At 66.8% G+C, this 44,285-nt stretch carries 55 protein-coding genes and 1 tRNA gene (1 of these 56 only partly in view); 27 read left to right on the top strand and 29 right to left on the bottom strand.

The window, feature by feature from the left end; translation table 11 throughout:
- Positions 1-151 precede the first annotated feature (151 nt).
- From psb28 to KBY65_RS09175, 3 genes are read left to right on the top strand one after another with little or no spacing between them, the layout of a single operon-like run.
- A complete protein-coding gene (gene psb28 / locus KBY65_RS09185; protein WP_094559567.1) occupies positions 152-523 on the top strand; it encodes a photosystem II reaction center protein Psb28 in 372 nt (123 codons plus the stop codon).
- A gap of 4 nt (positions 524-527) precedes the next feature.
- Positions 528-1,613, top strand: a complete 1,086-nt coding sequence (locus tag KBY65_RS09180; protein ID WP_255001387.1) for an AI-2E family transporter — start codon at positions 528-530, stop codon at positions 1,611-1,613.
- Positions 1,614-1,617: 4 nt separating this feature from the next.
- Positions 1,618-2,619 (top strand): AI-2E family transporter, encoded by a 1,002-nt coding sequence (locus KBY65_RS09175; protein WP_094559565.1) that lies wholly within the window; start codon positions 1,618-1,620, stop codon positions 2,617-2,619.
- A gap of 4 nt (positions 2,620-2,623) precedes the next feature.
- Here KBY65_RS09175 and KBY65_RS09170 read toward each other — a convergent pair whose 3' ends face one another.
- From KBY65_RS09170 to rsmA, 7 genes are all read right to left on the bottom strand, one after another.
- Complete coding sequence (locus KBY65_RS09170; RefSeq protein ID WP_254987296.1) at positions 2,624-2,803, bottom strand: hypothetical protein; 180 nt, start codon at positions 2,801-2,803, stop codon at positions 2,624-2,626.
- A gap of 28 nt (positions 2,804-2,831) precedes the next feature.
- Positions 2,832-3,812 carry a protein translocase subunit SecF gene (gene secF / locus KBY65_RS09165; protein ID WP_233128463.1) on the bottom strand — a complete coding sequence of 327 codons (981 nt, stop codon included), beginning with the start codon at positions 3,810-3,812 and terminating at the stop codon, positions 2,832-2,834.
- Between the two features lie 7 nt (positions 3,813-3,819).
- Positions 3,820-5,301, bottom strand: a complete 1,482-nt coding sequence (gene secD / locus KBY65_RS09160; protein WP_094559562.1) for a protein translocase subunit SecD — start codon at positions 5,299-5,301, stop codon at positions 3,820-3,822.
- 1 nt (position 5,302) lies between these two features.
- The gene (locus KBY65_RS09155) at positions 5,303-6,286 is read right to left on the bottom strand and encodes a pyruvate dehydrogenase complex E1 component subunit beta (RefSeq protein WP_255001385.1); all 984 of its coding nucleotides are present in this window, start codon (positions 6,284-6,286) and stop codon (positions 5,303-5,305) included.
- A 192-nt stretch (positions 6,287-6,478) separates the two neighbouring features.
- A complete protein-coding gene (locus tag KBY65_RS09150) occupies positions 6,479-6,811 on the bottom strand; it encodes a DUF3082 domain-containing protein (protein ID WP_094559560.1) in 333 nt (110 codons plus the stop codon).
- Entirely contained in the window at positions 6,808-7,743 is a 936-nt protein-coding gene (gene ispE / locus KBY65_RS09145; protein ID WP_254987293.1) for a 4-(cytidine 5'-diphospho)-2-C-methyl-D-erythritol kinase, read from the bottom strand. The genes KBY65_RS09150 and ispE overlap by 4 nt, the downstream gene beginning before the upstream one ends.
- Positions 7,736-8,575 (bottom strand): 16S rRNA (adenine(1518)-N(6)/adenine(1519)-N(6))-dimethyltransferase RsmA, encoded by an 840-nt coding sequence (gene rsmA, locus KBY65_RS09140; RefSeq protein WP_094559558.1) that lies wholly within the window; start codon positions 8,573-8,575, stop codon positions 7,736-7,738. Before rsmA ends, ispE begins: the two co-directional genes overlap by 8 nt.
- Before the next feature lie 24 nt (positions 8,576-8,599).
- Between rsmA and KBY65_RS09135 the strand changes: the two genes are divergently transcribed.
- Positions 8,600-8,947: a hypothetical protein gene (locus KBY65_RS09135; RefSeq protein WP_198953837.1), complete on the top strand. Its 348-nt coding sequence runs from the start codon at positions 8,600-8,602 to the stop codon at positions 8,945-8,947.
- Between the two features lie 32 nt (positions 8,948-8,979).
- Here the strand turns inward: KBY65_RS09135 and KBY65_RS09130 are convergent, their stop codons facing one another.
- Entirely contained in the window at positions 8,980-9,345 is a 366-nt protein-coding gene (locus KBY65_RS09130; protein ID WP_094559557.1) for a YraN family protein, read from the bottom strand.
- 105 nt (positions 9,346-9,450) lie between these two features.
- On the opposite strand from KBY65_RS09130, the gene KBY65_RS09125 reads away from it, so the two are divergent.
- The 9 genes from KBY65_RS09125 (at position 9,451) to KBY65_RS09085 (ending at position 14,811) form a co-directional block, all read left to right on the top strand.
- Complete coding sequence (locus KBY65_RS09125) at positions 9,451-9,954, top strand: pentapeptide repeat-containing protein (RefSeq protein ID WP_094559556.1); 504 nt, start codon at positions 9,451-9,453, stop codon at positions 9,952-9,954.
- A 10-nt stretch (positions 9,955-9,964) separates the two neighbouring features.
- A complete protein-coding gene (locus tag KBY65_RS09120) occupies positions 9,965-10,357 on the top strand; it encodes a hypothetical protein (protein WP_094559555.1) in 393 nt (130 codons plus the stop codon).
- A gap of 102 nt (positions 10,358-10,459) precedes the next feature.
- A complete protein-coding gene (locus KBY65_RS09115) occupies positions 10,460-11,119 on the top strand; it encodes a TMEM165/GDT1 family protein (protein ID WP_094559554.1) in 660 nt (219 codons plus the stop codon).
- Positions 11,120-11,190: 71 nt separating this feature from the next.
- On the top strand, positions 11,191-12,192 hold the full coding sequence (gene gap / locus KBY65_RS09110) for a type I glyceraldehyde-3-phosphate dehydrogenase (RefSeq protein ID WP_255001382.1): 1,002 nt from the start codon (positions 11,191-11,193) through the stop codon (positions 12,190-12,192).
- 28 nt (positions 12,193-12,220) lie between these two features.
- Positions 12,221-12,409 (top strand): hypothetical protein, encoded by a 189-nt coding sequence (locus KBY65_RS09105; protein ID WP_255001381.1) that lies wholly within the window; start codon positions 12,221-12,223, stop codon positions 12,407-12,409.
- A 48-nt stretch (positions 12,410-12,457) separates the two neighbouring features.
- Positions 12,458-12,835: a hypothetical protein gene (locus tag KBY65_RS09100; protein ID WP_094559551.1), complete on the top strand. Its 378-nt coding sequence runs from the start codon at positions 12,458-12,460 to the stop codon at positions 12,833-12,835.
- Positions 12,832-13,062, top strand: a complete 231-nt coding sequence (locus tag KBY65_RS09095; RefSeq protein ID WP_255001378.1) for a hypothetical protein — start codon at positions 12,832-12,834, stop codon at positions 13,060-13,062. Before KBY65_RS09100 ends, KBY65_RS09095 begins: the two co-directional genes overlap by 4 nt.
- 54 nt (positions 13,063-13,116) lie before the next feature.
- A complete protein-coding gene (locus KBY65_RS09090) occupies positions 13,117-13,497 on the top strand; it encodes a LexA family protein (RefSeq protein WP_233128462.1) in 381 nt (126 codons plus the stop codon).
- Positions 13,498-13,503: 6 nt separating this feature from the next.
- Positions 13,504-14,811, top strand: coding sequence for a Y-family DNA polymerase (locus KBY65_RS09085; protein WP_094559549.1), 1,308 nt, complete (start codon positions 13,504-13,506; stop codon positions 14,809-14,811).
- 20 nt (positions 14,812-14,831) lie between these two features.
- Here the strand turns inward: KBY65_RS09085 and KBY65_RS09080 are convergent, their stop codons facing one another.
- The 3 genes from KBY65_RS09080 to dnaG form a co-directional block, all read right to left on the bottom strand.
- Positions 14,832-15,083: a hypothetical protein gene (locus KBY65_RS09080; RefSeq protein ID WP_094559548.1), complete on the bottom strand. Its 252-nt coding sequence runs from the start codon at positions 15,081-15,083 to the stop codon at positions 14,832-14,834.
- Between the two features lie 80 nt (positions 15,084-15,163).
- Positions 15,164-15,517, bottom strand: coding sequence for a hypothetical protein (locus KBY65_RS09075; protein ID WP_094559547.1), 354 nt, complete (start codon positions 15,515-15,517; stop codon positions 15,164-15,166).
- Positions 15,518-15,647: 130 nt separating this feature from the next.
- Positions 15,648-17,741, bottom strand: a complete 2,094-nt coding sequence (dnaG, locus tag KBY65_RS09070; RefSeq protein WP_255001377.1) for a DNA primase — start codon at positions 17,739-17,741, stop codon at positions 15,648-15,650.
- Positions 17,742-17,773: 32 nt separating this feature from the next.
- Between dnaG and KBY65_RS09065 the strand changes: the two genes are divergently transcribed.
- Positions 17,774-18,637, top strand: coding sequence for a DMT family transporter (locus KBY65_RS09065; RefSeq protein WP_254987287.1), 864 nt, complete (start codon positions 17,774-17,776; stop codon positions 18,635-18,637).
- Here the strand turns inward: KBY65_RS09065 and KBY65_RS09060 are convergent.
- Both KBY65_RS09060 and KBY65_RS09055 read right to left on the bottom strand, forming a co-directional pair.
- The gene (locus KBY65_RS09060; protein WP_254987286.1) at positions 18,612-19,055 is read right to left on the bottom strand and encodes a hypothetical protein; all 444 of its coding nucleotides are present in this window, start codon (positions 19,053-19,055) and stop codon (positions 18,612-18,614) included. The two genes, KBY65_RS09065 and KBY65_RS09060, sit on opposite strands and share 26 nt — an antisense overlap.
- 67 nt (positions 19,056-19,122) lie before the next feature.
- Positions 19,123-19,626 (bottom strand): hypothetical protein, encoded by a 504-nt coding sequence (locus tag KBY65_RS09055; RefSeq protein ID WP_094559650.1) that lies wholly within the window; start codon positions 19,624-19,626, stop codon positions 19,123-19,125.
- A 21-nt stretch (positions 19,627-19,647) separates the two neighbouring features.
- On the opposite strand from KBY65_RS09055, the gene ruvA reads away from it, so the two are divergent.
- The 3 genes from ruvA (at position 19,648) to KBY65_RS09040 (ending at position 21,090) form a co-directional block, all read left to right on the top strand.
- Positions 19,648-20,295: a Holliday junction branch migration protein RuvA gene (gene ruvA, locus KBY65_RS09050; protein WP_255001375.1), complete on the top strand. Its 648-nt coding sequence runs from the start codon at positions 19,648-19,650 to the stop codon at positions 20,293-20,295.
- Between the two features lie 92 nt (positions 20,296-20,387).
- Entirely contained in the window at positions 20,388-20,657 is a 270-nt protein-coding gene (rpsO, locus tag KBY65_RS09045) for a 30S ribosomal protein S15 (RefSeq protein ID WP_094559543.1), read from the top strand.
- Between the two features lie 13 nt (positions 20,658-20,670).
- Complete coding sequence (locus KBY65_RS09040) at positions 20,671-21,090, top strand: PAM68 family protein (RefSeq protein ID WP_255001374.1); 420 nt, start codon at positions 20,671-20,673, stop codon at positions 21,088-21,090.
- On the opposite strand, the gene KBY65_RS09035 is transcribed toward KBY65_RS09040, so the two are convergent.
- The 9 genes from KBY65_RS09035 to KBY65_RS08995 all read right to left on the bottom strand — a co-directional run bounded on the left by KBY65_RS09035 (position 21,070) and on the right by KBY65_RS08995 (position 31,787).
- Positions 21,070-24,600 (bottom strand): DNA polymerase III subunit alpha, encoded by a 3,531-nt coding sequence (locus tag KBY65_RS09035; RefSeq protein WP_255001373.1) that lies wholly within the window; start codon positions 24,598-24,600, stop codon positions 21,070-21,072. The genes KBY65_RS09040 and KBY65_RS09035 overlap by 21 nt on opposite strands.
- 111 nt (positions 24,601-24,711) lie before the next feature.
- Complete coding sequence (gene gatA / locus KBY65_RS09030; RefSeq protein ID WP_255001372.1) at positions 24,712-26,172, bottom strand: Asp-tRNA(Asn)/Glu-tRNA(Gln) amidotransferase subunit GatA; 1,461 nt, start codon at positions 26,170-26,172, stop codon at positions 24,712-24,714.
- Between the two features lie 44 nt (positions 26,173-26,216).
- Positions 26,217-26,456 (bottom strand): DUF1816 domain-containing protein, encoded by a 240-nt coding sequence (locus tag KBY65_RS09025; protein ID WP_255001371.1) that lies wholly within the window; start codon positions 26,454-26,456, stop codon positions 26,217-26,219.
- 61 nt (positions 26,457-26,517) lie between these two features.
- Entirely contained in the window at positions 26,518-28,194 is a 1,677-nt protein-coding gene (gene rlmB, locus KBY65_RS09020; RefSeq protein WP_255001370.1) for a 23S rRNA (guanosine(2251)-2'-O)-methyltransferase RlmB, read from the bottom strand.
- A 15-nt stretch (positions 28,195-28,209) separates the two neighbouring features.
- On the bottom strand, positions 28,210-28,596 hold the full coding sequence (locus KBY65_RS09015) for a ribonuclease III domain-containing protein (RefSeq protein ID WP_094559648.1): 387 nt from the start codon (positions 28,594-28,596) through the stop codon (positions 28,210-28,212).
- Between the two features lie 37 nt (positions 28,597-28,633).
- The gene (locus KBY65_RS09010; protein WP_094559647.1) at positions 28,634-28,978 is read right to left on the bottom strand and encodes an STAS domain-containing protein; all 345 of its coding nucleotides are present in this window, start codon (positions 28,976-28,978) and stop codon (positions 28,634-28,636) included.
- Positions 28,979-29,080: 102 nt separating this feature from the next.
- Positions 29,081-30,217 (bottom strand): glutamine-hydrolyzing carbamoyl-phosphate synthase small subunit, encoded by a 1,137-nt coding sequence (gene carA, locus KBY65_RS09005; protein ID WP_255001369.1) that lies wholly within the window; start codon positions 30,215-30,217, stop codon positions 29,081-29,083.
- Between the two features lie 22 nt (positions 30,218-30,239).
- Positions 30,240-31,283, bottom strand: coding sequence for an anthranilate phosphoribosyltransferase (trpD, locus tag KBY65_RS09000; protein ID WP_255001367.1), 1,044 nt, complete (start codon positions 31,281-31,283; stop codon positions 30,240-30,242).
- 156 nt (positions 31,284-31,439) lie between these two features.
- Positions 31,440-31,787 (bottom strand): DUF3288 family protein, encoded by a 348-nt coding sequence (locus tag KBY65_RS08995; RefSeq protein ID WP_255001365.1) that lies wholly within the window; start codon positions 31,785-31,787, stop codon positions 31,440-31,442.
- 77 nt (positions 31,788-31,864) lie between these two features.
- Between KBY65_RS08995 and KBY65_RS08990 the strand changes: the two genes are divergently transcribed.
- The 7 genes from KBY65_RS08990 (at position 31,865) to KBY65_RS08960 (ending at position 35,676) form a co-directional block, all read left to right on the top strand.
- On the top strand, positions 31,865-33,631 hold the full coding sequence (locus tag KBY65_RS08990) for an ABC transporter ATP-binding protein (protein ID WP_255001364.1): 1,767 nt from the start codon (positions 31,865-31,867) through the stop codon (positions 33,629-33,631).
- A gap of 80 nt (positions 33,632-33,711) precedes the next feature.
- Positions 33,712-34,002 (top strand): hypothetical protein, encoded by a 291-nt coding sequence (locus KBY65_RS08985; protein WP_094559534.1) that lies wholly within the window; start codon positions 33,712-33,714, stop codon positions 34,000-34,002.
- 26 nt (positions 34,003-34,028) lie between these two features.
- A complete protein-coding gene (msrA, locus tag KBY65_RS08980; protein ID WP_255001363.1) occupies positions 34,029-34,727 on the top strand; it encodes a peptide-methionine (S)-S-oxide reductase MsrA in 699 nt (232 codons plus the stop codon).
- Positions 34,728-34,736: 9 nt separating this feature from the next.
- Positions 34,737-35,048 carry a hypothetical protein gene (locus KBY65_RS08975; protein WP_233128458.1) on the top strand — a complete coding sequence of 104 codons (312 nt, stop codon included), beginning with the start codon at positions 34,737-34,739 and terminating at the stop codon, positions 35,046-35,048.
- 13 nt (positions 35,049-35,061) lie between these two features.
- The gene (locus tag KBY65_RS08970; protein WP_094559532.1) at positions 35,062-35,244 is read left to right on the top strand and encodes a hypothetical protein; all 183 of its coding nucleotides are present in this window, start codon (positions 35,062-35,064) and stop codon (positions 35,242-35,244) included.
- A complete protein-coding gene (locus tag KBY65_RS08965; RefSeq protein WP_254987278.1) occupies positions 35,241-35,591 on the top strand; it encodes a hypothetical protein in 351 nt (116 codons plus the stop codon). Before KBY65_RS08970 ends, KBY65_RS08965 begins: the two co-directional genes overlap by 4 nt.
- An 11-nt stretch (positions 35,592-35,602) precedes the next feature.
- A tRNA-Pro gene (locus tag KBY65_RS08960) sits at positions 35,603-35,676 on the top strand.
- Between the two features lie 165 nt (positions 35,677-35,841).
- Here the strand turns inward: KBY65_RS08960 and KBY65_RS08955 are convergent.
- Together KBY65_RS08955 and KBY65_RS08950 are read right to left on the bottom strand one after the other, a co-directional pair.
- Positions 35,842-36,096 carry a hypothetical protein gene (locus KBY65_RS08955; RefSeq protein ID WP_094559644.1) on the bottom strand — a complete coding sequence of 85 codons (255 nt, stop codon included), beginning with the start codon at positions 36,094-36,096 and terminating at the stop codon, positions 35,842-35,844.
- Positions 36,097-36,203: 107 nt separating this feature from the next.
- Complete coding sequence (locus tag KBY65_RS08950; protein WP_233128457.1) at positions 36,204-37,055, bottom strand: 3'-5' exonuclease; 852 nt, start codon at positions 37,053-37,055, stop codon at positions 36,204-36,206.
- Between the two features lie 95 nt (positions 37,056-37,150).
- Between KBY65_RS08950 and KBY65_RS08945 the strand changes: the two genes are divergently transcribed.
- The gene (locus KBY65_RS08945) at positions 37,151-37,606 is read left to right on the top strand and encodes a peroxiredoxin (RefSeq protein ID WP_254987399.1); all 456 of its coding nucleotides are present in this window, start codon (positions 37,151-37,153) and stop codon (positions 37,604-37,606) included.
- 2 nt (positions 37,607-37,608) lie between these two features.
- The gene (locus KBY65_RS08940; protein WP_255001362.1) at positions 37,609-38,343 is read left to right on the top strand and encodes a DUF1350 family protein; all 735 of its coding nucleotides are present in this window, start codon (positions 37,609-37,611) and stop codon (positions 38,341-38,343) included.
- On the opposite strand, the gene acs is transcribed toward KBY65_RS08940, so the two are convergent.
- Positions 38,340-40,355, bottom strand: a complete 2,016-nt coding sequence (gene acs / locus KBY65_RS08935; RefSeq protein WP_255001361.1) for an acetate--CoA ligase — start codon at positions 40,353-40,355, stop codon at positions 38,340-38,342. The genes KBY65_RS08940 and acs overlap by 4 nt on opposite strands.
- A gap of 64 nt (positions 40,356-40,419) precedes the next feature.
- Here acs and KBY65_RS08930 point away from each other — a divergent pair, with 64 nt between their 5' ends.
- Complete coding sequence (locus KBY65_RS08930) at positions 40,420-41,100, top strand: HAD family hydrolase (protein ID WP_254987275.1); 681 nt, start codon at positions 40,420-40,422, stop codon at positions 41,098-41,100.
- Here the strand turns inward: KBY65_RS08930 and sds are convergent, their stop codons facing one another.
- The 4 genes in view from sds to KBY65_RS08910 are tightly spaced (at most 32 nt apart) and all read right to left on the bottom strand, a layout consistent with a single transcriptional unit that may run on beyond the window.
- Entirely contained in the window at positions 41,101-42,072 is a 972-nt protein-coding gene (sds, locus tag KBY65_RS08925; RefSeq protein ID WP_255001360.1) for a solanesyl diphosphate synthase, read from the bottom strand.
- 32 nt (positions 42,073-42,104) lie between these two features.
- Positions 42,105-42,920, bottom strand: coding sequence for a glutamate racemase (gene murI / locus KBY65_RS08920; protein WP_255001359.1), 816 nt, complete (start codon positions 42,918-42,920; stop codon positions 42,105-42,107).
- The gene (locus tag KBY65_RS08915) at positions 42,917-44,005 is read right to left on the bottom strand and encodes an N-acetylmuramoyl-L-alanine amidase (RefSeq protein WP_255001357.1); all 1,089 of its coding nucleotides are present in this window, start codon (positions 44,003-44,005) and stop codon (positions 42,917-42,919) included. Before KBY65_RS08915 ends, murI begins: the two co-directional genes overlap by 4 nt.
- An 8-nt stretch (positions 44,006-44,013) precedes the next feature.
- Positions 44,014-44,285 carry the end of a carbon-nitrogen hydrolase family protein gene (locus KBY65_RS08910; RefSeq protein WP_255001392.1) on the bottom strand. 547 nt of this gene lie beyond the right edge of the window, so 272 of the gene's 819 nt are visible here — the last part of the coding sequence; its start codon lies beyond the right edge, outside the window — the gene reads right to left on this strand; it ends in the stop codon at positions 44,014-44,016.

The following is a 44,285-nucleotide window of genomic DNA, read 5'->3' as shown; positions in this document are numbered from 1 at the left end:
GCAAGCTGAGGGAGGGAGCACTGCTCAGGGCCGCTCAGGCCCCTGCAAAGAGCAACCCTCCGAGCTCACCCCCAAGCAACGGGGAGAGGGGAAGCTGTGCCTGCTGGAATGTGCGACAGGCTCCTAGGATTGATTTTTGTCCCCGCTTGCCATGGGCGCCGCCATTCAGTTCTTCCGCGGGGTGGATGAGCCGGTCGTGCCCGATATCCGCTTAACCCGCTCCCGCGATGGCCGCACCGGTCAGGCCCTGTTCGTGTTCGAAGAACCCGACGCCCTCGCCCCTGAGAGCATGGGAGACATCACCGGCATGTTCCTGGTGGATGAGGAGGGCGAGCTGGTGACCCGTGAGGTCAAGGCCCGCTTTGTCAATGGCAAGGCCAGCGCCCTCGAGTGCACCTACACCTGGAAGAGCACCGAAGACTTCGACCGCTTCATGCGCTTTGCCCAGCGTTACGCCGACAGTCACGATCTCGGCTTCTCGAACAACAAGGGCGAAGATCAGGCGGAGCAGGACGAGGCCTGATCCCTTGAAATTCGGCCAATGGCTGGGGCTATTGGCGCTGGTGGCAGCCCTGGTGCTGCTCTGGAACCTGCGCCAGAGCCTGATGCATCTGTTTGCTGCCGTGGTCCTGGCGATGGCGCTCTGCACCCTCGTGGGTGCCATCCAGACCCGCCTGCGCTGCTCCCGTCCAGTTGCCCTGTTGCTCAGCCTGGGCACGGCAACCCTGCTGCTGGCGGTGGTGGCCACGGCGGTGATTCCCCCGTTCGTCGACCAGTTCAGCCAGCTGCTGAGCAAATTGCCGGCGGCCGCCGAAACCCTCCTGGAGCTGCTGCGTGATGGCCTGGCTCGGGTGAGCCAGATGCTTTACGGCAATCGAGAAGGCGGATTGTCCTGGCTGCGCAATGGCCTGATCGGCGGAGCCGACGCATCCAGCGGCTTGTCGTCTGGTCTGGGCGGCAGCCTGGGGTCCGGCGCCCTGCGACTGGTGGGGCTGGCTGGTGGTCTCGGCACCGGCTTGCTGCAAACCCTGTTTGTATTTGCAGTGGCCCTGATGGTGGCGGTGCAACCCGTCGCCTATCGCGAGGTGGCCGTGTTGCTGGTGCCTTCGTTTTACCGGCGCCGTTTCCGCCAGGTGCTGGTGCAATGCGGCGAGGCCCTGAGTGCCTGGATGGTGGGAGTGCTGATCAGCTCCCTGTGTGTGGGCACCCTGGCGGCCATCGGCCTGAGCCTGCTGGGTGTGAAGTTGGTGGCCGCCAATGCGCTACTGGCGGGGCTGCTCAACATCATTCCCAACGTGGGACCAACCCTCAGCACCCTCTTTCCGATGTCGGTGGCCCTGCTGGATGCCCCGTGGAAAGCTGCAGCGGTGCTGGTGCTTTATGTCGCCGTGCAAAATCTCGAGAGTTACCTCATCACCCCGTCGGTGATGCACCACCAACTACGGCTGCTGCCCGGTCTCACCCTCACGGCCCAGCTGCTGTTCACGGTGGTGTTCGGCCCCCTCGGCCTGCTGCTCGCCCTGCCCCTGGCGGTGTGCTTGCAGGTGATCGTGCGCGACCTGCTGATCCACGACATCCTGGATCCATGGAAACGCCACCGGCTGGCCCCTTGACCCCATGAACGGCCGCACGGTGCTGGGGGCTCTGGCCCTGATCGTGTTGGGGTTGCTCAGCTGGGAATTGCGCTGGGTGCTGCTGGTGCTGTTTGGCGCGGTGGTGCTGGCCGTGGCCCTCGATGTGCCCATCACACTTCTGCGGCGCCTGCTACCGCTGAACCGGCCCGCCGCCCTGGTGTTGGTGCTGGTGGCCCTGGTGCTGGTGGGTGGGCTGCTGGCCCAACTGCTGTTGCCGGAACTGCTTCAGCAGATCAGCCAACTCTCGGAGCTGCTGCCGGCCCTCGCCCAAAGGTTGGCCGACCTCGCCGGTCAGGTGCGTTGGCTGCCCGGCCTGGAGCGCCAGCTGATGGAGCTGGGCACCTGGGACAACCTGCAACCCCTCGGCAGCCAGCTGCTGGGGTTTGCCGGCGGGGCCGCCAACACGTCGATCCAACTGGTGTTAATGGCCTTGCTGGCCATCCTGCTGGCGCTGGATCCGCGCAGTCACCAGAAGGTTGTAGTGGCGCTGACGCCGAGCTTCTTGCGGCTCCAGATGGGCCACCTGCTGAGCGAATCCCGCCAGGCCCTTGGAGGCTGGCTGGCCGGCATGACCCTCTCCGCCGTGAGCGTGTTTCTGCTCACCTGGGCGGGGCTGGCGCTGCTGGGGGTGCCCCTGGCGCTACTGAGCGCCCTGATCTGCGGCCTGCTCACCTTCGTTCCCACCATCGGCCCCACCGCTGCCACCCTGCTGCCCCTGGCCCTGGCCCTGCTGGTTTCGCCGGCCAAGATGATTCAGGTGCTGGTGTTGCGGGTGGTGCTCCAAAACGCCGAGGCCTTTCTGCTGACGCCGGTGCTGCTGCGTCGCACGGTGAATCTGCTGCCCACCGTGGCCCTCACCGCCCAGCTGTGCCTAGGGGCCCTGCTCGGATTGCCCGGGGTGTTGCTGGCCCTGCCCCTGGTGGTGGTGCTGCAGGTGCTTTGCGAGGAAGTGGTGGTGAAGGAAGTGATGGATCGCTGGACCTAGTTCTTTATCTGGGCCGACCGCGGTAGCGCTGCAGGAGCGAGGGCAGGAGCAGCAACACCGCCACCGCCAGCGGATGGCTGCGGATCGCCGCCCCCAACCCTGCCAAGGTGAAGTGTTCCAGGAGCAACTGCAACTCAACCCGCAGATCCAACAGGGCCAGCAGGCCCAGCGATACGGGGACCATCGCCCAGCCAAGCCTCCGCAGTGAACGGTCAGCGACGGGACAGTACCGGCAGCAGGGTGGGTGCCACCCCGATGCTGGACCAGGCGCCTACGAGGATGCCGAAACTGAGGGCAATCGCGAACCAGTACAGGGTGCTGCCGCCAAAGAAGATCAAGGCGATCAGTGGTAGCAGGGTGGTGAGGGAGGTGTAGACGGAGCGGGTGAGTGTGCTGATCACAGCTTCATCGGCCTGATCCGCCAAGGGGAGGTCCTTGAGCTGGTTCCGCTTCTCACGGATCCGATCAAAGATCACCACCGTGTCATTCACGGAATAGCCGGCAATGGTCAGCAGGGCCACGGCGAACAGACTGTTCACCTCCACCCCGGCCAGCAGACCGAGCCAGGCAAACAGACCGCAGGTGATCAGCACGTCGTGGGCCAGGCACAACAACGCCAGGGCCGCATAGATGCGGTCGTAACGAAAACTGATGTAGAGGGAAATGCCCACAAAACTCACCAGCAGCGATACCAAACTGGCCTGGAGCAACTGGGAGCCCAGCGTGGGGCCGATCGTGTCGATGGACAAACCACCGGGCACCGTGTCTCCCACCTGATCCTGGAGCGCCTGCAGCACCACCTGGGCCTGATCCGGACTGAGGCTGGGGGTGCGCGCCACCAGGGAGCGGCCGCCATCCAGCAGCTGAACCGAAGCCCCAGCCAATGCAGGGGCTGGATTGGCGCCATCGGCGGGCAGCTTCAGGGCAGCGAGCGACCGCTGCAGGGTGGAAACCGTCAGAGGGGTGCAAGCGGACTCGCAGCGCCGCTCGAGTTGGATCTGGGTGCCTCCGGTGAAGTCCAGACCCGGCCGCAGTGGGGCTCGGATCGACGGAGAGGTCCAGCTGAGGGCCATCCCAAGGATGCTCAACACCAAAGCCACCAGCGACAGCAGCCAAAGACGGCGGCGATGACGGTTGACGCGGAAGGCGAACATCGGCCGGCTGGTGGAGGAAGGGGCAGGGATGGGGGGCATGGTCAACTCAAGCCACTCGCTCAGAGCGCTGGGCCAGCGGAATGAAGTAATCGATCCGGCGCAGGGCTGGATAACTCATCAGCACCCTTAACAACGTGCGGGTGCAGGTGAGAGCACTGAACAGGCTCAGCAGCACACCGATGCCAAGGGTGACCGCAAAGCCTTTGACAAAACCGGTGCCCAGAGCGAAGAGGGCGATACAGCTGATCAGGGTGGTGACCTGTCCATCGAGGATGGAAGACAAGGCGAGGGAAAAGCCCGTGTCGATCGAGCGAATGAGGGTGTTGCCAGTGCGCAACTCCTCCTTGAGCCGCTCGAAAATCAGCACATTGGCGTCTACCGCCATGCCCAGCGACAGGATAAATCCGGCAATGCCTGGCAGGGTCAGGGTGACGGGAATCAGGGCATAGGCGGCCAGATTGAACAGGCCATACAGAGAGAGGGAGATCACTGCCACGATGCCGGCGAGGCGGTACACCACCACCATGAACACCGCTACCAGCAACAGGCCGGTGAGGGCAGCCAGCAGGCTGGTGCGGATGTTTTCGGCGCCGAGCGAGGGGCCGATCGTGCGCACCTCCAGAATTTTCACCGGCAGGGGCAAAGAGCCTCCGCGCAGCTGCACCTCCAGATCACGGGCTTCTTCAGCGCTGAAATTGCCGGTGATGCTGGCGGAGCCACCGGTGATGCCGGCCGCCTTGAACTCAGGGCCCACGCTGGCTTCGCTGATCGAGCGCCCGTCGAGCACGATCCCCAGCAGGCGCCCTGTACCGGCAATCGACTGGGTGAGCTGGGCAAACTTGTCGCCCCCATCCTTGTTGAAACTGAGGGTCACATCCCAGCCAGGTCCGCTCTGCTGCTGCTGCCGCCCAGCAGTCACGAGATCCTTGCCACTGAGGCTGGCCGGCTCAAAGAGCGCCACGATGTCAACGTTGATCCGCTGAAGATCGGCCTGCACCTGCTCGCGGTCGATTTGCTTGGGGTCTGCCTGGCTGGGGTCTGCCTGCTGGGAATCGCTGGTTGACGGTGCACTGTCCTGGCTGGGCTGGCCCAGGCGCGCCAGCAGGGCCGTGGCCTGACGCTTCAGGGTGAGCAGCTCCTGCATGCGCTGCTCCGTTCCCGGTTTCTGGGCCCGAAACTCCAGCAGGGCCGTGGTGCCGAGCACGGTGGCCGCCCGGGTGGGGTCCTGTTCGCCGGGCAGCTGCAACACCAACTGGTCGTCGCCGACGGTTTGCAGAGTCGACTCAGCCACGCCCAACCCATTGATGCGGCGATCGAGCACGTCCTTAACGGCGTCGAGCTGCTCTTTGCGGACGGTGGTGATGGCTCCGGCAGGCTGGACCTGCAGGGTCAACTGGCTGCCACCGCGGAGATCCAGGCCGAGCCTCTGCCCCAGCGGGGTGGAGGGGCTGTTCCAGCTGAACAGCAGGGCTCCGGCCGCGATGGCCAGGGCAAGGATCAGGGCAAACCACCCCTGTTGGCGGGCCATCTCAGATCTGGCCCGCGAGCAGTTGCTGGGCCGCGGCGACGATTTGGTGGGGCTGGATGATCGTCAGGTTTTCCAGGGCGCCGTTGTAGGGCGTGGGGATGTCCTGGGAAGAGAGACGAATCGGCCGGGCATCGAGCTCGTCAAAGCAATTCTCGGTGATCAGAGCAATGAGCTCAGCGCCGATGCCGCCGGTCTTCATGCACTCCTCCACCACGATCACGTTGTGGGTTTTGCGGATCGAGCGGGCGATGGTGTCCATGTCGAAGGGTTTGAGGCTGATCAGATCAATCAGCTCCACGCTCACACCATCCTTCTCCAGCTGCTCCACCGCCTTGAGGCAGTGGTGACGCATGCGGGAATAGGTGAGGATCGTGATATCACTGCCCTCGCGCACAACTTCCGCTTGATCCAGGGCGCAGATGTAGTCGCCCTCGGGAATGTCTTCCGAAAGGTTGTACAGCAGCACATGCTCAAAAAAGAGCACAGGGTTGTTGTCGCGGATCGCCGCCTTCATCAACCCCTTGGCATTGGTAGGGGTGCTCACCGCCACGATCTTGATGCCGGGCACCGCGTGGAAATAGGCCTCAAGGCGCTGACTATGCTCCGCCCCCAGCTGCCGACCGACACCACCGGGGCCACGCACCACGGTGGGAATCGTGTAGTTGCCGCCGCTAGTGTAACGCAGCATCCCCATGTTGTTGGAGATCTGGTTGAAGGCCAACAGCAGGAAGCCCATATTCATGCCCTCCACGATCGGGCGCAGACCCGTCATGGCAGCCCCCACGGCCATGCCGGTGAAGGCGTTCTCGGCGATCGGGGTGTCCAGAACCCGCAGTTCGCCGTACTTCTCGTAGAGGTCCTTGGTCACCTTGTAAGAACCGCCGTATTGGCCGACGTCCTCGCCCATCACGCAGACGTGCGGATCGCGGGCCATCTCTTCATCGATGGCCTCGCGGAGGGCGTTGAAGAGAAGCGTCTCTGCCACGGCGGGAAGGCGATTCCGGCACAGGACCGGTGGTGCCGCCAACTTATCTCAGCCGCTAGCGGCGGCAGTGGCCTCAGCCCCCGGCAGCGAACGTGGAGAGCAGCAGCACCGACAGCAGCATGCCGGGCAGCAACAGCGTCACCAACAGACCAAGGTCGTGGGGGGTCATAGGACGGCGCTAGTGGATGGAGGTTAGGGAGTTTTACCCGACTCCACAGGGGCTGATCCGGAACCGGACACCAGGCTGCGCACGAACACCAGGGCCAACCCCACGGCAATGAAGGCAAAGCTGAAGGTGGCCAGGAAGGCCATGCCCACAATCAGGGTCTTGAGGGCGGTGGCAATGCTCTGGGCAATGGCAGAGCTGTAACTGGGCGGGTGCAGGGCGTAGTAGCTCACCATCCGGCGGCTCAAGCCCAGGGCAAACCAGGCCAGCAGCCCGGCGGTGAGCGAACCGGACAGGAAGCTCAGGGGGCCCTTGCGGGGAGCCGCATCGGACTCGGTCGGGGGATTGGGGTCGCTCACGCCTCCAGGCTGACACCTCGGTTGCTGAAGCCACAACACCAGGCCTCAAAGCCCGCCTGCTCGAGCTGGGACGCCAAGCCGGCCTGGGCCGCCTGCGCCTCGGCGAGGCCGGCGAAGATGGCAAACAGGCTCGGGCCCGATCCGCTCATGGCCACCGCCAGCGGGCCTTCGGCCTGGCGCAGCAGAGCCAGGCCCTGCCGCACACTCTCCACCTCGGGTTCCACCACGGCCTGCAGGTCATTGCGCAGCGCAGGCAGGGCAGCGCCCTGGTGCAGGGCCTGCAGCAGCGGCCCCTGGCGCAACGCCTGACGGCGTTGCTCAAAGTCGTGCTCGCCCTGGAGGTAAAAATCACCCCGCATCGCCTTGCAGCGGCCGTAGGCCCAGGGGGTGCTGACACTGACCTCGGGGTGCTTGATCAACAGCACCGCCAAACCCAGGGGCTCCGCGCGCTCCACCGGCTCCAGCCGCTCGCCACGGCCGAAGCACAGCTGGGTGCCGCCATCGAGGCAGAACGGCATGTCGGATCCGAGCTCGGCGGCCATCGTCTGCAGGGTCTCGGCATCAAAGCCCAACCCCCACAGGGCATTGAGGCCCACCAGGGCCGCCGCCCCGTTGCTGGAGCCACCGGCCAACCCGGCACCGATGGGGATGCGTTTCTCAAGCACAATCTCGGCGCCCAGCTCGGAAAACCCCGAACGGGCCCGCAACAGCTCGCCAGCCCGCACGATCAGGTTGCTGCCATCGGTGGGCAGGTCGGCTCGGTCGCAGCGCAGGCTGATCCGGGCATCGGCGGTGGGCTGCAGCCGCAAGGTGTCCGCCAGCTCAATCGACTGCATCACCATCGCCAGCTCGTGGAAGCCGTCGGGTCGCAGGCCCAACACCTCCAGGTGCAGGTTGATTTTGGCGGGGGCCCGCACGCACAGGTCAGCCATGGGCGGGAGGGGGCGCAGTGACAGTGGTGGTCTGATTCAAGCCGCCCGCCAACGCCACCCAGGCTGACGGGGCGATCTCCTGGGGCCGTTGCTGCAGGTTGATACCCGCCGCTGCCACCAGCTCAGCCAGCTGGGCTTCCGGGAGCAGGCCCGCCAGAGTGTTGCGCAGCATCTTGCGTCGGGCAGCAAAGCAGCGCTTCAGCAGCATCTCCACGGTGCGGGCCAGCAGCGGCACCAGCTGCTGGGCAGCTGGCAGGGGCTCCAGCAGGATCACCTCGGAGTGCACCTGCGGCGGCGGCTGAAAACAGCGCGGGGGAACGGCACAGACGCTGCGGCAGTGGGCCATCAGCTGCATCCGCACACTCAACGCCGAGTAGGCGCTGGCCCCTGGCTGGCAGCGGATGCGCTCCCCCACCTCCCGCTGCACCAACAGCACCAGGCGCTCGTAGGGGCGGGCAACGGGTCGATCGAGGCGGCCCACCAGGCGCTCCAGCAGGGGGCCGGTGATGTTGTACGGGATGTTGGCCACCACCTTGTTGGCTGCCGGCAGCTCAACCGCCAGCACATCGCCTGGGGTGAGGCTGAACCGCGGTTCGCCGCCAAAACGCTCCTGCAGACCGTGCACCAGATCGCGATCGAGCTCCACCGCTGCCACCACCCCCGCCGGCGAGGCCAGCAGCCGCTCGGTGAGCGCTCCCCGACCCGGCCCCACCTCCAGCACCCGATCGGCGGGCTCGAGCTCTGCGGCCGCCACGATGCGGCCGAGCACCCCCTGATCCACCAACCAGTGCTGGCCGAAACGCTTGCGGGCGCGGTGGGCAGCAAAACTCATGGATGACGCTGCAGTTGCTCCACATTGCCTGTCTCCCCTCTCCGCCTCGCCCAGCGGCCCACCCCCGCGCTGGCCCGTCTGCTCCTGACTGGATCGCTGCTCGCCGGAATGCTGCTGGCTGGCATCGCGGGGCTGTCCCCCGCCGCCCGCGCTGGCAGCGCCACCGCCTCCTCGATCTGGAACAAAACCAATGCCCTCGCTCGGGCACGGCAGCAGCTGCCGCCGGGGGCTGTCATCACCGGCGAACACTGTCAGGAGGTGGAGGTGGGGATCGGCAACATCCGCTATCTCTGCACGGTGGAGTTCAGCCCCGCTCCAGCCGTCAGCACACCCACCTCCACTCCGACACAAACTCCGACCCCGACACCCTGACGCCTGGCCTTGACCCGATGCGCCGTGGTCGCTTAGCCGTCTGGGCGAATCCAGCGCACCGGGCCGGTCGCCGGGGCGAGCGGCACCAGGGCATACACCATCTCCACCGGGCTCTCGGCCCAGGTTGGCTGGCTCTCGAGCCAGCAATGCCAGGCCCGCTCCAACCGCTGACGCTTACCGCGCCGTAGGGAGCCGACCCCCCAACCATCGGGGCCAGGCCGGCGCCGACCCTTCACCTCCACCAGCAGCAGTCGCCCCTGCTTCTCCAGCACCAGGTCGAGCTCGCCCCAGCGGCAGACCCACTGCCGGGCCAGCAGCCGCCAGCCACGCTGCTGCAACAGGCGCAGGGCGCGCTGCTCGGCCCAGTCGCCCTGACGGCGTGCGGTGGTGCGTGGCATGGCCCTCCCCGGTGTGGCCTCAGGGTTCCCACAAGGGGTCGAGCATCCCGGCGGAATGGCCCTCCTTAGGCTGGGATGAGCTGAAAGGTTGCCATGCATCCGCCGATGTCTCCGAAGCGCGGCCCACACCGCCTGGCTGGCTGGGTGCTGGCGCTGCTGCTGGCCCTCGGCACCACCTGGCTGGCCCCCGCCCCGGCCATGGCCGCCATGGATGTGGCCAAGCAGGTGCTGATCGGCGCTGATTTCCACGACCAGGATCTGCGCGGCGCCACCTTCAACCTCACCAACCTGCGGGACGCCACCTTCGCCGGCTCCGATCTGCAGGGAGCCAGCCTGTTCGGCGCCAAGCTCCAGGACGCCGATCTGAGCAACACCAACCTGCGCGAAGCCACCCTCGATTCGGCGATCTTCGATGGCACCAACCTCACCAATGCAGTGCTGGAAGATGCCTTTGCCTTCAACACCAAATTCACCAACGTGGTGATTGAGGGGGCCGACTTCACCAACGTGCCGCTGCGGGGCGATGCCCTCAAAACCCTCTGCGGCGTGGCCAGCGGCACCAACCCCGTCACCGGCCGCGACACCCGTTCCTCCCTGGGCTGCAGCTGACCCCCGAACCATGAGTTTCGACGCCCGCAGCCGCGAACGCCTCGAGGCCCTCGGCCGCAGCCTGCCCAAACCGCTGCCCACACCGACGCCGCCCCAGCAGGGCACGCCCAAGGCCACAGACAAACGCCATCGCGTTGAAGTCGAGGAGAACCCGGAGGCCCTGTTTCGCGAACTGATGCAGGTCAGCCCGGATGGCACCGTGCCGCCCCATCTGATGGAGCGGTTGCGGGAGCTGGAAGCCCGCCGGCAGGACCCTCCACCGGCAGCCGCTCCCGCCTCGGGTCGCAACAGGCCCACCGGAGCCAACACCGTGGGCCGGGCGGATCCCCGCACGGCCGCGGACCACGTCGACCTTTACACCGCATTCCAGCAACTGCTGCTGGAAGACGACGAGGACGCCTGAGCTGGCTGCTGCAGACCCGGGCCGGTGCGTGCTGGCCATGGATTTACCACTGGCGTAGCCGCTTTCACGCCGTTTTTCCCACCGCTGGGGTAGGGGTAGAGGATGAGCATCACTCTTTCGAGCGACCCCAGCCTGGCCGCCTTCGGCTCCAGCCTCACCGCCATCACCCTGGCCGAGCTGGGCGACAAAACGTTTTTTATGGCGCTGATCCTGGCGGTGCGCCATCGGGGCCGCTGGGTGTTTCTCGGTGCCTTTGCCGCCCTCACGGCAGTCACGCTGATCTCCCTGGCCCTGGGCTACGGCCTGCGGGAATTGCTGCCACCCACCGTGGTGCCCTGGCTGGCCGCCGCCCTGTTTCTCGGCTTTGGCCTCAAGCTGCTGATCGATGCCCAGGGCATGGCAGCGGACGCGGCCTCGGAGGAAGCTGAGGAAGCCGAGGAAGCGATCAATGCGGCCGAAACCAGCCGGCCAGTCAATACGGCCTGGGCGGTGATCTGGGAAGCCTTCGTGCTGGTGTTTGTCGCCGAGCTGGGTGACCGCACCCAATTCACCACGATCTTCATGGCCACGGCACCAGCCCAGGTGTTCAGCTTCACCGGCCTGCTCGCCGGCACGCTGCTGGGTCACGCCCTGGTCACCTGGCTGGCGGTGGGGGCGGGCAAATGGATCGGCCAGCGCGTCAACGAGCGGCTCCTGTACCGGCTCAGTGGTGGCCTCTTCCTGGTGTTCGGTCTGGCGGCTCTCCAGCAGGCCCTGGGCTGACGGCAAGGAGCCTGATCAGTGCCCCTAAGGTGGCTTCGAGCCTTTTTATTCAGGGTTTCAGGAGCGCCGCGATGACCATCCGCATCGGCATTAACGGGTTTGGCCGCATCGGCCGTCTGGCCTTCCGCCGAGCCGTGAGCATGCCGGACGTGGAGGTGGTGGGCATCAACGACCTGATCGATGTGGAGTATCTGGCCTACATGCTTCGCTACGACTCCACCCATGGCCGCTTCCAGGGCGAAGTGCGCGTGGAGAACGGTCAGCTGGTGGTGAATGGCAAGGCCATCCGCATCAGCGCCGAACGCGACCCGAACAATCTCAACTGGGGCGCCGTGGGCGCCGACTACGTGCTGGAGAGCACCGGCTTCTTTCTCACCGACGAAGCGGCCCGCGCCCACATCAACGCAGGCGCCAAGCGTGTGGTGATGAGCGCTCCCTCCCAGGACGCCACACCCATGTTTGTGATGGGCGTGAACCACACCGGCTACGCCGGCCAGGACGTCGTGTCCAACGCCAGCTGCACCACCAACTGCCTGGCTCCAGTGGCCAAGGTGCTGCACGACAACTTCGGCATCGTCAACGGGTTGATGACCACCGTGCATGCCGCCACCGCCACCCAGAAACCGGTGGACGGCCCCTCGGTGAAGGACTGGCGCGGCGGCCGCGGTGCCGGCCAGAACATCATCCCCAGCTCCACCGGTGCCGCCAAGGCTGTGGGCCGCGTGATCCCCGAGCTCAACGGCAAGCTCACCGGCATGGCTTTCCGCGTGCCAACCCCCGATGTGTCGGTGGTGGACCTCACCGTGAACCTGGCCAAGCCCACCAGCTACGACCAGATCAAGGCCGCGATGAAGGCCGCCTCGGCAGGCCCCATGGCCGGCATCCTCGGCTACACCGAGGACGAGGTGGTGAGCACCGACTTCCTGGGCGAGAGCTGCACCTCAGTGTTTGATGCCGGTGCCGGCATCGCCCTCACCGACACCTTCGTGAAGCTGGTGGCCTGGTACGACAACGAGTGGGGCTACAGCTGCAAGTGCATCGACCTGATGCGCCACATAGCCACCATTGGCTGACCCAGCAGTGGCTGACCCAGCAGCAGTGTTGAGCGACACGCTCCATCGCGACGAAGGGCAGCGCATCCGCGATGCCCTTCGCTACCAGGCCCGGGAGCTGCATCACCGCTCCTTCGCTGTGCACAGCAGTCGGCGCGATCTCCTCTGGGAAGAGATGGATCGCTGCCTCGCCCTGGCCGACCGGGTGGAGCAGCACTGGCTGCGGCCTGACAGCTGAGGATGAGACAGGCCGGGCACTGGTGAAGGGACCTTCCCTTCCCTGCCCATGGCCTGCGGCGCCGTGATCTCCCTGCTCGAGTCCCACCGGTCACGCCAGGGCCACTGGTGGCTTCCCGATGCCGGCTTCCCCCAGCACCTCGCCAGCCTGCTCGGCGCGCCGCTGCGGGCCAGCGGGCTGCCGCCCCGCAACTGGCGGGAGCTTGCTGCCGTGTTTGAGCCGCTGCGGCCCCTGCCCAGCGCGGAGGCCCCGTCCACCGCCGCCACTGCCACCTACCGCTACCTGATCTGTCTCGACAACCGCGGCAATCGGCTGTCCTGCTGGCGCCGCTACCCGGAAGGAGTGGGCTGGCAGCGCCGCTGCGGGCCGATGCCCCTGGCGCAGTTCGTCCGCCGCTTCAGCCAGCGCCTAACCTCGCCGGCATGACCGGCAATCTGCAGGCGATCGGCTTTTTGCTCAGCTGGGTGCTGGGCTGGGGCATTGGCGGTTCCCTGATCGATGCCGGGCTGATCCAGGCCGGCGTCTATTCCCTCGAGACGGGCCAGCTCGGCACGCTCACCACTTTCATGCTGTGGACCCTGCTGTGGGGCGGCGGCGGCCTGTGGCTCTATCGGCGCTTCACCGGCTCCAAGGATGCCGGCCCGCAGGACTAGGCCGGCGCCATGCCAGTACACCTGAACTAACGTGATTGGGTTTGCGGCGCGCCGTTGGCACCCCCCGCTCCCCCCACCAGCCTCACCCCCACCAACCTCACCGCCATCAGTCTTGAAGACGAGCTGATCCGCTGCCGTGCCAGCACGGTGTTGCTGCGGGTGAGTGGCGAGTCGATGCAGGGCGCCGGGATCGCCCACGGCGACCTGCTGATCGTGGATCGAGGCCTGGAGCCCCGGCCTGGCCAGATCGTGGTGGCCTGGCTCGCTGGTGGTTTCACCCTCAAACGGCTGGTCTGCCACCGGGGCCGGCTGCGGCTGGAGGCGGCCCATCCCGCCTATCCCCCGCTGGAGCTGGATCCCGGCGCTGAGCCCCACCTCTGGGGGGTGGCCGTGCACGTCATCCGTACCCTCGAGCCCGGCACGGGCCATCGCTGAAGCGCCATGACCTGCCGCTCTCAGGCCACCGGCCGGCCAGCGATCGTGCTGATCGACGGCAACAACTTCTACGCCTCCTGCGAAGCGGTGATGGATCCCGCACTGCTGGGCCGACCGCTGGTGGTGCTGTCCAACAACGACGGCTGCATCGTGTCGCGCAGTGCCGAAGCGCGAGCCCTCGGCATCCGCATGGGCCAGCCCTACTTCCAGGTGCGGCGCGAGCTGGAACGCCAGGGTGTGGTGGTGCGTAGCTCCAACTACGCCCTCTACGCCGACATGAGCCAGCGGCTGATGACCACCGTGGAGCCGTGGGTCGAGCAGCTGGAGATCTATTCGATCGATGAGGCCTTCGGCCAGCTGCACCGGCCCGCCGGCCACGGTGACCTGCACGACTGGGGCCGGCGACTGCGCCACCACGTGCTCTGCGAGCTGGGCCTGCCGGTGGCGGTGGGGATCGCCCCCAGCAAGGTGCTGGCCAAGCTCGCCAACCGCCTCGCTAAAACGGCACCCGGAAGCGACGGTGTGTGGGACTTCGGCGGCATCGGTGACCCCGATCCCCAGCTCGAAGCGGTCGCGATCGAAGACGTGTGGGGCATCGGCCGCCAGCTCTCCCGCTGGTGCCGCCTGCGCGGCATCAGCCATGCCCGGGCCCTGCGGGACATGCCCAGCGGCGAACTGCGGCGCCGCTGCGGTGTGGTGGGCGTGCGCCTGCAGCAGGAGCTGCGCGGCCACGCCTGCCTGCCACTGGACACCCTGCCGGCCACCAAGCGGGAAACCTGCGTCAGCCGCAGCTTCAGCCAGCCCATCACCACCCAGGCCGAGCTGCAGGAGGCGATCGCCACCTACCTGAGCCGGGCGGCGGAGAAGGTGCGGCGCCAACGGCAACGGGCCGGGGCCATCACGGTATTTGTGCGCAGCAGCCCCTTCAATGGCACCAGCTTCTACAGCAACAGCGCCACGGTGACCCTGCCGCTGGCCAGCAACGACACGGCCGTACTGCTGCAGGCGGCCCTGCCCCTGGTGGAGCGGCTGTTCAAGCCCCACAAACCCCTACAGAAGGCTGGCGTTCTGCTGCAGAACTTGCAGAGCGAGGAGATCCTGCAGCACCACCTGCTGGTGCCACTGCCCCTGGAGCAGCAGCACCGCCGCTCGGCCCTGATGGCCACCATCGATCGCCTCAACCGCCACTACGGCAGCGGCACCGTGCAATGGGCCGCCGCAGGCCTGCAGACGCCCTGGCGGATGCGACGCTCGCGGCTCTCCGGTGCCGCCACCACGCGGCTGGCCGCCATCCCGGTGGTGCAGGCCCGTTGATGGGTCTGGCAGGGCCGCGCTTAGGCGAGCGACACAAGGGCTGCTTCGATCATGGCGGCGCTCACAGGGATCGTCTCGAGTTCGTCGGCGTTGTCGAGGTAGGCCTCGAAGGAGGCATAGCGCCGGATGCATGGCTGCACCTCCGCTTCCGCGCAGGCCTCAGCCCAGCTGCCCTCCTCAGGCTGCACAGCGAGATAGGCGGTGAGGGCTTCCTCGAGATCGCCACCATCCCCGATGGCCTCGCCCTGCCAGAACACCTCGAAAAACCCCATGGCCGCAGGTATTGGCAGTGCACAGAGAAATCCAGCGTATCCGGGCACTACAGCGCCATCGGGTGGCGATGGATGAGCGCTTACCACCAGTCACCCCAGAAAGGACCTCCGAAGCCATCCTCGAAGCCGGGTTCGACGGTCCAGGTGGGTGCCGGTCCCCCGGCCTTGGGCGGCTTGGGTGGCCCTGACAGGGTTTCGGCATTGATGCCGGGAATCGGCACAGCCCCACAGGGGCACTGACACAAGCCATCCGGCCCAATCAGCCCCACGCTGGGCTGCTCACAGCTGCAGGGGCAAGCCTGGCTCTGGGCCTGGATCGGGGCCGGGGCCTGCGCCTGGGCCGGTTGGGAGCAAGGCAACAGAGCAGCAGCCAGGCCAAGCAGGCCGATCCCGCTGACAACGGCGACGCGGGACGGCAACAGAGACGGGGACATCAGGACAAGGCCGAGGAGATCGGGATGGGTTTAGGGAATCCAGAGGTGTTGAACAAACCGTTCAACAAACCGTTGAACGGGCTGTGAAACGCCCTGGTGAGCACAGCCGCAGAGAGGATCAGGCAGAGGATCAGGCAGCGGGTTGGGCCATCACCTCCCCGTAGCCGGCGCGACGCTGGGAGTCGAGGTGCTCCAGGTGTTTACGCTCGTTGTAATAGAGCTCCTGGAAGCGCAGGGCATCGCCATTGAGCTCGGTGAACAGGGCTTCAATCCGCGCCTCCATGTCGCTCACCGGAGCCAGACCAGAGGCGGCGGCTCGCGCCTCCTGCCGCTCCTCATCCAGCAGCCGGGCGATGCAGCGCTCCAGGGTTTCGAGGCGCTGGGTGCTCCAGGCATCCAGCAGGTGCCGGCAGCGCTTGACGCTCTTCTGGCGCTCCAGGGCCGCCGTGGCACCGCGCAGCTGCAGCATCGGCTGGCTGAGGGCCATGCGCTGCAACTCATTGGGCTCCAGCAGGGGCGTCAAGCGGCTGAGCAGGGCGCTCTGCTCCACCACCAGCTGATCACCCAGCAACCGGGGCAGCTCGAGATCGCCAAGGTCGTGGCCGGGATCGCTGCCGCGGTTGATCGCCTCCAGCCGGCCAACCCCCAGGTTGTCTTCCTCGAGGGCGCTGATCGCCGCCCACAGCAGGCGGTGGTGTTGCAGGGCGAAATCGTCGAGCTCCCGCTGGCGCAGCTCCACCCGGATGGCAGCGCGGTGGCTGGGGCAGTGAAGATAGAGCCGCAATAGCTCCGCCTCGGCCCGTTCCCGCAGGCCCGCCTCGCCGGGCTGTTCCCACTTCTGGGAGCGGCCATGCCAGCGCTGGCCTTTCACCTGCTGGCGCAGGTCGTCTTCCAACTGGATCGCCAGACGCGCCTGACCGCCGCTGAGCCGCTCGGCCACCCGCTGCAGGTAGTGGCTGCGCACGGCGCTCTGGGGCAGCTTGCCGAGCAGAGCCACCAGGGCCGTTACCACCTGCTGGAACTGGTCGGGACGGGCGAGATCGCGCCCCTCCAACACCTGCTCGATCTGCCAGTCGAGCCAGAGGGGGGCCTGATCCAGCAGGGAGCGGTATTCGCCAGCCCCCTGGCCCTTGAGAAATTCGTCGGGATCCTTGCCAGCGGGGAGGTGCAGCACCCGCAGCTCCAACTGCCCCTGCAGCGCCAGCTGCTCCACCTCGCCGATGGCCCGCTGGGCAGCACGCACACCCGCACCGTCGCTGTCGAAATTGAGAATCAACCGGCGGCTTTCGCAGCAGCGGCACAGCTGGGTGATCTGCTGGCTGCTCAACGCCGTGCCGAGGGCCGCCACGGCATTGGTGATGCCGGCGGCATGCAGGGCGATCACATCGAAATAGCCCTCCACCACCACCGCCCGGTCGTCCTTGCGGATGGCGTTGCTGGCCTTGTCGAGGCCAAACAGATGCTTGCCCTTCTCGAACACCTCCGTTTCCGGGGAGTTGAGGTATTTCGGCTCGCCACCATCGAGGCTGCGGCCACCAAAGCCGATCACCCGCCCCTGGCGGTCCTTGATCGGCACCATCACCCGGTGGCGGAAGCGGTCGTAAAAACCACGGCTGTCCTGTGAAAGAGCCCCCTTGCGGGGCACCACCAGGCCAGCCGCCTCCAGCAGCTCCGGACCCAAGCCCTCCACCTGCTGCAGGTGGCTGAGCAGGCCGTCCCAGCGGTCGGGGGCGTAGCCGAGCTCAAAGGCCTCCAGGGTGGCTTCGCTCAGGCCGCGGCTGTCGCGCAGGTAGGCCAGGGCCGCTGCGCCCTCGGGGGCGCGCAGCTGGCTGCGAAACCAACCCGCCGCCAGGGTGAGCACCCGGTGCAGCTGCTCGCGACGGGAGAGCTGCTTGCGCAGGCGCTCCTGCTGGGGGCCGTCGAGGGTTTCGATCGGCAGCTGATATTTGCGCGCCAGCTCCAGCACCACATCGCTGAAGCTCTGGCGCTGATGCTCCATCAGAAACTTGATGGCATTGCCGCCGGCCCCGCAGGAGAAGCAGTAGTAGAACTGCTTGGCCGGGGACACCGTCATCGACGGCGATGTGTCGTCGTGGAAGGGACAGATGCCAACGTATTCCCGCCCCTTCTTCTTGAGCACCACGTGCTCGCCCACCACATCGACGATGTCGGCCCGCTCCTTGACGGCCTCGATCGTGCGGGGGTGGAGGCGCGGCAGGCTCAAGGCGATGGGGGGCGGTGGTGGGCGCTGAAGCGATGCCCGATTCTGACCGGGGCAGGCGGGCCATGCTCGGAATGGTGGCCAGCGCCCTGAGTTTTTCGCTGATGGGCGTGTGTGTGAAACAGGTGGGGGGCCGCATTCCCGCCGCCGAGGTGGTGCTGGCGCGGGCCATTGTGAGTGTGGCCCTGAGCTGGTGGCTGCTGCGCCGGGCCGGCATTTCCCCCTGGGGCCAGCGCCGGTGGTTGCTGATCTGGCGCGGGGTGATCGGCACCGCCGCCCTGCTCTGCGTCTATGCCGCCCTGGCCGCTTTGCCGCTGGCCTCAGCCACGGTGCTGCAGTACCTCTATCCACCGTTCACGGGCCTGCTGGCCTGGCTGATGCTGGGCGAGCGCATCGGCAAGCGGGTGGTGGCCGCCATGGCCTTGGGCTGGCTTGGGGTGCTGCTGGTGGCCCAGCCCGGCGGCAGCATGGCCCTGGCCTGGCAACCTGTGCTGATCGCCGTGGCCGGGGCCCTGTTCACGGCCCTGGCCTACGTGAGTGTGCGCTCCTTGGGCCAGAGCGAGCACCCGCTCGTGATTGTCTTCTACTTCCCCCTGGTGGCCCTGCCCCTGAGCCTGCCGCTGGTGGCGCTCCATCCGGTGCTGCCCACCCCGATGGAAGTGCTCTGGCTCCTCGGCGTGGGGCTGTTCACCCAGCTGGGCCAGGTGTACCTGACCCGCAGCCTGATGGCCCTGCCGGCGGCGCGGGCTACAGCCATCAGCTACGTGCAGGTGTTGTTTGCGGGGGGCTGGGGCTGGCTGCTGTTCGGCGAAGCGATCGACGCCTGGACCATCGCTGGCGCGGCCCTGGTTCTGGCCGCCACCCTGGTGAGCCTCAGTCACCGCCAGCGGGCGCGCTGATCCTCTCGGCGTGGGCCACCACCCGGCGGCAAAACGCCAGGAGCTCCTCAGGCGTCATGTCGTGCTTGGCGTCATTGGTGCGCCAGGCACAGATCACAAAGTCGGGGCTCGGTGTGTTGAAACGGTGGTCGATGGTGGGCAGCAGGGCGTACTGCTTCTTGTGTTCGCCCTTGCCTGTTGCTGCCTCCCGATTGTCGTAGGTGCCGATCAGGTGCCAGTCGAGCGGCTCGCCGGTCCAGTGGTCCAGACCGGCCGAGGCCACCACGGCGTTGTGAATGGCCAGGCGGTAGTCCTGCACATTGCCGCTCCCGCCGCGCTTCTGATCCCGCTTGCACAGGGTGACGGCCTTGCGCTGCACCCAGCCGGGATAGGTGAGGGCCACGGACTGAGGCAGCCAGGGTGGGGCGGGGGTCTCCATGCGGTTCGCGTTGGGGTGCGGGTCGAGAAGCTCTGCGGATGACGCAGGAAAGGGTCCTGAAGCCTGGTCAGCCCTTGAGCGGCAGGGGGTCGGTGATCCAGGCCTGCACGTTGGCATCGTCCCCTGCAGCGCCATCGGCAGCGAGGCTCCTGGGCCTGGCCAGACGCCAGCTCTCGCCCCGTACCCCACGCTGCAGATAGAGCTCAAAGGGGCTGTCGACCCGAATCGGATCGCCGGCCAGGCGCCAGTCGAACTGACCCAGCACCCGCAGACCCTTGGCGTCGCCGATCCGCACCGACTCCTGTTCAGACACCCGCACCCGGCTCACCTCCGGGGTGCCGCCGGCCTCGAGGGCGAGGGCCTCAGCGATGGCCCCCTGGGTGAGCTGGATCTGCAACTCCAAGGCCTGCAACAACACCGAGCGCGGTGGCTGAGCGACACCACTGCAACCGGTCAGCGCGGTGCAGACCACCAGCACCAACGGCAACAACCAACCGAGCAGCCGGCGAGATTGCCACCGGGATCGAATCGCGGGCGAGGCCTGGGCACGGCTGGGCAGGGCGGGCACGATGGGGGACCTTTCACTGCTCCCATGATCGGCTGGCTGCAAGGGCAACTCACCCATCCCTGGCAGCAGGACAAACGCTTCGGCCTGATGCTGGTGTGTCAGGGGGTGGGCTACGACGTTCAGGTGAGCCAACGGCAATGGCAGCAGCTGCCGGCGGAGGGCAGCGCCGTGAGCCTGCACATCCACCACGCCATCCGCGACGACGCCTGGATCCTCTACGGCTTCGGCGAACGCCACGAGCGGGATCTGTTCCGGGAACTGGTTGCCGTGAGTGGTGTGGGTCCCCAGATGGGCCTGGGGCTACTCGGCGTGATGGATCCAGGTGAGCTGGTGCAGGCGATCGTGCAGGCCGATCTGCGCCGGCTCTGCCAGGCCCCGGGAGTGGGGAAGCGCACCGCGGAACGGCTGGCGGTGGAACTGCGCACCCGGCTGCAGCAGCGATTCCTGGGGCAGCTGGAGGGGCAGGACGACAGCGATCCCTTAGCGGACGGCCCGCTGCTGCCTGCCGCCGGTCGGGATGAGGTGCAGCTCACCCTGGCGGCCCTGGGCTACGAGGCCCTGGAGATTCACCGGGCCCTGCGGGCCGTGGCCGCAGGCGGGCTCGGGGAAGAGGCTGGGGCGGAAGATTGGATCCGCGAATGCCTGCGCTGGCTGTCCCGCCAGGTGGCCTGAACCGACAGCTACCCAGACCCCTGGGCGGTATGGTGGTCGCTTGCACCGTAGGTCCCCAACCCGGGCCCAGCCTGCGCTTCACTCCCCAGCCCATGCCGCTCACCACCACCAAAAAGCAGGAACTGATCAACGGTCACCAGACCCATGGCACCGACACCGGTTCGGTGGAAGTGCAGGTGGCCATGCTCAGTGAGCGGATCAGCCAGCTGACCGGCCATCTCCAGAAGAACAAGCACGACTTCTCCTCGCGCCAGGGTCTGCTCAAGATGATCGGCCGCCGCAAGCGGCTGCTCGGTTACCTCAACGGCATCAGCAAGGAGCGCTACAGCGCCCTGATCGCCAAGCTCGGCATCCGCGGCTGAACGGAGCGCGTCCATGGCCGGCAAAGGAATTCAACGCCGAGTTCCAGCCGGCAAGGGCTCACGTCAACCCGCTCGCCAGCAGGTGATACCAGACGCGGTAGCCAACCGCATGGCCCGGCGCATTGCGATCGGCACCGGCATCCCCACCCTGATGGGCATGGGCGTGTTTGTCGGCAGCTACTTGCTGGTGAGCCGAGAGATCGCCGACATTGCTCCCGGTGCCACCTTGGCGGCATCGGGAGCTTGTTTTTTTCTAGGCCTGCTCGGCCTGAGCTTTGGTGTGCTGTCGGCCAGCTGGGAAGACCAGCCGGGCAGCCTGTTGGGCACCGAGCAGATCGGGGTGAACATCAGCCGCCTGCGCAGCTCAATTCGGAGCATGCGCGCAGGGGGCAATGCCCAGCCGCCGCCCGGCTCAGGCCGCAAGGATGGGTGAGCTGACCCTGGCGCGGAAGTCGGCGGCAGTCAGCGTGTCCAGGGCGGCTCCCACGTCGCCCACACAAAACTGGGGCCCGAGTCGCACGAAGCGGGTCTGATCCGCCTGGTGCACCAAGGCCACCACCGGCACCCGCAGTCCGGCCTCCTCCTGGGGTGGCTTGTGGCGGTGCAGGCATTCCCGTAGCCGGTGCTGGATGGCGATGTCGGCAGCCTGTTCGGCCGGAAGATCGACCATCAGCAGCTGAAGATCGTCGATGGAGCGGCAGTCGTCGACAATCAGCTGCACGCGATCATCGCGGCGGTCAACCGAAGCCCACACCAACAGACGGGCGTCCACCATCAGGTGATCCGCCAGGCGGGCGTAGCTCTTGGGAAACACGACGGCCTCGCAGCTGCCGGTCAGATCCTCAAGGAGCAGCACGGCCATGCGATCACCCTTGCGGGTGGTCACCTGGCGCAACTCAGACACCATCACCACAGCACTCACCTTGGCCTTATCGGCCATCTCCTCCAGGCTGCCAAGGGCCACCGGTGAGAGCAGTTTCACCTGGTGGGCCAGCTGCTTGAGGGGGTGATCCGAGAGGTAGAAGCCCACCAGCTCCTTCTCCAGCCGCAGTTTCTCGGTGGGGGGATAGTCGGGCACTGGAGCAGCCTTGGGCGCCGTACTCAAATCGGCCACGCCCGCCGCAGTGGAATCGGCCCCCGCGGCGGCTCCGAACAGGTCAAACAGATTGCCCTGACCGCTGGCCCGATCCTTGGCGCGGGAGCTGGCCCAATCGATCACCAGTTCGAGATCCGCCATCAACTGGGCCCGGTTGGCCTTGGGTTCGAGGGCATCGAGGGCACCGGAGTGAATCAAGGCCTCCATGGCTCGGCGGTTGAGCTGCTGGCCGGGAATGCGATCGCAGAGCTCGGCTAGAGATTCATAGGGGCCATCGTTGCGTCGACCTTCGATCAACTGACGGATCGCCCCATCGCCCAGATTGCGCACGGCCGAGAGGCCGAACAGGATGCGATCGCCGACCGGTGTGAAGTCGATTCCGGAGGCATTCACATCCGGCGGCATCACCTCGATGCCCATGGCATTGCAGTTGGCGATGTAGCGCTGCACCTTGGCGCTGTCGCCGGCATTCACAGTAAGCAGCGCCGCCATGTAGGCCACTGGATAGTGGGCCTTGAGATAGGCCGTCTGATAGGTGACGGCCCCATAGGCGGTGGAATGGCTCTTGTTGAAGCAGTATTCCGCGAACAGCACCATCTGTTCAAACAGGGCTTCCGCAACCCTCGGATCAACACCCCGCTCGGTGGCACCACTCACGAAGATGCTCTGGTGTTTCTCCATTTCGCTTTTCTTCTTCTTACCCATCGCCCGCCGCAGCAGGTCGGCTTCACCGAGGGAATAGCCGGCCAGGGCCTGGGCGATCTTCATGATCTGCTCCTGGTAGACCATGATCCCGTAGGTCTCCTTCAGGATCGGTTCCAGCTTTTCATGGGCCACATCGATCGCTTCGCGACCGTGTTTGCGGTTGATGAACTTGGGGATCAGTCCGGCATCGAGAGGGCCCGGTCGATAAAGGGCCAGAATCGAGGAAATGTCCTCCAGCGATGAGGGCTTGAGATCGCGCACGATCTGGCGCATGCCACTCGATTCAAGCTGGAAGATGCCTTCGAGATCGCCCCGGGCCAGCAGGGCATAGGTGCCTTCATCGTTGAGGGGCAGGTCGTCGGGATCAACCTTGATGCCACTACTCTGCTCCACCAGGTCGACGGTCTTGTCGATCATTGTGAGGTTTTTGAGCCCGAGGAAGTCCATCTTCAAGAGGCCCATCGACTCCACGTCTTCCATGAAGTACTGGGTGATCACCTGGCCATCGTTGTTGCGCTGGAGCGGCACCAGCTCATCGAGCGGATCTGCGGCAATCACCACGCCGGCCGCATGCACCCCGAAGGTTTTGTTGGTGCCCTCAATGCGCATGGCCATGTCCACCCAGCGCTGGACCACAGGGTCCTTCTCATACTTCTCGCGGAATTCCGGTGCTGGCGATTCAGCACCAATCATCTCCTTGAGCTTGGCGGGTTTGCCCCGCACCACCGGAATCAACTTGGCCAGTCGATCGGCATCGCCATAGGGAATATCAAGCACCCGGGCCACATCCTTAAGCACAGCCTTGGAGGTCATGCGGTTGAAGGTGATGATCTGGGCTACCTTCGCTTCGCCATAGCGCTGGGTGACGTAATCGATCACCTCACCACGGCGCTCGATGCAGAAGTCGGTGTCAATATCCGGCATGGACTTGCGCTCTGGGTTGAGGAAGCGCTCGAACAGCAGGCCATTGGTAACCGGATCGATGTTGGTGATGCCCAGGGCATAGGCCACCAGGGATCCGGCCGCCGAGCCCCGACCCGGCCCCACCGGGATGCCGTTATCCCGGGCGAAGCGGATGTAATCCCACACCACCAGGAAGTAGGTGGGGAAACCCATCTGCTCCATCACCTGCAGCTCGAAAGCCAACCGCTCGCCGTACTCCGGCTTAAACGCTGCATCGCTCTCCAGATGCAGGCGATCCCGCAGGCCCTGCTCGGCCACCGCGGTGAGGTAACTCACCGGTGTATGGCCCTCGGGAATCGGGAACCGCGGCATCTGGTAGCGGCCCAGGATGTCGTAGGCCTCCACCTTCTCAGCCACCTTGGCTGTGTTTGCGACAGCCTGCTCCACCACTGCTGGCGGCAGGTGATCGCCGAACAGGGCGAGCATCTCGGCCTCGCCTTTGATGTATTCGGTGCCCGTGTAGCGCAGACGCTTTTCGTCGCTGATCAGCTTGCCGGTGAGCACGCACAGCAGCGCGTCGTGGGCCTCCACGTCGTTGGCACTGAGGTAGTGGGCGTCGTTGGTGGCAATCAGCTCAATGCCCAGCTCGGCACCGATGCGAGCGATCTCGGTGTTGACGATGCGGTCTTCGATGCCGCCATGGTCCTGGATCTCCAGGTAGAAATCGTTGCCGAAGGTCTGCTGGTACCAGCGGGCCACGTCGCGGGCCACCTCGGGGCGGCCCCGCAGGATCGCCTGGGGAATCTCGCCGCCCAGGCAGGCGGTGGCCACAATCAGCCCTTCGCTGTGCTGGGCCAGCAGCTGCTTGTCGATGCAGGCGCGGGCAAAGATGCCCCGGCCGCGCATGCCGCGCAGGTGACTGATGCTGGTGAGTTTCACCAGATTGCGGTAGCCCTCCGCGTTCTTGGCCAGCACCACAAGGTGGTAGCGCTTCTCCTTTTTCTGCTGGGGGTCATCAATGGAGCCATTGATGACATACATCTCGTTGCCGATGATCGGCTTGATCCCCGCCTTGGTGCAGAGCTTCAGCAGCTCGATGGCGCCATACATGACGCCGTGGTCGGTGAGGGCCAGGGCGGGCATGCCGAGCTCAACCGCCCGCTCCACCATCGCCGGCAACTGACTCGCCCCGTCCAGGAGGCTGTAGTCGCTGTGGTTGTGGAGCGGAACGAAAGCCAAGGGCAAAAGCGGCCGGCAGGCACCTGGTGCAGGCCCAAGTTAGGCGACTACGCAAGATCCAGCGTGGTGCTTGGAGCACCCGCGGCTACCGGCACCAGATCTGGAGTGCCGCTAGGGCACCAGATCAGCCACCGGACGGCTCTGCATTACCCGTGCGGCTTGCTCGTAGTGGTGAGCCACCTGCAACAGCCGCGGCTCTTCGAGCACACCGGTGATCAGTTGCAAGCCGATCGGCAAGCCCTGGAGATCGAAACCGCAGGGGACATTGATCGCCGGCAGGCCAGCCATGTTGGCGGGGATCGTGAGCAGGTCGGCCAGGTACATGGCCAGGGGGTCGTCCCTGTGGGCGCCAAAGCCGAAGGCCGTGGTGGGGGAGGTGGGAGTGAGCAACACATCCACCGACTCGAAGGCCCGGTCAAAGTCGCGACGGATCAAGGTGCGCACCTGCTGGGCCTTTTTGTAGTAGGCATCCACGTAGCCCGCCGATAGGGCGTAGGTGCCGATCAGGATGCGCCGCTGCACCTCATCGCCGAAGCCCTCGGCCCGGCTGCGCGCCGTCATCTCCGCCAGGCTTGCCGCATCGGCTGCGCGGTAGCCGTATTTCACGCCGTCGTAGCGAGCCAGGTTGGCCGAAGCCTCCGACGGCGCAATCACGTAGTACATGGCGATGCCGTCGTTGAAGCGGGGGCAGCTCACGTCGACCAACTCACAGCCCAGGGCCTCCAGCTGGGCGGCAGCGGCGAGCACAGACGCCTTCACCTGGGGATCGAGACCCTCCGCTTCAAAGCACTCGCGCACCAGGCCCACCCTCAGCCCGGCCACCGGCTGCTGCAGGGCCTCGACGTAATCGGGCACGGGGGCGTTGAGGCAGGTGGAATCGCGGGGGTCGGCACCGGCGATCACCTGCAGCAGCTCGGCAGCATCAGCCACCGAGGTGGTGAAGGGGCCGATCTGGTCGAGGGAGCTGGCGAAGGCCACCAGGCCGTAGCGGCTGACGCGGCCATAGGTGGGCTTGAGCCCGACCACCCCGCAGAAGGCAGCCGGCTGGCGTATCGAACCGCCGGTGTCAGAGCCGAGGGAGGCCATGCACTCACCGGCGGCCACCGCCGCCGCACTGCCGCCGGAGCTGCCGCCGGGCACCTTCTCCGGATTCCAGGGGTTGCGGCTGGGGCCAAAGGCTGAGGTCTCCGTCGAGCTGCCCATGGCGAACTCGTCGAGGTTGGTTTTGCCCAGCAGCACGCCACCGGCCTGCCAGAGGCGCTCGGTGACGGTGCTCTCATAGGGGGGCACAAAGTGCTCCAGCATGCGGCTGGAGCAGGTGGTGGCGACCCCTTTGGTGCAGAGGTTGTCCTTGATCGCCAACGGAATCCCCGCCAGCGGAGGCAGCTCTTCACCGGCGGCCCGGAGGGCATCGATGCGATCGGCATCGGCCCGGGCCCGCTCCGCAGTGACGTCCAAATAGGCGTGCACGGTGGAATCGACCGCCGCGATCCGAGCCAGATGGTGATCGGTGAGCTCCCGGGCCGAGATGTCGCCCTTGCGCAGTTGCTCACGCCATGCGGCGATCCCCATTCACCTACTTGCAAGCTGGTCTGGACGCTATCAGCTGACCCCGATCAACCCACTTCGGTGAGGGGCTCACCCCGGCGGGTGCGCAGCAGCTGATGCTCAAGGGATCCGGGCGATTCAGCCTGCAGATCGGCGAGGAAGGCTGGCAAGTGGGCATCAAGGGTGCCACGACGCACAAACGGCCCAAACCAGTAGACCGCGTCCGGTGAACGGGTTTCCACCCGCGCCCACCAAGCTAGGCCCAGACCATTGGCGCAGCTGCGCACGGGCCACAGCAGGGGATTCATGGAGCAGGGGCAGGACTGCGTCCATTCTGCCCGCCATTGGGACCGGAAGGGATTGGGCGCATCACAGCTGAATGTCCCCGTTGAAACCCGCGGGCCCTGCCGGGGTGAGACCGAGGTCCAGGGTGGTCTCATTGACGCCGGGATCCGCCACGGGAGCCTCATCCTCAGGAGGCATCCAAGCCGCAACAGGCAGCTCTTCAGCAGCTAGCTCAGCGATGGGGGGAGCCTCCTCCAGTGCCAGGGGAGAGACCTCAGGCTCAGCGACCAGCTCAGTGACCAGCTCAGCGGCCATCTCAGTGGCCATCTCAGCGGTCTCCGCCGCTGGAGCGGGGAGCTGGGGGCGAACCAGGCGCGGTGCGGGCTGGGAGCCACGCAACCCCTTCATCCAGCCGCGACGGGCCACTTCATAAAGCAGCAGGGCGGTGGCCACGGAGGCATTGAGGCTGGGGGTGGCACCACGCAGGGGGATGCGCACCAGCTGATCGCAATTGCGGCGGGTGAGCATGGAGAGGCCATCGCCCTCCGATCCGGTGACGATGACAAGGGGGCCCTCCAGATCGGCCTCCTCCAAGCTGACGGTGCCCTCAGCGGCCAGGCCCACCACCCGATAACCCTCCTGTTTGAGGGTGTCGAGGGCGCGGTTGAGATTGACGACCCGGGCCACGGGCAGGTGCTCCAGTGCCCCGGCTGCCACCTTGGCCACCGAACCGGTGAGGCCGGCGCTGCGGCGCTGGGGCAAGACCAGGCCATGGGCCCCGAGGGCCTCGGCGCTGCGGACGATCGCCCCCAGGTTCTGGGGATCGGTGAGGCCATCCACCGCCATCAGCAGCGGCGGTTCGCCGATGCCGGCGCAACCCTCAAGCAGGGTCGGCAGGTCCAGGGTTTCCGCAGCGGCGGTCTGCAGGGCAATGCCCTGGTGCACGGCCCCACCAGTGATCTGCCCCAGGCGCGCCCAGGTGACCTCCTCCACCAGCACCCCGGAGGCTTTGGCCTCGCGCAGCAACTGGAGAAATTTCGGGCTGAACCGCATCTCCGGCGTGCACCAGACGCGGTGGATGGGACGACCACTTTCAAGGGCCGCCTGGGCTGGATGGCGTCCCCAAATCAGGTCGGTGCTGGGGTCAACGCTGTGGCGCTCCGCATCGCCACTGGGGGGGAGGCTGTCGGCATCGACAATCAGGGGCTTGGGCGAGAAGCGTCCTGGCGACGGGCGCCCACCTTCGAATCTGCCAGCTTCAAATCTGCCGCTGGCAATTCTGCCCCCGTCAGCACGGCGTCCTTCGAAGCGCGGGCCATCGGGACGGCGCCCTGCAAAACGGCGACCATCGGGGCGTCCTGCCGCATCGGGGCGCCGACCCTGGGGACGACCTTCAAAACGGCCACCAGGCCGGCGGTCGTAGGGCTTGCTATCGGCGGCACCGCGATCCCCTGAGAAACGATCCGGCCTGCGCTCCCCATAGGCGGGGCGGTCGCTGTCATTGCGGCGCTCAAAGGGGCGGCGTTCACCTCGGCTGCTGGGGCGATCGGCGCCACCGTCGCGGCGGGGTTGATAGCGCGAAGCGCCGCGAGGCGCAGGCCCGCCTGGGTCCCGCCGGGCATCGCGGCTTCCCTCCCGGTCCTCGCCGGCTCCATCGCGGCGCCACTCCGGCTTTGGACCGCTGAAACGGGGCGGGCGACCAGCCCCGCGGGCCCCGCCCCCCGTCCGCTTCTCGGGGCGGCGATCAAATCGTGGGCTCATGACGTCTTCCGCAGGTTATGGATCGTTCTCCTTCAAGTGATCTAGCAGCTCGACCAACCGGGGAGGGTTGTGAAGAAACAGCCAGCCCAGCAGCGTCTCAAAACCCGTGGCCTGTCCGTAGGCCGCCGCATCCCCCCGGCGCGGCCCACGACCGGCCCGATTGCGGCCGCGCCGCACCAGATCGCGCTCGGCCTCACTGAGCAAGGAATCAAGACACTCCAGTGCCTGGGCCTGGGCATCGGCGCGCACCACCTGCACCACCTGCTGATGCAGGGTCTGGGAGCGGGCAGGGCGACGACAGCGCTGCAGGCGATGGTGCAACTCCCACACCGCATCCCCCAGCCAGGCCAGCTGCAGGGGGCCGAGCTCGGCACCGGGGGGCTGGGGCGTCAGCCCTGCCAACCAACCCGTGCTGTCCAATGGGTCGGGGCTGCCCTGCTCAGGCCGCGAGGTTGCCAAGGGCGGTGTCGAGATCGGGCTGGAGATGCAAAAACTCTTCCAGGCGCACCAGCTTCACGGTCTGCACCACCCGGGCGTTACCCACCACCAAAAACTGTTGCTGGTCAGCGTTGCACTGCTTGGCAAGTTGCACGAGCGCCCCCAGTCCGGAGGAGTCGATGAAGTCGATGTGGCTCAGGTCGATCACCAAGGACTGGCCGGTGCCTCGATGGGAGGCCACAAACTCGCCGAACTGCTTGTCGGAATAAGCGTCAAGCTGCCCCGTGAAGCGGAACAGCTGGCAGTGGGCCTGCTGCTCGAAGCCGCCTCGAAGGGACACCGTCAATCGCTGCAGGTCGTTGATGGCTCCAGCCCCCAATCCGTTCTGGGGCGAAGTGTAGAGAGCAAATTTGTCGCTGCTGCAGTCGCAACAAAACTGCGACAGGCTTCAGCGGCGCTCGGCCATCAGGGTGGCAAAACGGGCGAAATGGTGGTCCGCGTCATGGGGACCGGGACTCGCTTCGGGGTGGTATTGGACACCGAACACAGGCTGAGAGCACATCTCCAAGGCCGCCACCGTCTGGTCGTTGAGGTTGTGATGGGTCACGCGCACCCGCTCGGCGGGAAGGGAATCCGAATCCAGAGCGAAGCCATGGTTTTGGCTGGTGATCTCCACTTGGCCGATGCTGCCGCAGGGATGGTTGAGGCCGCGGTGGCCATAGCCCAACTTGAAGGTGCGGCCCCCCAGGGCCAGCCCCAGGATCTGGTGACCCAGACAGATCCCAAACAGGGGCAGGTTGGGCTGCGCAATCAACCCCTTGGCCAGCTCAATGCCAGTGGCGACGGCGGCGGGATCGCCAGGTCCATTGGAGAGAAACACCCCCTCCGGCTGGTGACTGAGCACCTGCTCAAGGGTGGCGTCAGCGGGTAACACGGTGATCCCACAGCCATGGGCCACCAAGCGCTCGAGGATGGCCCGCTTGATGCCGAAATCGATCGCCACCACGCGGTAGGGGCGATCGGGGCGCTGCTGCAGCCGGGCGTCAAAGGCCGCGCCAGAGGAGCGATCCCACTGATAAGGCTCTGGGGTCGACACCTGGGCCGCCAGGTTGAGCCCCTGCATGGAGGGGGCTGAGCGCACCTGCTCCAGCAAGGCCCCAGGGGCGGTGCCATCGGTGCTGATGGCCCCGTTGATGGCGCCCCCTTCTCGCAAATGGCGCACCAAGGCGCGGGTATCGACGGCACGGATGCCGACCACACCGTGCAGGCTCAGCCATGCTTCCAGATCTCCTTCGGAGCGCCAATTGCTGGCGCGTGGTGCCAGCTGGCGGGCAATGACGCCACGCACATGGGGCCGATTCGCCTCCTGGTCGTCGGCGTTGACGCCGGTGTTGCCAAGCTCGGGATACGTGAAGGTGACCAGCTGCCCGGAGTAACTCGGGTCGGTCATCACTTCCTGATACCCGGTCATGCCGGTGTTGAACACCACTTCACCGATGGCCGTGCCGCGGGCACCAAAGGCCTCGCCCCGCAGGACCGTGCCATCGGCCAGCACCAGCAGGGCAGTGGCAGCAGGCTCGCTCACGGGTTCAACGCAGTTGGTTGGATCATCCCGCAGCGGGGGCGGGGAGGGCGGCGCGCAGCCGCTCCAGGGCCTGCCAGCCGCCGCCAGCCGCCAGGGCCTGCTGGGCCTGCTGGAGTCCATCCGCCACGCTGTCGGCCCGGCCAGCGGCCCACAGCACCAAGGCCGTGTTCAACGCCACCACATCCTGTTGGGGCTGGGTGCCCCGGCCCTGGAGCACCGCTTCAAGGATGGTGCAATTGGTGGCGAGGTCGCCGCCAGCCAAAGCCGCCAGTGGCGCTCGAGCCAGGCCCAACTGCTCGGGGTCGAGTTGATCGGCCTGCACCGCTCCGTTCTCGACCAGCCGTAGGGCATTGACGCCAGCGAGGGACGCCTCATCCAAGCCACCGTGGCCGTGCACCACAACCGCGCGCCGCAGGCCCAGCTGAGCCAGAGCCTCGGCCATGGGATCGAGCAACTCCGGCCGGGCCACCCCCAACACCTGGGCCTCGGGCCGCAGGGGATTGACCAGCGGCCCGAGCAGGTTGAACACGGTGCGCACCCCAAGGGTGCGCCGCAGGGGGGCCAGGCCGACGAGAGCCGGATGCCAGCCCGGTGCGAACAGGAACGTGAGCCCTGCATCGGCCAGGGCGCCGATCACCTGCTCCGCTGGCGCCTGCAGATGGAGGCCCAGGGCTTCCAGAACATCGGCCGAGCCCACCCGGCCGCTGGCGCTGCGGTTGCCGTGCTTGGCCACAGGCGCACCGCAGGCAGCCGCCACAAAGGCCACGGCGGTGGAAATGTTGAAGCTGTCGGCGCCGTCGCCGCCGGTGCCGCAGGTGTCCACCAGGGCGAAGGACGGGCGGGCAGCTGGCATCGGACAGGCCTGCCGCAGCAACGCAGCCATCGCCGCCAGCTCGCCACCCGTCACCCCCTTGGCCCGCAGAGCCACGAGCAAGCCACCGGTAAGAACGGGGTCAATTTGCTGAGCCAGCCAGCCATGCATGAGCGCTGTGGCCTGCTCTGTCGAGAGCGGATCTCCCTGCAGCAGTTGCTCCAGGAGAGCGGGCCAGGGATGGGCTTGGGCCATGGGGTCGGGGAGGGAAGGATCCGTTGGAGCCGGACTTGAAGCCAGAGCTGGAGCCAGAAAAAAGCCCGGGTGCAAAGCACGCCGGGCCGGGTGATGGGGACTCCTCCACTATCACCCGAAGAGGGGGAAATTGGCGATGCCCCTGAGCAACGTTGTTCAGCTCTGCTCCTGATCGGCGGTATCAAAACTGGATCCAACCGCCTCACTGGCCGCCGGCGCCGGGCGAAAGCCCGCTGCCCAGATGGCGCGGGTGCGGCGATGCAGCTCCTCCCGGCTCAGGCCCCAGAGTCGCAGCGTCTTGGCCAGGTCGGCGCTGAGGTCATGGGCGCCAGGAAAACCCTCGTAGCGCATGAGCAGACGCGCCGCATCCACGAGGTGATCGTCGGCCGGCACCTCCGCAGCCAGCAAACGGTCCACTGCGTCGCGGTCGGTGGCATAAAGGGGATGGCTCTGGTCGTTGTTGCCGGAAGCCTTGTTGCCGGAAGCCGAGTTACCGGAAGCCATGGCGCTGCCCCATTCAGGTGTCCAGCCTGCCGGAAAAGCGCGTCCCTAGGTTGGGGCCACCTGTGCACCCGGCCCCGATGGGAGCCATCCGGCTGGATCTGATTGGCCGCTACCTGCGGCCCCACCGCAAAGTGGTGTTCCAGGGCATGGCCGCCCTGGTGGTAGTGAACCTGCTGAGCGTCTCGATTCCGCTGTTGGTACGGCGGGTGATCGACGACCTGCAGGACGGCTTTGATCTCCAGGACGTGCTGGCGCAGGCAGCCCTGATCGTCGCCCTGGCAACAGTGATGGGAGCGGTGCGGCTCTACTCGCGCATGCTGGTGTTTGGCGTGGGGCGGCAGGTAGAAGCCGATCTCAAACAGCAGATTTTTGATCACCTGCTGCGGCAAGAGCCCGGTTGGGTGCAAACCACCGGCAGCGGCGAGGTGATCAGCCGAGCCACCAGCGATGTGGAAAATGTGCGGCGGCTGCTGGGCTTCGCCGTGCTCAGCCTCACCAACACGGTGTTGGCCTATGCGCTCACCTTGCCGGCGATGCTGGCCATCGACCCGTGGCTGAGCCTGGCGGCGGTGGGGCTCTATCCCCTCATGCTGATGGTGGTTCGCCTGTTCGGAGGGCGAATGATGCGCCAGCAGCGGCGCCAACAGGAGGCCCTCGCCTCCCTGAGCGACCTGATCCAGGAGGACCTCTCCGGGATCAGCGCGATCAAGATTTACGGCCAGGAGAGCACCGAGCAGGCCGCCTTCGCCGGACGCAACCGGATGTACAGGGATGCGGCCCTGGGACTAGCCCGCACCCGCAGCACGCTATTTCCGCTGTTGGAGGGCATCTCCTCGATCAGCCTGCTGCTGCTGCTGGCCCTGGGCAGCGGCCAACTCGAAAGTGGCCGCCTGACGATCGGCGACCTCGTCGCCCTGATCCTGTTTGTGGAGCGACTGGTGTTTCCCACGGCGCTGCTGGGCTTCACCCTTAACACCTTCCAGACGGGCCAGGTGAGCCTGGAGCGGGTGGAAGACCTGCTGCGCCGGCGCCCCCTGATCGTGTCGCCTTCGTCACCCCAACCGCCAAGCCAACCAAGCCGGGGCGCAATCGAAGCCCGCGGTCTCACCGTGCGGTACCCCGGTGCTCCGCGACCGGCACTGGTGGACGTCAGCTTTGTGCTCCATCCCGGCGAACTGGTGGCGGTGGTGGGGCCCGTGGGCTGCGGCAAAACCACCCTGGCCCGAGCGCTTGGACGCATGGTGGAGGTGGAGCCCGGCCAACTCTGGCTCGATGGGGTCGACATCACCGCCCTCGATCTCGAGGCCCTGCGCGCCCAAGTCGGCCAAGTCCCCCAGGAGGGCTACCTGTTCACCGCCACCCTTGCCGACAACCTGCGCTATGGCGAGCCCGAGGCGCCCCTGGAGCGCGTTCAGGCGGCAGCCCGCCAGGCCCGGCTGGAGGGCGATATCAAGGGCTTCCCCGATGGCTACAACACCCTGGTGGGTGAACGGGGCATCACCCTCAGCGGAGGCCAGCGCCAGCGCACGGCCCTGGGACGAGCCCTGTTGGTGCAGACGCCCCTGCTGGTGCTGGACGATGCCCTCGCCAGTGTCGACAACACGACGGCCGCCGAGATCCTGGGCAGCGTCCGCGAGGAACAGTCGCGTCAACGGCAGACCCGCACAATCTTGATGATCAGCCACCAACTCTCTGCCGCCGCCGCCTGTGATCGGGTGCTGGTGATGGAGGAGGGGCGGCTGGTGCAGCAGGGCCACCACAGCGAGCTGCTCGCCCAGGGCGGCACCTACCGGCGGCTGTGGGATCGGGAACAGGCCACCGAGCAGCTCAGGGCTGCGGGCTGATCTCAATAGTTGTTGCCCTCTCCAGACAACCCGGCCCGCCGCGGCTTACCTAGAAGAGATCGCCAATCGCGTCCGGAGTCATGGAGCCCGCACCGTCGCCCGCCACCCGACTGACCGGCTTGTCGTATCGGCTGCGCTGCACCCTCACCTTCGGCGACATCTACGGCCAGATCCTGATCTGGATGCTGGTGATCTTTGCCAGCCTGGCTGCGGGCCTGGCGCTGATGGGAGCCAGCAAGCCGATCTTCGCCCTGGTGGGGGTGGGATTGATCCTGGTGCTCTCGTTGCCCTTCCTGCTGTTCGCCTTCACCACCACCCTGCTCAACCACATCGCGCTGGAGGCTGACGCAGGCACGAAAGGGGCTGCCTAGGCTCGTCTTTCATTGCACGATCGAGTGTGTTCGGGCTGTTTCAGACCGCTCCCCAGACCCAGTCTCCGCATGTGGTGCTGGGCACTCCGATCGAGGCGGCCCCCCAGCAGGGGCAGCACGAAGCGGTGTTCGGCTGCGGTTGTTTCTGGGGCGCAGAAAAAGGGTTCTGGCGCCTGCCCGGGGTGGTGACCACAGCGGTGGGCTACGCGGGCGGCACGATCCAGCAACCCAGCTACGACCAGGTGTGCTCTGGACGCACCGGCCACAGCGAGGTGGTGCGGGTGGTTTGGGATAGCGCTCAGATTGATTTCAGCGACCTGCTGAAACTCTTCTGGGAATGCCACGACCCCACCCAGGGAGATCGCCAGGGCAACGACCGCGGTAGCCAGTACCGCTCCGTGATTTACGTCAACGATCCGGGCTTATTGGCCCAGGCCGAAGCCAGCCGCGACGCTTACCAAGCCCTGTTGAGCGGCGCTGGCTTTGGGCCGATCACCACCGAGGTGCGCAGCCAACAGACCTTCTGGTTTGCAGAGCCGTATCACCAGCAGTATTTAGCGAAACCGGGAAGCCGGCCATATTGCTCCGCCCAGCCCAGCGGCCAACGGCTGGGCGAGTTCCCCGGCGCCGCCTACAAACTCGATTCCCGAGTGTGGGATGCCTACGACTGGTCGGTGGCCCATTGCGTGCTGCGGGGGGACAATTCCCCCATTCACTTGGCCTAGGAGGGGTCGGTGCTGCCTGTGTCGTTGCCCCTGTCGCTGCTGGCGCTCAGCCTGATCTCCATGGGCTCCCCGTGGTGGGAGGACTACGGCATCACCGAGCAGTTCCTCTGCCCCAATGCCCGTCGGGTCACCTTGGAGCGCAACGACGCCCAGGCCTCCCTGATCGCCGGCCGTTTCCGTTCAACCCTGTTCCGCGAGGCCTCCGACCTGCCCGGCATCCGCTACCGCAACGACCAGATGACCCTGGTACTCAAGGGGGACGTGCTCACCATGGAGCAGCAGTCACGGCGGTTGGAATGCCTGCGTACGGAGCAGGTGTGAGAGGGCTGGAGCCATGAATCCGTTGCCGGATCGGGTGGTGATTCTGGGACTCCTGATCACCCTGGGCCTGTGCTTTGCGCTTGTGTTCTGGAGCGTGCGGTTGAATCCGCGTCCAGAGCCACCGCTCCAGTGGCGCGAGAACACCGCGCCCCAGGCCCTGGACCGGCGCCCCCAACCCAGCCTCCAGCTGCTGTGACCAAGCCACCGTCGCGCCACCGCCAATCGCAGCATCGCCAACTGCACCCCCTGCCCAAGGGGCTGGTTGAGCTCTATGGACTGCTCGCGGTGTTGTTTGTGCTGGTGCCGGAATGGATGGCAGGGGGAGCCCTGCTGAGCTTCGGCGGCTCCCGTCGGGGGTCGAATCTGCCGGCCGCCGCCGCTGCTTGGCAGAAACTGCCCGAGCTGCGGCTGGCGAGCATGGGGCTGGCGGAGTTGCGCCAACTGGCCCATCAGCAGCGGATTGCGGGCTACGCGGGTCTCAGCCGGGAGAGACTCAGCCGGCGCCTGATCCAGCGGCTGAAACCGCGCAAAGCGTTGTGGTAGCTTCCTTCTGCCGGGGCGTAGCGCAGCTTGGTAGCGCACCACTTTGGGGTAGTGGGGGTCGCAGGTTCAAATCCTGTCGCTCCGATTTTTAGCCGGCACCGCGTCCAGCGGTCAGCATCTGTACTGCTTCCAGCACTAGTACTGCTTCCAGCACTAGTACCGCTTTCAGCACTAGTGCAGCTTCAACCGGCTTCCCCAGCCGGTTTTTTTGTAGCCAGCGGCTGACTGAACTAGCCGACTCACTCCCAGATCACCGCAGCCGGGTCGCCACCTGGAGCCGCTCCAGCCAGCGGTTGACGCGATGTCGCAAACGCGGCGGCACCTCCTGCAGCAACTGGCCCAGCTCATGGGCAGCCAGACGACGCAGACCGCGCACATCCACCCGCCACAGCGCCTCAGCCTCGCGGATCAGCCGTGCCCAAGACCTCGCAGCCTGCCAACGGAGCACGCGCTGCTGGGGACCACCGTCCACCTGCAGAACCCGAAACCGCACCCGACTGGCCATGGTCTCCATGGCGACCGCACCACCACCCTGCGCCTGCAGAACAACAATGGCGCGAACACCCCGCTCTGCTTCAGAGATTGGAAGACAATCGGTACAGAGCCGTGCCGCTAGGCCGCCACGGGGTCGGCATCCACCGGTTGCACCGGAAAGGGCAAGGCCTGGGCCTCCCGCTCGCTGAGGCGACGGGTCCAGGCACCCCGCACCGGATCGTTCCAGCGGAACCCGGCCTCCTTGGCCCGGTGGCGCTCGGCGTAGGTGAGGTTGGCGCGGAACAGCAGCTTGGGCTCCAGCGCCGCCACCAGCAACTCTTCGAGGTTGGTGCAGCGCTCGAACACCTGCACTAGGTAGATGCAGTCGGTGAGAGCCCGGTGGGCGGCCCACACCGGCACGCCGTAGGCCAGGGCCAGATCGCGCACCGACGGCGCAGGCCGAAGATGTCGCTCCGCGGGCCAGCGGATGTCGTCCATCGAGCAGATCCAGGCCTTGTTGATCGGTGGCAAGGGCCCCCGACCAAACCACTGGGCATCGAAGGCCGCGTTGTGGGCCAGCACCGCATCGGCCGCCCCCAGCATGGCCTCAAAGTGCTGCAGGCCGGCCTGCCAGGGCTGGGGAAGCTGCGTCACCGCCGCCGCAATGCCGTTGACGGCCTCGGCTGGATTGACCTGGGCCGGCAACAGGAAGGACACCTGGCTGAGCACAGCGCGCTGGGGCACGTGAAACAACACGGCTCCCACCTCAATGCATTCGGCAGAGCTGGGCTCCAGGCCGGTGGTTTCGGTGTCAAGGATCAACAGGGTGGTTGGAGCGACCCGGGCCGCATCCGAGCGGCCCGTGAGGGGCGGCAGCTGGGGCTGGCGATCGCGCTTGGGGGCTGGACCTGGCTCGGGGGCCTGGGGCGCCAGGCTGAGCAGATCGCTCTGCTGCCAAAGGCTGGGCTGTTCCTCGATCGGGCCGCTCACGGTGTCCAGGGCACTGCTGCCCCATCGTCCCAGCCCGAACCTCCGGCGACCAGAGGTCGCTGCCTAGGGTGAAGCAACAGATTCCCGATCCAGGCATGGGCCTTGCCGCCGGAGACCGAGCCCCCTTGGTGGCGCTCCTTGATCAACACGGCAGCGAGCGCCGCAGCGATCAGCTCGCCGGCAAAGCCCTGGTGCTGTTTTTCTATCCCAAAGACGACACCCCTGGCTGCACGGCCGAGGCCTGTGCCTTTCGCGACAGCTACGCCGACCTCCAGGCCCTGGGCGCGGAGGTGTGGGGCGTCAGCGGCGACGACCTGGCCAGCCACCAGCGCTTTGCCAGCCGCCACAACATCCCTTACCCGCTGCTGGTAGACCAGAGCAATCGGCTTCGCCAAGCGTTCGGTGTACCCAATGTGCTCGGGTTGTTGCCGGGCCGGGTGACCTACGTGATCGACGGCGAAGGGGTGATCCGGCATGTGTTCAACAACCTGCTGGACGGGGCCGCCCACCGCAATGAAGCCCGGGCCGCCCTGCAGCGCCTGGCCCTCTGACCATGACGCGCTGGCGCCAGCGAGGTGACATCTGGCAGCTGGAGCCAGCGGGAGGGGCACGCGGCTGCATCGAATTCATCGGCGGCAGCTACCTGGCCGCCACCCCCCAGCTCAGCTATCGGCGGCTGCTGGAGGCTCTGACATCCAAGGGCTGGCTGGTGCGGGCCTGGAGTTACGTGCCGGGATTTGACCATCAAGACCAGGCCAACACGGCTTGGCGCCGTTTTCGCCAACTGCGCGAAGGCGATGACAGCACGGCCCCCCTGCTGCGGCTTGGCCACAGCCTGGGCTGCAAATTGCATCTGTTGGCTCCCGATGGCGGTCGCAGCGCCAGCGGCCTGGTGGCCCTGAGCTTCAACAACTTCTCGGCCGAGCGCTCGGTGCCGCTGCTGGCGGAACTGGGCCAGCAATTCAACTTCCGCAGTGAGTTCAGTCCATCGCCGGAGGAAACCCTGCACCAGGTGGCCCGCAGCTACCGCCAACCGCGCAACCTGCTGGTGCGCTTCAAGCGCGATGGCATCGACCAGAGCGGCCGGTTACTGGGCGTGCTGCAGAGCCGGGCTGAGGACGCCACCGAGCTCCTCGAGCTGCCTGGGGATCACCTGGCGCCTGCCAGTGCGGGACTGCGCCAAAACCTGCTGGGCAGCTGGGCCGATGATCCAGCCCGGCAGCGGGCCCTCGACCGCATCGCCACCAGCATCGATGCCTGGGGGGACCTGCCCTCCCAGCCGATCTAGACCCGTAGGGCATCGAGCACCGAACGGTCCTCCAGGGTGCTGGTATCGCCGCTCACCTCCTGACCATCAGCAAGGGCCCGCAGGATCCGGCGCATGATCTTGCCGCTGCGGGTTTTCGGTAGAGCATCGGTGAACTTGATCAGATCCGGCCTGGCGATCGGACCGATCTCCTTGCCCACATGGCTGCGTAGCTCCGCCATCAGGGCGTCATCACCGGTGCGGCCGGTCTCCAAGGTCACGAAGGCGACGATGCCCTCGCCCTTGAGATCGTCTGGCCGGCCCACCACGGCGGCCTCGGCCACGGCCGGGTGGCTCACCAAGGCGCTCTCGATCTCCATGGTGCCGAGGCGATGGCCGCTCACGTTGATCACGTCATCGACGCGGCCCATCACCCAGAAGTAACCGTCGGCATCGCGGCGGGCCCCGTCACCGGCGAAATAGAGCCAGGAGCCATCGGCCGGGCGGATCTCCTCCCAGTAGCTCTTGCGGAAGCGCTCCGGATCGCCGTGCACCGTGCGCATCATTCCGGGCCAGGGGCGACGCACCGCCAGATAGCCACCCTGGTCGACCCCCTGGGATGCCCCCTCGTGATTGACGATGTCGGCAGCGATGCCAGGCAAGGGCAGGGTGCAGGAACCGGGCTTGGTGGAGGTGGCCCCGGGCAGGGGGCTGATCATCACGCCGCCGGTCTCGGTCTGCCACCAGGTGTCCACCACCGGGCAGCGATCACCGCCGATCACATCCCGATACCACATCCAGGCTTCTGGATTGATGGGCTCGCCCACGGTGCCGAGGATGCGCAGGCTGCTCATGTCGTACTGGTCGGGCACCTCGCGGCCGCTCTTCATGAAGGCGCGGATCGCCGTGGGGGCGGTGTAGAAAATCGTGCAGCGGTGCTTCTGGATCACCTCCCAGAAGGCGCCTGGCTTGCTGGGGCGGGGCGCGCCCTCGTACATCACCGTGGTGGCACCGTTGGAGAGCGGGCCATACACGATGTAGCTGTGGCCGGTGATCCAGCCCACATCGGCGGTGCACCAGTGGATGTCATCCACGCGGATGTCAAAGATCCACTGGAATGTGAGGTGGGCCCAGAGGTTGTAGCCGGCGGTGGTGTGCACCACCCCCTTGGGCTTGCCGGTGGAGCCGGAGGTGTAGAGCACAAACAGCCGGTCTTCGCTGGCCATCGGCTCGGCCGGGCAATCGGCGCTCTGGGCGTCGACCAGCGCATGCCACCAATGGTCGCGGCCCTCCTGCATGGCGCAGTCACCACCGGCACCGGCCAGTCTCTGCACCACGAGCACGTGCTCGACGCTGGGGGCGCCACCGTTGCCAGCAAGAGCCTCATCCACAGCCGGTTTCAGGGGCACGGGCTTGTCCTTGCGGAAGCCGCCATCAGCGGTGATCACCGCCTTGACCTGGCCATCGATCAGCCGGTCGCGCAGGGCATCGGCCGAGAAGCCGCCGAACACCACCGAGTGGGGCGCACCGATGCGGGCGCAGGCGAGCATGGCGATGGCCGCTTCCGGCACCATGGGCATGTAGAGGGCCACCAGATCCCCCTTGCCGATCCCCAGGGCCTTGAGCGCATTGGCGGCTTTGCACACTTCGGCGTGCAGCTGGCGGTAGCTGAAGCTGCGGCTATCGCCCGGCTCCCCCTCCCAGATCAGGGCTGTCTTGTCGGCGCGGGGGCCCTCGAGATGGCGATCGAGGCAGTTGAAGGACAGGTTGGTGGTGCCGCCTTCAAACCACTTGGCGAAGGGAGGGTTGCTCCAATCGAGCACCGTGTGAAATGGCTCAAACCAGTGCAGCTGCTCGCGGGCCAGGTCGCCCCAGAAACCATCGGGATCGGCCTCAGCCTTGGCACAGAGAGCCCGGTAAGCCTCCATCGAACCGATGCGGGCACCCGCGGCCAGCTCAGCCGGTGGCGCAAACAGGCGCGCTTCCTGCAGCACCGACTCGATCGTGGGGGCCTGACCCATGGCGATGCCGACAACAAAGAAACCTGAAGCCATTCAAGCGGGCAGCCCCGGGGCTCGGCCAGCCGATGACGCCACTGCCGTCGCCGAGAATGGTCGGATGGGGAAGCCTGCTGCCTGCCTGTTTGATCTCGATGGCCTGCTGCTCGATACCGAGCCCTTGCACGCCCAGGCCTGGCGTCAAGCCGCCGAGCATTTCGGCTGCCTGCTGACAGACGCCCAGCTGCTGGGCCTGCGGGGCCGCCGCCGCCTGGATTGCGCAGACCAGGTGGTCGACTGGATCGAAGCGGCCCAAGGCTCCGCCCCCAGCCCTGAAGCCCTGTTGGACGTGCGCCAGCCCATCGCTGAAGCCCTGCTGATCCACGCCCAGCCCACCGCGGGGGCGGTGGAGCTGGTGCAGCGCTGCGTTGCGCTAGCCATCCCGATGGCGCTCGCCACCAGCAGCTCGCGCGCAGCCGTGGCGCTCAAAACGGCACCCCATCCATGGCTGGAGGCAATCACCACCCGGGTCCATGGCGACGATCCAGCGCTGGCGGCTGGCAAGCCGGCACCGGATGTGTTCCTGCTGGCCGCCGAGCGTCTGGGGGTTGCGCCCGAGCAGACCTGGGCGTTTGAAGATTCCCCGGCCGGGGCCCAGGCGGCCCGCGCCGCTGGCTGCCAGGTGTTTGTGGTGCCGCCCGCCCAGATCAGCGAACACGAGCGGCAGCGGGTTTACCCGGGCATCGAGCGGTTTCTCAGCAGCCTCCAGCAGACGCCCCTGCTGGCAGTGGGAGGCGAATGATCAATACAGCCGGCTGAGCACGAAATCCGGCAGGGCACGCAGGGCGCTGCGGGGCTCGGAGGGTGCCAACCAGTCCAGGGCTTGAGAAGCCTCCTGGGCAAAGCCCTCGGCCAGGGCCCGCGAGCGGGGAATCGCCTCGCAGCCGCGAACCAGCTCGAGGGCCTGCTCGAGGTCGCCCTCCTCGCTGAATTCCCGCTCAATCAGGCAGGCCAGGGCCGGTCGTTCCTGAAGGGCATAGAGGGCCGGTGCAGTGAGGTACCCCGAGGCCAGATCGCTAGCGGCCGGCTTGCCCAGTTGCTGGTCGCTGCCGGTGAAATCGAGGATGTCGTCGACCACCTGGAAGGCCAGACCCAGCTGGCGCCCAAAGCGATACAGATCATCGAGCTGGGGCGCAGGCAGGCCCGTGAGCACGCCGGCCGCCCGGGCGCTGTTGGCAATCAGGGAAGCCGTTTTGCAGTAGCTCTTCTCGAGGTAGGTCTCGAAGCTCTGGCCGGTGTCGTAGCGGAACAGGCCCTGCTTCACCTCACCGTCGGCCAGATCCATGATCACCCGACTGAGTAGCTTGACCACCTCGAGATCGTCGAGGTTGGCGAGGTGCCAACTGGCCTGGGCAAACAAAAAATCACCAGCCAGCACAGCGACGCGGTGGTTGAAGCGGCTGTGCACGGTGTCAACACCGCGGCGGGTAGCGGCCTCGTCGACGACATCGTCGTGCACCAGGGAGGCCGTGTGGATCATCTCGGTGATCTCGGCCAAACGCCGATGCCGCGGGCCCAGTTCGCCATCGGCAGCCACCGCCCGAGACAGCAGCAGCACGATGCCGGGACGCAAACGTTTGCCCCCAGCGGCAAACAGATGCTCTGCAGCGGCCTGAAGAATGGGGTGACCGGCTCCGATCAGGCTGCGCAGATCGGCCAGCAGGGCATCCAGATCAGCCTCAATGGGCTGGAGCAGCTCTGCAACCGTTGCCACAACACCTCCGCCGTGGCGAGATCCTAGAAGGCTCAGCCGACCGACCGCAGGTCGACCCGCTCCACCGACGGTCGATAGCCCAGCCAGCGGCTGGCCCCATCAGCGAAGGCTTCCGCGCAACCGCTCACGCAGACCCGGGTGCGCTGGGCTGGTGGGACCACATCCACACCTGACAACTCTCCTTCGGGCATCCCTCCCATGCTGGCGAGCAAGGGGCCCAGCCGCCGCACGGCGGAAGCCGCTGGGTCGACGAGCCGCACGTGGGGAGGCAGCAGGGCCGTGAGCAGCGGGCGCAACATCGGGTAGTGGGTGCAGCCCAGCACGACCGTGTCGACGCCGGCCGCCAGCAGGGGAGCCAGGTAGGCCAGCGCCTCGGCCTCCACGGCCGGAGCCTGCAAATCCCCCGCCTCAATCAGGGGCACAAAGGCCGGGCAGCCCACCTCCAGCACCTCAGCGTGGGGATGGCAGGCATGGATCGCCCGGCGGTAGGCGCCGCTGCTGGCGGTGGCGGGGGTGGCGAGCACACCCACGCGCTCACTATCCAGATCGGCCGCCACGCTGTCGATCAACCCCACCACCGGCACGCCGGCCTCGGCCACAGCCACATCCAGAGCCAGGGCATTGGAGGTATTGCAGGCCATCACCAGCACGCCCACCTGCTGGTGCCGCAACCACATCACCACCTCGGCTGCGATGGCGCGGATGTCGGCCACGCTGCGCTGGCCATAGGGAATCCGGGCCGTGTCGCCGAGGTACAAGCAGGAGGAGTGGGGATAGCGCTCCTGCAGACGGCGCAGCACCGTGAGCCCGCCGAGGCCGCTGTCGAAGAGTCCTACCAATGCACTCATGGCCGGTCCTGCAGGGCATTGAGAATCCCAGCCGAGAGGGCGAGCGCCATGCGCCGGCGGTAATCGGGATCGGCGAGGCGGCGGGAATCGAGCTCGCCGGTGAGAAAACCCATCTCCACCAGGGCCGAAGGCATCACCGTGCGGCGAATCACGAAGAAGCGGCCCGTGCGCACGCCCCGATCAGGTGTGCCAGGTGAAATGGCGAGCATCTGCTGCTGCAGTGCCCCCGCCAGACGGCGCGAGGCGGCCCCCGCCCCCTCGAAGTAGAAGGTCTCGATGCCGTTCACATCGGGGCGCGCCATGCTCAAGGCATTGGCGTGCACGCTCACAAACAGATCGGCGCCACTGCTGTTGGCCAAGGCAACCCGAGGGGGGAGATCGACGTCCACCTCAGAGGTGCGGGTCATCAGCACCTGAACGCCGCGAGCCTGCAGCAACCGGGCCATCTGCAGACAGACATCAAGCACCACATCGGTTTCCCGCAGGCCGCCGATGCCCACGGCCCCAGGATCGGGCCCGCCGTGGCCTGGATCGATCACCACCTTGAAGCGACCCCGGGGCACCACCGGCAGGCCATCCGCCGACAGGGGTGTGCTGGCGGTGGGGAACGGGCTCCCCCGATCCCACCCAGCACTGCTGACGGCGTCGAGATCGCCCTCTCCCAGGCCCAAGCCCATTTGATTGGCCAGCCCCGGCAACTCCATGCGCCAGCGGTCGCGGGCGGTGCCCACCAGCCTCAGCCCACCAGGATCCAGTTGGGTGCCGGGGGCAAACTCCACCACCAGGCGGGTGGTGAAGCCATCGGGCCGGCCGATGCGCACCTCCCGCACAGCGCCACCCCCCCGAACGGTGCGGGTGCGGGACGGGGCGCCAGGCAGATCCACCCAAACCCGCGGCCCCCGCAACGCTGATCCCGCTTCAAAGAACGCCTGGGGACGCACATCAAGGCTGGTGCGCAGCTCCAGCTGGCCGGCGCGGGTGATGCGCCAGGCCGCCAGCGACGACGCCCAGGCCGGCAGATCCGCCAACACCAAGGCCAGGGCCGCCAGGGCTGATGTCCACTTGACGCTGACAGGCCAACGCATCAGGACCGTCAGAACAGGGCCGGCCGGCGATGCTCCAGGCTGGGCATCTGGGCCCGCACCCGCTTGGCATGACCCGGGTCAATCGGGGCCACCGCCGAACCGACACCGACACCGGCATCGGCGAGCACTGTGCCCCAGGGGTCAATCACCAGCGCATGACCGTGGCTCTGGCGCCGGCCGTAGTGCAGGCCGGTCTGGGCGGGTGCCAGCACATAGGCCGTGTTCTCGATGGCGCGAGCCTGCAGCAGCACCTGCCAGTGGTCTTTGCCAGTGAAGGCGG

This window comes from Cyanobium sp. Alchichica 3B3-8F6, assembly GCF_024346435.1.
GTDB lineage: Bacteria > Cyanobacteriota > Cyanobacteriia > PCC-6307 > Cyanobiaceae > Cyanobium_A.
This window is presented reverse-complemented; position numbering and strand designations above follow the sequence as displayed.

What these genes read in the sequence shown, in the direction of transcription:
- rpsO (WP_094559543.1), top strand. Translation starts at nt 20,388, where the DNA reads ATGCCGCTCACCACCACCAAAAAGCAGGAACTGATCAACGGTCACCAG.
- KBY65_RS08945 (WP_254987399.1), top strand. Translation starts at nt 37,151, where the DNA reads ATGGGCCTTGCCGCCGGAGACCGAGCCCCCTTGGTGGCGCTCCTTGAT.
- KBY65_RS09100 (WP_094559551.1), top strand. Translation starts at nt 12,458, where the DNA reads ATGGCCTGCGGCGCCGTGATCTCCCTGCTCGAGTCCCACCGGTCACGC.
- psb28 (WP_094559567.1), top strand. Translation starts at nt 152, where the DNA reads ATGGGCGCCGCCATTCAGTTCTTCCGCGGGGTGGATGAGCCGGTCGTG.
- KBY65_RS08940 (WP_255001362.1), top strand. Translation starts at nt 37,609, where the DNA reads ATGACGCGCTGGCGCCAGCGAGGTGACATCTGGCAGCTGGAGCCAGCG.
- KBY65_RS09080 (WP_094559548.1), bottom strand. Translation starts at nt 15,083, where the DNA reads ATGGGGTTTTTCGAGGTGTTCTGGCAGGGCGAGGCCATCGGGGATGGT.
- KBY65_RS09065 (WP_254987287.1), top strand. Translation starts at nt 17,774, where the DNA reads ATGCCCGATTCTGACCGGGGCAGGCGGGCCATGCTCGGAATGGTGGCC.
- KBY65_RS09075 (WP_094559547.1), bottom strand. Translation starts at nt 15,517, where the DNA reads ATGTCCCCGTCTCTGTTGCCGTCCCGCGTCGCCGTTGTCAGCGGGATC.
- KBY65_RS08970 (WP_094559532.1), top strand. Translation starts at nt 35,062, where the DNA reads ATGAATCCGTTGCCGGATCGGGTGGTGATTCTGGGACTCCTGATCACC.
- KBY65_RS09060 (WP_254987286.1), bottom strand. Translation starts at nt 19,055, where the DNA reads ATGGAGACCCCCGCCCCACCCTGGCTGCCTCAGTCCGTGGCCCTCACC.
- secF (WP_233128463.1), bottom strand. Translation starts at nt 3,812, where the DNA reads ATGCCCCCCATCCCTGCCCCTTCCTCCACCAGCCGGCCGATGTTCGCC.
- acs (WP_255001361.1), bottom strand. Translation starts at nt 40,355, where the DNA reads ATGGCTTCAGGTTTCTTTGTTGTCGGCATCGCCATGGGTCAGGCCCCC.
- KBY65_RS08930 (WP_254987275.1), top strand. Translation starts at nt 40,420, where the DNA reads ATGGGGAAGCCTGCTGCCTGCCTGTTTGATCTCGATGGCCTGCTGCTC.
- KBY65_RS09125 (WP_094559556.1), top strand. Translation starts at nt 9,451, where the DNA reads ATGTCTCCGAAGCGCGGCCCACACCGCCTGGCTGGCTGGGTGCTGGCG.
- KBY65_RS09175 (WP_094559565.1), top strand. Translation starts at nt 1,618, where the DNA reads ATGAACGGCCGCACGGTGCTGGGGGCTCTGGCCCTGATCGTGTTGGGG.
- KBY65_RS08990 (WP_255001364.1), top strand. Translation starts at nt 31,865, where the DNA reads ATGGGAGCCATCCGGCTGGATCTGATTGGCCGCTACCTGCGGCCCCAC.
- rlmB (WP_255001370.1), bottom strand. Translation starts at nt 28,194, where the DNA reads ATGAGCCCACGATTTGATCGCCGCCCCGAGAAGCGGACGGGGGGCGGG.
- KBY65_RS09085 (WP_094559549.1), top strand. Translation starts at nt 13,504, where the DNA reads ATGACCTGCCGCTCTCAGGCCACCGGCCGGCCAGCGATCGTGCTGATC.
- KBY65_RS09115 (WP_094559554.1), top strand. Translation starts at nt 10,460, where the DNA reads ATGAGCATCACTCTTTCGAGCGACCCCAGCCTGGCCGCCTTCGGCTCC.
- KBY65_RS09170 (WP_254987296.1), bottom strand. Translation starts at nt 2,803, where the DNA reads ATGGTCCCCGTATCGCTGGGCCTGCTGGCCCTGTTGGATCTGCGGGTT.
- secD (WP_094559562.1), bottom strand. Translation starts at nt 5,301, where the DNA reads ATGGCCCGCCAACAGGGGTGGTTTGCCCTGATCCTTGCCCTGGCCATC.
- rsmA (WP_094559558.1), bottom strand. Translation starts at nt 8,575, where the DNA reads ATGAGTTTTGCTGCCCACCGCGCCCGCAAGCGTTTCGGCCAGCACTGG.
- KBY65_RS09130 (WP_094559557.1), bottom strand. Translation starts at nt 9,345, where the DNA reads ATGCCACGCACCACCGCACGCCGTCAGGGCGACTGGGCCGAGCAGCGC.
- KBY65_RS09120 (WP_094559555.1), top strand. Translation starts at nt 9,965, where the DNA reads ATGAGTTTCGACGCCCGCAGCCGCGAACGCCTCGAGGCCCTCGGCCGC.
- gatA (WP_255001372.1), bottom strand. Translation starts at nt 26,172, where the DNA reads ATGGGGATCGCCGCATGGCGTGAGCAACTGCGCAAGGGCGACATCTCG.
- KBY65_RS08985 (WP_094559534.1), top strand. Translation starts at nt 33,712, where the DNA reads ATGGAGCCCGCACCGTCGCCCGCCACCCGACTGACCGGCTTGTCGTAT.
- KBY65_RS09095 (WP_255001378.1), top strand. Translation starts at nt 12,832, where the DNA reads ATGACCGGCAATCTGCAGGCGATCGGCTTTTTGCTCAGCTGGGTGCTG.
- KBY65_RS08955 (WP_094559644.1), bottom strand. Translation starts at nt 36,096, where the DNA reads ATGGCCAGTCGGGTGCGGTTTCGGGTTCTGCAGGTGGACGGTGGTCCC.
- ispE (WP_254987293.1), bottom strand. Translation starts at nt 7,743, where the DNA reads ATGGCTGACCTGTGCGTGCGGGCCCCCGCCAAAATCAACCTGCACCTG.
- ruvA (WP_255001375.1), top strand. Translation starts at nt 19,648, where the DNA reads ATGATCGGCTGGCTGCAAGGGCAACTCACCCATCCCTGGCAGCAGGAC.
- trpD (WP_255001367.1), bottom strand. Translation starts at nt 31,283, where the DNA reads ATGGCCCAAGCCCATCCCTGGCCCGCTCTCCTGGAGCAACTGCTGCAG.
- KBY65_RS08995 (WP_255001365.1), bottom strand. Translation starts at nt 31,787, where the DNA reads ATGGCTTCCGGTAACTCGGCTTCCGGCAACAAGGCTTCCGGCAACAAC.
- KBY65_RS09040 (WP_255001374.1), top strand. Translation starts at nt 20,671, where the DNA reads ATGGCCGGCAAAGGAATTCAACGCCGAGTTCCAGCCGGCAAGGGCTCA.
- gap (WP_255001382.1), top strand. Translation starts at nt 11,191, where the DNA reads ATGACCATCCGCATCGGCATTAACGGGTTTGGCCGCATCGGCCGTCTG.
- KBY65_RS09025 (WP_255001371.1), bottom strand. Translation starts at nt 26,456, where the DNA reads ATGAATCCCCTGCTGTGGCCCGTGCGCAGCTGCGCCAATGGTCTGGGC.
- KBY65_RS08915 (WP_255001357.1), bottom strand. Translation starts at nt 44,005, where the DNA reads ATGCGTTGGCCTGTCAGCGTCAAGTGGACATCAGCCCTGGCGGCCCTG.
- murI (WP_255001359.1), bottom strand. Translation starts at nt 42,920, where the DNA reads ATGAGTGCATTGGTAGGACTCTTCGACAGCGGCCTCGGCGGGCTCACG.